Below are 57101 nucleotides of genomic sequence, written 5' to 3' on the forward strand. Positions count from 1 at the left end.
AAATACAGCGAAGGCTTTGGCCCGCGCCCGCAGGCGATCAGCCATGTGCCGTATAACGACATTGCCGCCTTGCGCGCGGCGGTGAGCGCGCGCACCTGCGCGATTGTGGTCGAGCCGGTGCAGGGCGAAGGCGGGGTGTTGCCGGCCAGCCGCGAGTACTTGCAAGCGGCGCGTGAATTGGCTGATGCACACGGCGCACTGTTGATTTTTGATGAGGTGCAAACCGGCGTCGGCCGCACGGGCGCGCTGTACGCCTATCAACAATACGGCGTCACCCCGGATATTCTGACCAGCGCCAAGGGCCTGGGCGGCGGCTTCCCGATTGGCGCCATGCTGACCACCAGCGAAATTGCCCAGCATTTCAGCGTCGGCACCCATGGCACGACTTACGGCGGCAATCCGCTGGCCTGCGCGGTGGCGGAGGCGGTGATCGACACGGTGAACACGGCGGAAGTACAAGCCAATGTGACCGCACGCGCCGCGCAGCTGCGCACCGGGCTGGAAGCGCTGAATGCTGAATTGGGGCTGTTTGCCGAGGTGCGCGGGATGGGGCTGTTGCTGGGGGCGGTGTTGCAGCCGGCCTACGCCGGCCAGGCGCGCGAGCTGCTGCTGGCCGCCGCCCAGCACGGCGTGGTGGTGCTGCAAGCCGGCGCCGACGTGGTGCGCTTTGCCCCCTCGCTGGTGATCAGCGAGGCCGACATCGCCGAGGCGCTGGGCCGTTTGGCCACGGCGTGGCGTCAGTCAGCGCGCTAACGTTTACTTTATGACTGACCGACAGGAGTCCCCCTCATGTACATCTTTCGCCCGGTGACCGTCGCCGATTTGCCGGCCGTGGAAGCGCTGGCGGCGCAAAGCCCGGTGGGGGTCACCTCGCTGCCGGCCAACCGCGAGGCGCTGCTGCATAAAATTCAAGCCTCGCAGGACGCGCTGGCCGCCGAGGTGCGGCTGTATGGCGAAGAGCGCTATTTCTTCACCGTGGAAGACCGCGCCAGCGGCCGGCTGCTGGGTTTGTCCGGCCTGGTGGCTTCGGCTGGGTATAACGAGCCGTTTTACAGTTTTCGCAACGAGCTGTTGATCCACGCCTCGCCGGAGCTGGGCATCCACAACAAGATTCACGCCCTGTCGCTGTGCCACGACCTCACCGGCCATTCGCTGCTGACCTCGTTTTTTATCCTGCCGGAGCTGGGCGCCGGGCCGGCGGCCGAGCTGCTGTCGCGCAGCCGCCTGCTGTTCATGGCCGGCCACCCGGCGCGCTTTGCCGACACCGTGGTGTCCGAGATGCTGGGCGTCACCCGCGAGGATGGCAGCTCGCCGTTCTGGGATGCGGTGGGCCGGGTGTTTTTTGGCCTGGATTACCACGAGGCCGAGCTGATTTGCGGGGTGAAGGGGCGCAAGTTCATCGCCGAGCTGATGCGCCAGCACCCGATTTATGTGCCGTTGCTCAGCGCCGAGGCGCAGGCGGTGATTGGCGAAGTGGGCGAGGGCTCGCGCATTGCCTTTGACATCCTGGAGCGGGAAGGCTTTGAAACCGAAAACTACCTGGACATCTTCGACGGCGGCCCCACCCTGCTGGGCCGGCTGCCCGGCCTGCGCAGCTACGCCGGCAGCCGGGTGTGTCGGGTGCGGCTGGGGCCGGTGCAAGGCGGCGGGCCGTATCTGCTGGCCAATGGCGGCCTGAGCGATTTTTGCGCCACCCTGGCGCGCTTGCACCCGCCCGCGCATGGCGAAGTCACCGTGCCGCCAGACGTCGCCGCCGCGCTGGGGGTGGCGGAGGGCGAGATGGTGCGTCTGGCCGCTTTGTGATGCTGTATTTGTTTCTGGAGACTGTTCATGCGCGTACGCAGCATTGAATCCGCCGACCTGCCGGCCCTGCTTGCCCTGGCGCAATCCACCGGGGTGGGGGTGACCACGCTGCCGGCCAACGCCGAGCGGCTGGGCCGGCGCATCTACGCCTCGCTGGCCACCCTGGCCCAAGCGCCCGATCCGGCGCGCGCCAGCCTGCTGTTTGTGCTGGACGACCCGGCCCGCCCCCAGCATGTGGTGGGCATTTGCGGGCTGGAAGGCGCGCTGGGCATGAGCGAGCCCTGGTACAACTACCGGGTGGGTGCGGCGGTGCACGCCTCGCGCGAGCTGGGGCTGTATCGCCGGCTGGAAACCCTGTTTCTCAGCAACGACCTCACTGGCGCCGCCGAGCTGTGCTCGCTGTTTTTGCACCCGGACTGGCGGCGCGACGGCAATGGCAGCTTGCTGTCGAAATCGCGGTTTTTGTTTTTGGCCGAGTTTCCCGAGTATTTCAGCCCGCGCGTGATCGCAGAAATGCGCGGGGTGTCCGACGAGCATGGCCGCTCGCCCTTCTGGGAAAGCCTGGGCCGGCATTTTTTCAGCATGGAGTTTTCCGAGGCGGATTACCTCACCGGCATTGGCAATAAATCGTTTATCGCCGAGCTGATGCCGCAGCATTTGATTTACACCGCGTTTTTGTCAGCACCCGCGCGCGCGGTGATTGGCCAGGTGCACGCCAACACCCGCCCGGCGCTGGCGCTGCTGACTGGCGAAGGCTTTCGCTACAACGGCTATGTGGACATTTTTGACGCCGGCCCGGCAGTGGAATGCCCGCTGGCCGACATCCGCGCGGTGCGCGACAGCCTGTGCCTGCTGGCCGCTGACCGCCCGCCGCCGGCCCAGGCCCAGGCCCAGCCCTGGTTGGTGTCCAACCGCCGCCGCCACGGCTTTGCCGTCACCCTGGCGCACACCGCGCCCGACGCCGACGGCCAACTGCCACTGGACGCCCAGGCGCTGGCCGCGCTGGCCATCGCCCCCGGCGACAGCGTGCGCGCCGTGCCGCTGAGCCGCCCCCACCCCAATCGACCCTGAGGATGTGCTGATGACCCAATATTTTGCAGGCCAATGGCAGGCCGGCGCCGGCGCGCCGTTTGCCTCGCTCGACCCGGTGGACCAGCGTCCGCTGTGGCAAGGCCGCGCCGCCGACGCCGCCCAGGTGGACGCCGCCGTGGCCGCCGCCCGCGCCGCCTTTGCCGATTGGCGCGATGCCGGGCTGGACGCCCGCGCCGCTGTGGCGCGCCGCTTTGCCCAATTGCTGGGCGAACAGCAGGCCGAGCTGGCCGCGCTGATCGGCCAGGAAACCGGCAAGCCGCGCTGGGAAGCGTTGACCGAAGTGCAATCGATGATCGCCAAGGTGGACATCTCGCTGAAAGCCCAGGCCGAGCGCGCTGGCGAGCGCGCCCAGACCATGGGTGACGCCCAGGCGGTGCTGCGCCACCGCCCGCACGGCCTGGTGGCGGTGTTTGGCCCGTATAACTTTCCGGGGCATCTGCCCAATGGCCATATCGTGCCGGCGCTGCTGGCCGGCAACTGCGTGCTGTTCAAGCCGTCCGAGCTCACCCCGGCGGTGGCCGAGGCCACCGTGCGGCTGTGGCTGGCCGCCGGCCTGCCGGCGGGCGTGCTCAGCCTGTTGCAAGGCGGGCGCGACACCGGGGCAGCGCTGGCCGGCCATGACGGCGTGGATGGGCTGTTTTTTACCGGCAGCTCGTCCACCGGCCAGCAGCTGCACCAGCTGTACGCCGGCCGCCCGGACAAAATCCTGGCGCTGGAAATGGGCGGCAATAACCCGCTGATTGTTGACCAAGTGGCCGATGTGGACGCCGCGCTGCACCATATTGTGCAATCGGCGTTTGTGTCCGCCGGCCAGCGCTGCACCTGCGCGCGCCGCCTGCTGGTGGCGCGCGGCGGCGAGGGCGACGCCTTGCTGGCCCGGTTAACCGCAGTGTGCGCGGCGCTGCGCGTGGGCCGCTGGGACGACGAACCGGCGCCGTTTATGGGCGCGGTGATCTCGCCCGCCGCCGCCCGCCGCTTGCTGGACAGCCAGGCCGCGCTGCTGGCCGCTGGCGGCGTCAGCCTGCTGGCCATGCGCGAGCTGGCCCCCGGCAGCGCCCTGCTCAGCCCCGGCCTGATCGACGTCAGCGCGGTGGCTGCCTTGCCCGACGAAGAAGACTTCGGCCCGCTACTCAAGGTGCAGCGTTATGACGACCTGGAACACGCCTTTACGCTGGCCAACGCCACCCGCTACGGCCTGGCCGCCGGGCTGCTCTCAGACCGGCGCGAGGTGTACGAGCGCTTTTGGCGCGCCATGCGCGCTGGCGTGGTCAACTGGAACAAACCGCTGACCGGCGCCTCCAGCGCCGCGCCATTTGGCGGCGTGGGCGCCTCGGGCAACCACCGCGCCAGCGCCTACTACGCCGCCGATTATTGCGCCTACCCGGTGGCCGGGCTGGAAGCCGCCACCGCCCAACTGCCGGCCAGCCTACCGCCCGGCCTGACCCTGAACCCCTGATGGAGCGCCAGATGCACGCATTCGAAGCCAATTTTGACGGCCTGGTAGGCCCCACCCACAACTACGCCGGTTTGTCGTATGGCAATGTGGCCTCAACCGGCAATGGCCAGCGCGCCGCCAACCCGCGCCTGGCCGCCCGCCAGGGCCTGGACAAAATGAAAGCCCTGGCTGATCTGGGGTTTCGCCAGGGCGTGCTCGCCCCGCACGAGCGCCCGGACGTGGCCAGCCTGCGCCAGCTGGGCTTTGCCGGCAGCGACGCACAGGTGGTTGCCCGCGCCGCGCGCGAAGCGCCCGCCGTGCTGGCCGCATGCAGCTCGGCCTCGCCGATGTGGACGGCCAACGCCGCCACTGTCAGCCCCTCGGCTGACAGCGCCGACGGCCGCGTGCACTTCACCCCGGCCAACCTCAACAATAAATTTCATCGCGCCATCGAGCACCCCACCACCGGCCGCGTGCTGGCCGCCACCTTTGCCGACCCGCGCTGCTTTGCCCACCACCCGGCGCTGCCGGCGCACATGGCCTTTGGCGACGAAGGCGCGGCCAACCACACCCGGCTGTGCGCCGACTACGGCGCGCCCGGCGTGCAGCTGTTTGTCTACGGCCAGCGCGCCTTTGACGCCAGCGCCAACGGCCCGCGCCGCTACCCGGCCCGGCAAACGCTGGAAGCCAGCCAGGCGGTGGCCCGCCAGCACGGCCTGAACCCGGCGCGCGTGGTGTTTGCCCAGCAAGCGCCCGCCGCCATCGACGCCGGGGTGTTTCACAACGACGTGATCGCCGTGGGCAACCGCGACGTGCTGTTTTATCACCAGCACGCCTTTGCCGACGCCGACGCCACCCTGGCCGCGCTGGCCGACGCCATGCACGGCGTCGGCGCCAGCCTGCGCCCGCTGCAAGTGCCGGCGGCGGCGGTCAGCATCGAAGACGCCGTGCGCAGTTATCTGTTCAACAGCCAGCTGCTCAGCCGCGCCGACGGCCGCATGCTCTTGGTCGTGCCGGAAGAATGCCGCCACGTCGAGCCGGTGTGGGCCTATCTGCAAGACCTATTGGCCAGCCAGGGCCCGATTGCCGAAGTGCGGGTGTTTGACCTCAAGCAATCCATGCAAAACGGCGGCGGCCCGGCCTGCCTGCGCCTGCGCGTGGCGCTGACCGCCGACGAATGCGCGGCGGTCAACCCGGCGGTGTGGATCAACGACGCCCGCTACGCCAGCCTGTGCGCCTGGGTGGACCGCCACTACCGCGACCGCCTCAGCGCCGACGACCTGGCCGACCCGCAGCTGCTGCAAGAATGCCGCACCGCGCTGGATGAGCTCACCCAGCTGCTGCAACTGGGCGCTGTGTATCCTTTTCAGCGAGGCTGACCATGATGGGAGATTTGCTCGCCGCCGTGCTGCACGACCGCCCGGCGTTGACCGCCGCCCGCCCGCTGGCCGGCGGCGGCCAAGTGGAAGAATGGGACCAGGGCGTGTGGTGCTTCACCCCCGCCGCGCCCAGCCAGTTTGACCTCGTGCTGTCCGCCGGGGTGCACGGCAACGAAACCGCCCCGGTCGAGCTGCTCGACCAACTGGGTCAGGCCCTGCTGGACGGCAGCCAGCCGCTGCGCTGCCGGCTGCTGCTGATCCTGGGCAACCCGGCGGCGCTGCGCCAGGGCGTGCGCTATCTGGACGAAGACATGAACCGCCAGTTCGGCGCCCAGCCCGGCGGCGGCCGCGACGCCCAGCGCGCCCACGCCCTGCGCCAGCACATCCAGCGCTTTTTTGCCGACGGCGCGCCCACCGCCCTGCGTGTGCATTACGACCTGCACACCGCCATCCGTGGCTCGCTGATCGAGCAATTTGCCCTGTGCGCCGCCCCCGACCCGGCCGAGGCGCGCTTTGACCCGCTGGCCTGGCTGGCCGCCGCCGGCATGCGCGCCGCCCTGCTCTACCAGCGCAGCGCCCCCACCCTCACCGCCTGGACCCACAGCCAGCACCACGCCCACGCCGCCACCCTGGAACTGGGCAAAGCCCGACCCTTCGGCCACAACCAGGCCATCGACCTGAGCCAACTGGCGCAACAACTGCGCCACTGGCTGGCCAGCCCCACCCTGCCCGCCGCCCCCAACACCTCGCCACCACCCATGCCCTGCTTTCGCGTCGCCCGCGACATCCCCCGCCTGAGCGACGCCTTCCGCCTGCACCTGGCCGCCGACACCGCCAACTTCACCCCGCTTTACCCAGGCCAACTGCTGGCCGAAGACGGCGACACCCGCTATGTGATTGACGAACAAGACGCCCGGGTGATTTTTCCGAACCCGAACGTGGCCAATGGCCAGCGGGCGGGGCTGGTGATTGTGCCGTGGGATTTGCCGTAAATTGCCATGATTTAATCATTAGCGTTATGCTAATGGCCCCGTCCGCGCGCCTATCATTCGGTCTGTGTTTGCTGGCGGGGCTGAGGGCGAAAGGCCGCGTGCGGATCACCAGGACGGCGTTGAAAAACCATCGCGCTCGCGTCGAAAGGATGTAATGCATACTTACAATAAAATATATCTGGCTGGAGAAATGTTGGTTGAGTCGGCTAGAGTTTATCGGGCTGCGCGGCGACGAGTGGAGTTTGTTTCTGCTATTTTGTTGGCAGGTGCGGTGATAGGCATTATTGCTCCCTATATTGAAGAACTAGGCGGACAAGCATCTGATCATGATTTTGTTGATTTATTGGTTGCCATGAAGAGGCTAAGGGGAGCCACCCCGCAAGATCTAAAAAGATATACTGCTAAGGTTATTCGGGAGCGACGCTATGTTTATAACAGCTTAAAGCATGCAGGGAAGAAGAAAAGAGGTGAGTCTCCAGAAATCAAACCATCAGATGATTGTGAGTTAATAGCTGATTTGCAGTTAGAAGCTTATAGTGTAATAGGTCGAGCCATCGATGACTATATAAAATATATAAACATAAAAGATAGGGGAGGCTGTTTTAGACTGGTGAATAATTTGCCTGAGCAGCTTCTCGATATTCTGCAGATGCCCTGGGTTGAAGAGTATCCGCATCAGTTTTGATAAAAAATAAAAAACTTAAGGACGAGTTGAGCTATATGCCTATTTTCAAACCATTGCCTGCTCATGAAAATATATAAACCTTTTTCATACAAAACATGTCCATCCCTGCATCTCGCCTCCTCTCCCGCACCCTCACCCCAGATGGCCTGATCGTGCGCACCTTGCGCACGCACTGGCCCGAAGCGCTGGCGATTTACGCTTTTGGCAGCCAGATACAAGGTCAGGCCGGCCCTGAGAGTGATCTTGATCTGGCGCTATTGCTACCCGCTTATGCTGACCCCCTGGTGCGCTGGGATGTGGCTCAGCAGCTGGCGATTGCGCTGGGCTGTGATGTGGATTTGCTCGATCTGCGCGCGGCCAGCACGGTGATGCAATATCAGGTGATTACCACGGGGCAATGTCTTTGGGCGCAGCAGCCGGCGGCGGGTTTGTTTGAGTGTTTTGTCTTGAGCGAAAAGCTGGATTTCGATGCCGCTCGCGCGGGTTTATTGACGGAGATTGCCGAGCAAGGAAAAGTCTATGCGCGATGATGTATTGTTTAACAAAGCCGCCACGATTGAGCGCTGTGTGGCGCGAGCCAAAGAAGAGTTTTTAGCGGCAGGCGAGCACTTTGCCACGGATTTCACCCGTCAGGACGCTGCCGTGCTGAATGTGCAGCGAGCGTGCGAGGCAGCGCTGGACATGGGGCAGCATCTGATCCGCCGTGAAAAACTGGGCATTCCGCAAAGCGCGCGGGATGTGTTTGCTTTATTGCATGCCGGTGGCTGGATTGACTCGGCCTTGGCGGTGAGCCTGCAAAAAATGGTCGGGTTCCGCAATATTGCTGTGCATGACTATCAGGCCTTGCTGATTCCGATTGTCACCGAGGTGATTCGCCATCATCTGGACGATTTTTTGCGCTATAGCCAGCATGTGCTGCAACGGGCGCATCCCTCGGCGTAAAAACCGCTTTAACGCTATGCTTGGTGAGGTGGCGTGGTCTTGTCCGTGAACCCGCGCTTGCTCAGGGCTGCGCTTTGCCCATTTCTTTGGCGTGATCAGCCGTTTTAAGGAGATCCCATGAGTCTGCAATTTCTTGGCCTGGCCGGCAGTTTGCGCGCCAAATCCACCAATCGCGGTTTGCTGCGCGCGGCGCAGGGGCAGTTGCCGGCAGGGGTGAGCCTGGCGCTGGCGGAGTTGGCCGATGTGCCGTTTTATAATGCGGATTTGACCGAAAAGCCGGCGGCGGTGCAGCGGGTGCTGGCGCAGTTGGCGGCGGCGGATGCCTTGGTGCTGGCTTGCCCCGAGTACAATTATTCGCTGGCGCCAGCGCTGAAAAACATGCTGGATTGGGCTTCGCGCGAGCCGGATAACGCCTTGCTGGCCGGCAAGCCGGTGGCGATCATGGGGGCGGGCGGCGGCATGGGCACGTCGCGGGCGCAATACCATTTGCGCCAGGTGTGCGTGTATCTGGATTTGCATCCGCTGAACAAGCCGGAGGTGTTCGCCAATGCCTTTGCCGGCGGTTTTGACGAGCATGGCGATGTGCGCGACGAGCGCTTGCTGGGCCAGTTGGCGGCGCAGATGCAGGCGCTGAAAGACTGGACTTTGCGTTTGCGTGCATAGCAGGCGGTGTGGCCACACCCGCTCATCCGGGTGTGGTGCTTGGCAGCGTCACTGGGTGCTCGCGTCACTGGGCACTGGTGCGCAGCAGAGGCTGCAGCGCACAGGCGGCGAGTTTCTGACCATATCGCAAACCTTTGAACGTGTGCTCAGCGCGCCGCCAGTGCGCGCATCACCCGCTTCCATTGCCCTTCGGCCTCGGCGCCGACTTCGGCAAACACCTTGCCCATCAGCGCGTGCTGGGCGGCGGACAATGCCGCTTCCAGCTCGGCGCCGGCCGGGGTGAGCGTCAGCTCGCGCACCCGGCGGTCGTGCTGGCCCACTTCGACGGCAATCAGCCCGCGTTCGATCAATTGCCGCAGCGGCGCGTTCAGCGCCTGCTTGCTCACCCCGAGAATGCCCAATAGCGCGTTGACGCTCAGCCCAGGATGGCGGCCGACAAAATACAGCGCGCGGTGGTGCACGCGTTGCAGGCCGCGTTCGGCCAGCACTTGGTCGGGCAGGGCGGTGAAGGCGCGAAAGCCATAAAAAAACAGTTCCAGCGCTTCGTCCAGCGCCGGGTCACGGGAATTTTGGTCAATCATGTTGACTATTTTATCCAAAGCGGCGAATAATTAGGTCAACTTTATTGACTAAAGCCAACCCATGGAGACCCGTCATGTTATCGCAGCGCACCGCCCGCCTCACCTCTTCCCTGATCCGCGACATCCTCGCCGCCGCCCAGCGGCCGGGCATGATTTCGTTTGCCGGCGGCCTGCCGGCCAGCGAAACGCTGGCGCTGCCCCGGCTGGAAGATGTGCCGGACGGGGTGATGCAATACGGCCCGTCCGAAGGCGAGCCGGCGTTGCGCGAGGCGGTGGCCGAGCGGGCGCGCGCCATGGGCATGCGCTGTGACGCCAGCCAGGTGCTGATCCTCACCGGCTCGCAGCAGGGCATTGATCTGGTGTCCAAGCTGCTGATCGACCCCGGCACGCCGGTGCTGCTGGAAGCGCCGACGTATCTGGCGGCTTTGCAGTCGTTTCAGTTTTTTGGCGCCGATTGCCGCAGCGTGGCGCTGGGCGAGCACGGGCCGGACCTGGACGCGCTGCGCGCCGGGCTGGCGGCCAAGCCGGCGTTTGCCTATTTGATTCCGACTTTTCAGAACCCGTCCGGCCGCTGCTACGACGCCGCCCATCGCGACGCGACGGCCGAGGCGCTGGACGCCCAGCAGGTGCTGCTGGTGGAGGACGACCCTTACCGCGAGCTGGTGTACGACGAGGCCTGCGAGCGCACGCCGCTGTGCGCGCGGCTGACGCGCGCGCCGTGGATTTATCTGGGCAGCTTTTCGAAAACCCTGGCCCCCGGCCTGCGCGTGGGCTATCTGATTGCTTCGCCCGAGTTGTTTCCGTATTTGCTCAAGCTCAAGCAGGCGGCGGATTTGCACAGCAACCGGCTGAGCCAGTGGCTGGTGCTGTCGCAATTGCAGGGCGACTTTGCCGGCCACCTGGCCCGGCTGCGCACGCTGTACCGCGAGCGCCGCGACCAGATGCACGCGGCGCTGAGCGAGCAATTGGGTGAGGCAGCCAGCTGGCAATGCCCGCCGGGCGGGCTGTTTTTTTGGTTGCAGCTGAATACGCCGGGCATCGACACCCGCACGCTCTTGCCCGAAGCGATGGCGCGCGGGCTGGCCTTTATGCCGGGCGAGCCGTTTTTCCCGAATGCGCCGGCGGCGGTGAGCGCGATGCGGCTGAATTTCAGCCACAGCGACCCGGCCAGCCTGCGCCAGGGGGTGCGCTTGCTGGCTGAGTTGCTGCATGAGCAGCAAGAGGGGTGAACCCGGCTGTGCAGGCTAAGCGGGAATTTTCATGCGTTAAAATTATGGATCATGCCAAATAAGTTCACCCTGTGCGCAAGTGAGCGAAGTTCATGAAAAAATGCACTAAACCACGCTGACGACAGGGAACTTTTGCTGACATAATCCGGTCTCTCGGATTACCCACACTGCTGACCCACACCAGCTTGTCATCGCAAGCTTTCGCTGTGGGTCATGCCTTTCCGGCTCACAACTGAGACTGACTTTCGTTCATGTCGATAGCCAGACTTGCTATATTCGTGCCTTTGTACGTATAAATACTTAAAATACGTGCTTGAATTTTTGCACGAACAAGCGGAACATCACATCTGGCCGTCAGCAATAGTTGACTAGTGTCAGCAATTGTCAGAGTGACCGTATGTTTTACAGAAGGCTTACCCTAATATGCGCATCAATCCTGCTTACAAAAAGATCATTGAAGAGACCATGGAACGCTATGGCATTCAGGATCACCGCCTGGAAATGGGTGGCAAGCATGCTCACCTGCTGTTCAGCCACGATGGCCGTTCGCACAAGGTCACCATACCGGGCAGTCCGTCTGATTCGCAGCGCGGCCTGAAAAACTTTGCCTGCGACCTGCGCCGCCGGATTGTCGGCATGAACGTCAACGCCGCCAGTGATATGCCGGCAGAAGAAATATTGCCCGACGCAGATCTTCTGGAAAAAATCCAGCTGCGTCTGGCGGAAAACCCGCCACAACATGCCACCGAGCGCGATTTTCAGGCGCTCAAGCTGCTGGACGGGCGCATGCGCTCGGCCGTGGCTATCGGTCAGGACGCCCATGCCGACAATCCGGCCGCCTGGGGGGTCGAACGACTGGAGCGGCTGGTGTGGCTGGGCCTGGCCGAAGGCGATGGCCAGGGCCGTTACCGCAAGATGGGCGGCACCCGCCAATAAGCTTGCCGCCCTTGGCATGCGTGCAGCCTTGACATCGTGTCGCTTTTATATAGTTTGCGGTTGCGCAACTGTCAGTATGATTGACGACGTCAGTCCGGTTTGCTGGCGCAGCTGCCTGCGGCAGCGCGTCTCACCCGACCAAGCCTCATAATGCAGGTGGCATCGCCTGCGCCGCGCCGGCCTGCACCGCCGCGCCAAAGCGCGCCAGCTTGGGCGATTGCAGCGCCCAGCTGTGCCAATACAGTGTCAGCGCCGGGCCGGGCGCGCCGGCCAGCACATCCACCAGGCGGCCGCTGGCCAGCAAGTCGGCCACTTGTAAACGCGGCGTCAGCCCATAGCCCAGCCCGGCCAGCACCACATTCAGCAGCGCATGCACCGCCGGCACGGTGAAATACGGAAAATCATTCAGCGCCAGGCCGTAATCAGCCATGAAGTTCAGGTGCAGGCTGTCTTTCAGGTTAAACAAAATCGCCGGGGCCGCACGCAGCGTCTCGGCGCTGACGCCATGGGCAAAATAGCGGCGGGCAAATGCCGGCGTGGCCACGCACACATAGGGCATGCGCCCCAGGCACACGCTCTGGCAGCCGGTCAGCGCCTGCGCCTGCGTCGTCACGCAGCCAATCACATCGCCGTTTTTCAGCAGGGCGTGGGTATAGTCCTGGTCATCGACAATCAATTGCAGCAGCAGGTTTTCTTGCGTCACGCAATCGGCAATCGCCTCAGGAAACCAGGTTTCCAGTGAGTCGGCGTTAACGGCCACCGCCAGCGTGGTAAAGGCATCGGGCACATCACCCGCCAGATCATGGCGCAACTCAGCCTCCAGCAATTGTAGCTGGCGCACATGGCGCAGCAGGCGCTTGCCGGCCGGGGTGGGGCGCACCGGCTGGCTGCGCACCAGCACGGTTTGCCCGAGGTGTTCTTCCAGCTGGCGAATGCGCTGCGACACCGCCGACGGGGTGATGCACAGCCACTGCGCGGCCAGTTCAAAACTGCCAGCGCGGACAATGGCCTCCAGCGCGTCCAGGGGTTTGGCGTCGAGCATGATTAAGTTTTTTTAATGATGATGAAAAACAAACAATTTTACTGAATTTATTCCAGCCCGTAAGCTGAGTCCATCAGGTTTTCTGCACAGACGGACAGGAATGGACATGCAAAGCGCGGTATTTTTTCAGGGGTTGGCGGTCAGTGCCGGCTTGATTGTGGCGATTGGCGCGCAAAACGCCTTTGTGCTGGCGCAGGGGGTGCGCGGCGCGCATCGCTTGCAGATTGCGCTGGCTTGCGCCAGTTCGGATGCCTTGCTGATTGCCCTGGGCGTGGGCGGCGCCGGCGCCTTGATTGCCAGCCAGCCGGCCTTGCTGGCGCTGGCGCGCTGGGGCGGCGCGGCTTTTTTGCTGGTGTACGCCGCCATGGCCTTGCGCCGCGCCTGGCATGGCGAATCGATGACCCTGCCGGCGGATAGCCAGCAATCGGTGTGGCGGGTGTTGCTGGCCACCCTGGCGGTGACCTGGCTGAACCCGCATGTGTATCTGGACACCGTGGTGCTGCTGGGCGGGGTGGCGGCGCAACTGCCCGCGCAAGAAAGATTCACCTTTGGCCTGGGCGCGGCGCTGGCCTCATGGCTGTGGTTTTTTGCCCTGGCCTACGGCGCGCGCCTGCTGGCCCCGCTGTTTACCCGGCCGGCCAGTTGGCGGGTGTTGGACACCAGCGTGGCGCTGGTGATGTTGGCCGTGGCCTATCAGCTACTGCAAGGCTGATGGGTCAAACTCAGATGGCAAACGCCACCAGGTGCTCGGCGTCCAGGCGCACGCCGATTTCTTCGCCAATGGCGTGGTCGTGGTGGCTGGGGGCCAGCGACAGCACGGTCTGGCCGGAGGGCAGCGCCAGGGTGTACAGAAACTCCGCGCCGCGAAACGCCCGCGCCGCCACGCGCGCGCGCAGCGGGCTGGCGTCGTCGTGCGCCACATCGTCCGGCCGCAGCAGCACTTCCACCCGGCTGCCGGCGGCAAAGCCGTGCGGGCGCAGGCTGCACGCCTCGCCCAGCTCGATGCGGATGCAGGCGTCGGCGCACACTTCGCCAGGCAGCAGCACGCCCTGGCCGATAAAATCCGCCACCATGCGGTTGGCCGGCTGGTGGTACAGATTGTACGGGCTGTCCCACTGCATGATGCGGCCCTGCTCCATCACCCCCACCTTGTCGGCCATGGCGAAGGCTTCGTGCTGGTCGTGAGTGACCAAAATCGCCGTGGCCTGCGCTGCCTTGAGGATGTCGCGCACTTCCTGGCCCAGCCGCTCGCGCAGCGACACATCCAGATTGGAAAACGGCTCGTCCAGCAGCAACAGGCGCGGCTGTGGGGCCAGCGCCCGCGCCAGCGCCACCCGCTGCTGCTGGCCGCCGGACAATTCGTGCGGGTAGCGCTGCGCCAGGCCATCCAGGCCAACCAGCGCCAGCATGCGCGCCACCTGCGCCGCGCGGGCATCGCGCGCCAGCGCATCCAGGCCAAAGCCGACATTGCCGGCCACGGTCAGGTGTGGGAACAAACCATAATCCTGAAACACCATGCCGATCTGGCGCTTGTGCGCCGGGGTGTGCAGGCGAGCGTCGGCCAGCAGCTGGCCATCAATCAGGATGCGCCCGCCGCTGAGCGGCTCAAAGCCGGCAATGCAGCGCAGCACGGTGGTTTTGCCGCAGCCGGAGCTGCCCAGCAGGCAGCCGATTTCGCCGCGCTGCAAAGACAGGGACAATTGTTCCACCACGCTGTGGCGAGCGTAGCGCTGGCTGATGGCGTCCAGCTGCAATAAAGGAGAAGAAGTCATCTGTGCGCTCCAGTGTGCGAGGATGCGCGCGCCAGCAGCAGCACCGGCAGCAGGCCCACCAGCACCAAAGCCACCGCCGGCAGCGCGGCGCGCTCCCACTCGCCCTCGGAAGTCATTTCAAAAATCCGCACCGCCAGGGTGTCCCAGCCAAACGGACGCGTCATCAGGGTGATGGGCATTTCTTTCATCACATCCACGCACACCATCAGCACGGCGGTCAGCAGGCCGCCGCGCAGCATCGGCACATGCACGCGGCGCAACAGCGCAAAGCCGGCCACGCCCAGGCTGCGGGCGGTTTCTTCCTGGCTGCGGGTAATGCGCTGCATGGCGGCGTCCACCGAAGAAAACCCCACGGCGGCAAAGCGCGCCAGATAGGCCAGCAGCATCACCGCCAGCGTGCCCTTGAAAATCGCCGTGGTGCCTTCTGGCAGGGCGGCGCCCAGCCAGGCAATCAGTAGATTATCCAGCGCCGCCACCGGGATGAACAAACCCACCGCCAGCACCGTGCCGGGCACGGCATAGCCCAGGGTGGCCAGGCGCACCCACAGCCGCGCCGTGGGCGAGGGGTCGCGGCGCTGGGCGTAGGACAAGGCCAGCGCGCACAGCGTCACCAAGCCAGCGGCCATGATGGCCAGCGCCAGCGAATGCCAGACAAAGTCGATATAACGGGCGTCCAGGTCGGCTTCCCACACCCGCGCCACCCACACCAGCAATTGGCCAAACGGCAGCACAAAAGCCAGCAGCAGCACCAGGCTGGCAAAACCGCAGGCCAGCGCCGCAGGCCAGCCATGCAGCGGCAAGCGCGACTGTGGCTGCGCCAGCCGGCCGGCGTGGTAGGCGCGGCCGCCGCGCAGACGCTGCTCCAGCCAGATCAGGGCAAACACCAGCAGCACCAGCAAAGACGACAGTTGCGAGGCGGACGACAGCGAGAACATGGCGAACCAGGCTTTATAAATCGCCGTGGTGAAGGCGTCGAAACTGAAAATCGACACCGTGCCAAAATCGGCCAGCGCCTCCATCAAGGCCAGCGACACGCCGCCAATCAGCCACGGCCGCGCCATCGGCAGCGCCACCCGCCAAAACCCCTGCCAGGGGCTGAGCCCCAGCGACTGCGCCGCCTCCAGCGCGCGCCGGCCCTGGCTGGCGAAGGCGTCGCGCGCCAGCAGATACACATAGGGGTAGAGCGCCAGGCTCATCACCAACACCACGCCGCCGCGCGAGCGGATGGGCGGAAACCACGCCGAACTGCCCCATACCTCGCGCAGCCAGCTTTGCAGCACGCCAGAAAAATCCAACAGGCCAATCTGGGTGAAGGCCATCACATAGGCCGGCATGGCCAAGGGCAGCATCAGCGCCCAATTGAACACCCGCCGGCCAGGAAACTCATGCACCGCCACCAGCCAGCCCAAGGGCACGCCCAGCAGCAGCACCCCGACGCCGACGCCCAGCAGCAACAAGGCGGTGTTGGCCAGCAGGCGCGGCAAGACAAACTCGGATAAATGCGCCCAGATGTCGGCGTTGACGTCGGCAAACGACAAGGCAATCACCAGCAGCGGCAGCACGGTGACGCTGCTGATCAGCGCCGCCAGCGCCTGCCAGCGCGACACGGCAGGCCACCACGCCGGCTTGCGCCAGCCGGGCGGGTAGGTCGTCGCGGGAGAGGAGGTTTCGCCATGCATGGCGGGGTTCCTGATAAAGAATTAAGTCAAGGCCAAGACAAGCCTGCTTGCCATCGGGCCAAAATGCACAATGCCGCACGCCCAGTTTCAGGGTGCGGCATTCAGTGCGCAGCAAACACTGCGCCAGCGCTGACAATCAACCCGCGTGACGCCGTTTTGCTGCCTGGAATCAACGATAACCCGCGCGGTCCATCAGCTTGACCGCCTCAGCTTGCAGCTCGCCCGCCTTGGCCACATTGATGTAGTTGTGCTTGAAATCTCCCCACTTGGCCACCACCGGGTCCACGTTCACCTTGCGGTTGACCGGGTATTCCATGTTCACATCGGCGTACAGGTTCTGGGCTTTTTCTGAGGACAGCCATTCGATCAGGCGCACCGCGCCTTTTTCGTTTTTGGCATAGCGGGTGACGCCAGCGCCCGACACATTCACATGCGTGCCCGAGCCTTGCTGATTGGCCCAGAAAATCCCGATCGGCAGCGAGGGGTTTTTCTCCATCAGGCGGCCAAAGTAATAGGTGTTGGCGATGCCGACATCGCACTGGCCGGCGGCGATGGCTTCCAGCATCTTGGTGTCATCCGGGAACACATCGGTGGCCAGATTATCCACCCAGCCGCGCACCACGCGCTCGGTTTTCACCGGGCCGATATCGGCCATCATCATGCCCACCAGCGACTGGTTGTACACCTTTTTCGAGGTGCGCAGACACAGCTTGCCTTTCCACTTGGCATCGGCCAGGTCTTCGTAGCTGGACAATTGCGCCGGCTTCACCTTGTGGGTGTTGAAGAAAATCGTGCGCGCGCGCACCGACAAGCCAAACCACTGCCCCTTGGGGTCGCGCAGGTGGGCCGGCACATTGGCGTCCAGCACCTTGGACTGCACCGGCTTGAGCAGGCCTTCATGCGCAGCCTGCCACAGATTGCCGGCATCCACGGTCAGCAGAATATCCGCCGGGGTGTTGGCGCCTTCGGCCTTCAGGCGCGCCATCAGCGGGCCTTCCTGGCCGGTGACGAATTTGACGTCCACGCCGGTTTCTTTTTTGTAGGCGTCAAACAGCGGTTTGATCAGCTGTTCGTTACGCGCGCTGTACACCACCACTTCTTCGGCATGGGCGACAGCAGACAGGGCGGACAACGTGGCAAGGGCAAGCAAAGCGTGTTTCACAGGCACACCTATTCAGCAAGGGGGTCAATCGGCAGATGGGATTATCCTAACGTAAAAGATAGAGATTATCAATTAGTAATATATTGACCGCGGTCAAGCGCAGGGCAATGGATGTCACGTTGTGGCGGCGCTGGCACATGGCAATGGCCCATTCCGGGCATCTACACGGCACAAAAAAAAGCACAACCTGGCCGCCCACTGGCTGGGGCGACGTCGGTTGTGCAAGGAGGGAAAACGAACGACGTGGAGAGAAACGATTACATCAATTGCTTGCTGATTGCGCTCACGCTGCCGAGGCGGCGGTGCGCATTTTTTCGCTGCGGCCGCGCAGCCATTCCAGCGTCAGCAGCAGCACGATGGAGAACAAGATCAGCACGGTCGCGGCGGCGGCGATGGTGGGGCTGATGTTTTCCTTGATGCCGGCAAACATCTGACGAGGCAGGGTGGTTTGTTCCGGGCCGGCCAGGAACAGGGTGACCACCACTTCGTCAAACGAGGCGGCAAAAGCGAACAGGCCGCCGGAGATCACGCCCGGCGCGATCAGCGGCAGGGTGACGCGGAAGAAGGTGTACACCGGGTTGCCGCCCAGGCTGGCGCTGGCGCGCACCAGATTGGGGTTAAAGCCGCGCAGGGTGGCGGAGACGGTGATCACCACAAACGGCACGCCCAGGGCGGCATGCACCATCACCAGGCCCAGATAGCTGTTGGCCAGGCCCAGCGGGGCAAAGAACAGATAGGCGCCCACGCCGACAATCACCACCGGCACCACCATCGGCGAGATCAGCACGGTCATCATGAACGACTTGCCCGGAAAATCCGCGCTGGTCAGGCCCACGGCCGCCACGGTGCCCAGCACGGTGGCCAGCAGGGTGGCCGCCGGGGCGACGATCATGCTGTTTTTCAGCGAGTCCATCCATTCGCTATTGGTGAAAAACGCTTCATACCAACGCAGCGAGAAGCTGTGAATCGGGTACATCAGGAAAGAGTCGGCCGAAAACGACAGCGGCACAATCACCAGCAAGGGCAGGATCAGAAACACCAGCACGCCGATGCAGAACAGCCGGAAGGCGTAAAACCACAGTTTTTCCAGCGGGGTTGCGTAAGGTTGCAGCATGGTCAAATCTCCTTCTTAACCCAGGCTCAGGCGGTTGGCGCCGACAATGCGCGCATACAGCGTGTACAGGGCCATGGTGGCGATCAGCAGCAGGCTGCCCAGTGCGGCGGCCATGCCCCAGTTCACCGTGTTATTGGTGAAGAAGGCCACGTAATAGCTGACCATCTGGTCATCCGGGCCGCCCAGCAGCGCCGGGGTGATGTAGTAGCCGATGGACATGATGAACACCAGCAGCGCGCCCGCGCCCACGCCGGCGACGGTTTGCGGAAAATACACCTTCCAGAAGGCCGGAATCGGGTGGCTGCCCAGCGACACGGCGGCGCGCATATAGGTCGGCGGAATGGCTTTCATCACACTGAACACCGGCAGAATCATGAACGGCAGCAGGATGTGCACCATGGCGATGTACACGCCGATGCGGTTAAAGGCCAGTTGCACCGGCGAATCGACAAAGCCCATCGCCATCAGCGCGCCATTGATCAGGCCTTCGTTTTGCAGCAGCACAATCCACGCCGCCACCCGCACCAGCACCGACGTCCAGAACGGCAGCAGCACCACAATCATCAGCAGATTGGATTTGCGGGTAGGCAGGTTCACCAGCCAGTAGGCCAGCGGATAGCCCAGCAAAAAGCAGAACAGGGTGACCACGGCGCTCATCCACAGCGTGCGGCCAAAAATCTTCAGATAAATCGCTTCGTCGTCGCCGGCCATGTGCAGGCTGTCGTCAGCGCCGCGCTTGATGTCCAGCGAGGATTGCAGATAAAAGCCGGTGTAACGGCTGTCCTGGTGACGCAGCACGCGCCAGTAGTCGGCTTCGGCCCAGCGCTCGTCAATATTGACGAATTGTTCGCGCAAGGGTCCGGCGGCCGGGTCCAGCGGCATGGCGCGCACGGTTTTGGTCAGCAGGCTGCGATAGCCGCTGATTTCCATATTCAGGCGCTTGGCGGCGTTGCCGACCATGGCTTTATTGTCTTTGGCTGCAGTCAGCTCCTGGACGAAAACGCCCAGCGCAGCCTCGTCGGGCAGGCCCTGGCCTTGCCAACCGGCCAGCGCGCTGACGGTTTTGGGCAGCATGGCCGGCACTTCCGGGTTTTCCACGCTGCGATACAGCAGCAAGGCAATCGGCAGAATAAAGGTCGCCAGCAAAAATACCGCCAGCGGCGCCACCAAGAGGGCGGCGCGAAGCTTCTTACGCCGTTCGGCGCGCTTGAGTTTGACCGCCAGCGGCACGCCATCGGCGGCCAGCAGCGGAGCATCAGCAGTCATGTTCATGAACAGGCGTTCCAATCATACGAGGCGCCAGGACCCCGCCCCCCGACGGGGCCCCAGCGGGAGATGGCCCCACCATCTCCCAAGACCCGAGCAAGCAGCATCACCGCTCAGGCCAGACAACGGCCGCCGGCCAAGCCGGCAACCCTTGAACCACAAGAAGTCGCGCCGGGCGCCCGCCCGGCGTGAGTCTTACTTGGCGGCCCAGGCGTTGAAGCGCTCTTCCAGCTCTTCGCCGTGGTCAACCCAGAACTGCACATTGATGCCCAGCGCGCCATTCAGGTTGGCCGGGGCGGTCGGCAGGGTCGGCAGCACCTTCGGGTCGATCATGCCGACGGCGGACTTGTTGGTCGGGCCGTAAGCGATCTTGTGCGAGTAGGTCTTTTGGTTTTCCGGCTTGCTGGCGAACTGCACGAACTTCAGCGCCTGCTCTTTGTTCGGCGAACCCTTCGGAATCACCCAGGAGTCGATATCCCAAATCGAGCCGTTCCAGACGATCTTCAGGTTTTTGCCTTCTTTCTGGGCGGCGTCGATGCGGCCGTTATAGGCCGAGCTCATCACCACATCGCCAGAAGCCAGGAATTGCGGCGGCTGAGCGCCGGCTTCCCACCATTGGATGTTGGCCTTGAGTTGATCCAGTTTCTTGAAGGCGCGATCCACACCGGCCTTGGTGCCCAGCACCTTGTACACATCGGCCGGCTTCACGCCGTCAGCCAACAGTGCGAATTCCAGGGTGTACTTGGCGCCCTTGCGCAGGCCGCGCTTGCCCGGGAATTTCTTGACGTCCCAGAAATCCGCCCAGCTGGTCGGGCCGGTTTTCAGCTTGTCGGCGTTGTAGGCGATGGCGGTGGACCACACAAAAATACCCACGCCGCATTCCGACACGGTGCCCGGCAGGAAAGCCGCCTTGCCGCCGATCAGTTTCGGGTCGATTTTTTCGTAAACGCCTTCTTCACATCCGCGCAGCACTTCCGGGGATTCCACTTCCACCACGTCCCAGGTCACCTTGCCGGCTTCGACCATGGCTTTGACCTTGGCCACTTCGCCGTTGTAGTCCACGCCCACCACTTTCTGGCCGGTGGCTTTTTCAAACGGCTGGTAGAAGGCCGCCACTTGGGCTTCCTTGTTGGCGCCGCCAAACGACACCACGGTCAGATCGCGCGCGACGGCCTGGCCGGCGAACACACTGGCGACGGCTGCCACAGCAGCCAGCTGGATCATCTTTTTCATGCGGTTCTCTCCTCTTGAGGGACAGTAGGGGTGCTACGTTGCTTAGGGGATACAACAGTGCTGCATGCTTTAACCATCGCCCGTTGCCGGGTTCAGGTTCAGCGTCGTTCAGCAAACCCAGCGAAGCGATCCTGGCTAGGCGTGCGGCCGCAGACAGTACGGGTAGTACGGCCAGGCCGCGCAACAACGCCAGGAGGGTTTGGTGAGCGGCGCTTAGGCGGCTAGCGGGTCGAGCGCGCGCAAATCCTCAGCCCGCCAGCCAATGCTCAGGCGATTGCCCACTTGCCAGGCCGGGTCAACCTCCGGCACCGGCACCTTGACCATAAAGCCGCTGTTGCCGGCAAAGTCCAGGCGCAGGCGCAGGTGGTCGCCCAGATAAATGAATTCAGCGATGGTGGCGTCAAAGCGGTTGGCGCAGCCTACCGCGCGCTCACCCAGCATCACCCGCTCAGGGCGGATGGACAGCGTGGTCGGCTGGCCGGCCTGGCGCACGCACACCGCGCGGGCCGAGACACTGCCGCCGCCAGTCAGGCGCGCCTGGCAGAAATCGCCGTCCACATGTTCGATGGTGCCGGAAATGGCGTTGCTCTCGCCGATAAAGCCCGCGACAAAGCTGTTGACCGGCGCTTCGTACAGCGTTTCCGCCGGGTCGATCTGCTGGATTTCGCCCTTGTCGAACACCGCCACGCGGTCAGACATGGTCAGCGCTTCGGATTGGTCGTGGGTGACGTACACCACGGTGACGCCGAGGTTTTCGTGAATGTGCTTGATTTCCAGCTGCATATGCTCGCGCAGCTGTTTATCCAGCGCGCCCAGCGGTTCGTCCATCAGCACCAGCTGCGGCTCGAACACCAGCGCCCGCGCCAGCGCCACGCGCTGCTGCTGGCCGCCGGACATCTGGCCGGGGTAGCGGTTGGCGAATTTATCCAGCTTGACCATGCCCAGCGCGCGCTTGACCTTGGCGTCCACTTCGGCGGCGGGCAGCTTGCGGATTTTCAGCGGGTAGGCCAGGTTTTCGCCTACCGTCATGTGCGGGAACAAGGCATAGTTCTGGAACACCATGCCGATATTGCGCTTGTGCGGCGGCACGCGGTTAAGCAGCTTGCCATCCAGACGGATTTCGCCGGCGGTGGGGGTTTCAAAACCCGCCAGCATCATCAGGCAGGTGGTCTTGCCCGAGCCGGACGGCCCCAGCAGAGTGAGGAACTCGCCACGACGGATGTCGAGGTCGAGGTGTTTCACGATGAGGTTTTCGCCATCGTAGCTTTTTTGCACGCCACGAAAGCTCACCAGCACATCGGTATCAGGGGAGGCAACGGACACTGAAATGATCTCCTCTTAGGGGCTGCCACTGTTCCGCAATGCGGAATCGAATTCTATTTTTGTGAGGCAAGATTACGGGGATGCGCTTTTGCTTGTAAAGCATTTTGCGTCATGCCAGCGGCACTCGCCGCAGAAAATCCGCCTGCATCCTGCCCGGTCACCCAGGTCACTGACACCATGACAAGGGTGCTGCCTTAACGGCCAGACTTAGAGCGAGAAGCATGCCAGAAAACCGCGAGTGTTTAATAAATTTATCAAAACGCTGATCCATTAAACACTCATCCGGGGCAAACACCCCACTGGAGTCGGCAAAAATACCGAGAAAACCCATAGGAATGCGCGCTTTTTGTGCGGTTTTGCACTTGTTTGGTGCATATTTAATGAACCAGTGTTCATAAAGCGTTGAATTAATCGAACACCCAGATGTTGCATGCACACAACACATTGTCGATTTTCAATAAAATGTTGCATAGCAACATTGACGTTAACTCGAACGCATGATTCACCTTGCCGGCTGCATGGCCGCCCAAGTGAGGTGTTTAAAAGATTAAGCACACGGTCGTGTTCATCTGACATGTCACTTGCGACACAGGCCACGACAAACTGTTATCGTGTATCCATTCCGGGTTTTTCCTTCGTCTTTCCGCTGGTCTGACCTGTCGGCAACGGGCGGGCGTATCGGGCAGGTGAACCAGATGCTCTTATAGATATGCGCCGCTCACAAAAATCAGCGCAGCGATCCTGACTGGGCGGGCGGCCGCAGACAGTACAAGTGGTACGGCAAGGTTGCGCAACAACGCCAAGGGAGGCGCAACGCTAACCACCTATATAATGTTGCTGGCTGAATGTGCCGATGCCGCTGTGTGGTGTCGCAGACCAGGGCTTCAGTGGCTGTTTGTGGCCGGGGTGTTGCCTGGAACTTTCCTGCTTGCCTGGCAGGGTGCTGGCCTAGATGGGCCGGCGCTTTCCCAACACAACATTTCGCGTTCAATATTGAAATTTTTGCCTATTGGGCGCATCTTCCCGGTTTGAACAACCGCACCGCCACCGTATGGCGGATTTGGCGCCGAGGCTCACCATGACCCAAACCCCCGATACCCCCCCGCTGCTGGAATTTCCCTGTCGTTTCCCGATCAAGATCATGGGCGCGGCGCATCCTGAATTCACCCGCACCGTGCTGGAAGTCACCCGCATTCACGCCCCGGATTTTGAAGAAGTCGATCTGGTGGTGCGCGAAAGCAGCGGCGGCAATTATCTGGCGGCCACCATCACCGTGCGCGCCACCTCGCGCGAGCAGCTGGACGATTTGTATCGCGCTTTCAGCGGCCACCCCATGGTCAAGATGGTGTTGTAACCTCACCCTGCGAGCCGTCCTATGCTGATCAAACACCTGGGCATGGTGGATTACGAGCCCACCTGGCGCGCCATGCAGGCGTTTACCGACGCCCGCGATGAACACACCCCAGACGAACTATGGCTGGTGCAACACCCGCCGGTGTACACCCTGGGCCTGGCCGGCAAGCCCGAGCATCTGCTGTGCGCCACCGATATTCCGCTGGTGAAAACCGACCGGGGCGGCCAGATCACCTACCACGGCCCCGGCCAGCTGGTGGTGTATATGATGATCGACTTCAAGCGCCTGGGGCTGGGCGTGCGCGAGCTGGTGCGCCATATTGAACAAGCGGTGATTGATTTGCTGGCCGAATTTGGCATTACCGGCAATGGCGATGTCGATGCGCCCGGCGTGTATGTGGACGGCGCCAAGATCGCCTCGCTGGGCCTGCGCATCCGCAACCACGCCACCTATCACGGCCTGAGCCTGAATGTGGACATGGACCTCACCCCGTTCAGCTGGATCAACCCGTGCGGCTACAGCGGCCTGCGCGTCACCCAATTGCGCGAGCTGGGCGTGACACTGGATGTCAACGCCGTGGCCGAGCGCCTGCTGCCGCATCTGCGCGCGCAACTGGCGGCGCATTAACGCGCCCGCCCCCACTGGAGACAACATGAAAACCGACAACACACAAGGCGTGAAGCTCAAGGGCGAAGCCAAAACCGCGCGCATTCCCATCAAAGTGGTGCAGCTGGACGAACGGCTGAAAAAACCAGAATGGATTCGCGTCAAATCCCCGTCTGGCGCGCGCTTTCATGAAATCAAAGACATCCTGCGCCAGCAAAAGCTGCACACCGTCTGCGAAGAAGCCAGCTGCCCGAACATCGGCGAATGCTTTGGCAGCGGCACCGCCACCTTTATGATCATGGGCGACATCTGCACCCGCCGCTGCCCGTTCTGCGACGTAGGCCACGGCCGCCCCAATCCGCTGGACCCGAACGAGCCGCGCCACCTGGCGGAAACCGTGGCCGCGCTGCGCCTGAAATACGTGGTGATCACCAGCGTGGACCGCGACGACCTGCGCGATGGCGGCGCCGGCCACTTTGCCGATTGCATCCGCGAAGTGCGCGCCCTGTCGCCAGACACCAAGATCGAAGTGCTGGTGCCGGATTTTCGCGGTCGGCTGGACATCGCCCTGGACATCCTCAGCGAAACCCGCCCGGACGTGATGAACCACAACCTGGAAACCGCGCCGCGCCTGTACAAGCAAGCCCGCCCCGGCGCTGATTACCAGCACTCGCTGGAGCTGCTGAAAGCCTACAAGGCGCGCAACCCGGACGTGGCCACCAAATCCGGCATCATGGTTGGCCTGGGCGAAACCGACGAAGAAGTCTACGAAGTGATGCGCGATATGCGCGCCCACGACATCGACATGATCACCATCGGCCAATACCTGCAACCGACCACCACCGGCCACCTGCCGGTGCTGCGCTACGTGCACCCGGACGTGTTCAAGCAGTTTGAAACCGAAGCCTACGCCATGGGCTTCCGCCACGCGGCAGTGGGCGCCCTGGTGCGCTCGTCTTACCACGCCGATCAGCAGGCGCATCAGGCGGCGGCGGTGTAAACAACACCCAAAAAAATCCTTTGGGTGTGATCAGGGGCGAGTGCAAGGCTCGCCCCTTTTCTTGTCTTCGCTCACGACACCCCGCACCGCGATCCCGGCCAGACGTGCCGCTGCAGACAATACAGGCCGTACGGCAAGCCTGGCGTGTGGTGAGCGGCGCTAGCCGTAGCCCACGCCTTGACCCTCAGCGACTCAAGGCCGCCTGCAACAGCCGCAGCATGGCCGCCGTCGCCCCCCAGATAAAACGCTCCTGATGGGTGAGCGACAGATACTGTCCGCGTCGGCCGTCTTGTTCGTAGTCGTGGCGCACATAATTGCCGGCGTCCAGCGCCAGCGACAGCGGCAGTTCAAAAATCTCCGCCACCTCGCCCGCCTGTGGATGCAAATCCAGCGGTGGCGCAATCAGCCCAACCACGGGCGTCACCAAAAAACCCGTCACCGTCACATACTCGGGCAGTTCACCCACCACTTGCACCTGTTGCGGCGCCAGGCCGATTTCTTCGTGCGCCTCGCGCAGCGCCGCCGCGCGTGGGCTGGGGTCGTCTGGCTCCAGCTTGCCGCCGGGGAAGCTGATCTGCCCGGCATGGTGGCGCAGGCCGCTTTCCCGACGGGTAAGCACAATGCCAGGGCTTTCTGGTCGCCAGACCAGCGGAATCAGCACGGCGGCCGGACGGGTGAGGTTGGGTTGGCGGTGTGGCACATCGCCAGGGCGTTCGGCCAGTGGGTGGGCAAGGCGGGTCAGCAACCAGTCGTGGGCGGCGTCGATATGGGTGGGCAGCATGGGTTCGGGCGGTGGGCAACAAACAGATGATCCAGCTTTCAGTGTAACGTGTTTGCCAGGCGGCCGGTGCGGGTATTTGATTTGCATCAAAGGTGGCCAGGTGCAGGCAGGTAGAATCCCGTAGTTTTACTTAGCTGGCTTACATATGGGCTATAGTGTAGCTATTGTCAGCCATGCTTTTTCTTCACTGTGATGCCTGATTTCACCTTGTCTGCCATGGGGGCCGCCTCTTGAGCAATTCGATCGCCCCATCTCGGCCGCTTGCCAAGTTGTTCACTGCGCTGTTTATCTGGTTGCCATCGTCCTGGGCCTCTGTGCTGGTGCTGGGCCTGGGCGTGGCTGTCAGCATGGTGGCCGGTGATCTGGATGCCGAGCGGCAAGCCAGCGAAGAACGCGGCCGCGTGCTCAACGAACTGGCGCTGGCGCGCGCGCGGGTAGAAGGCGCCCTGAAAGCCACGTTTAACTCCACCGATGGCCTGGTGCACCTGATCTCACTGCGTGGCGGCATCGACCCTGGCTTATTTGCCGACATGGCCAGGCTGGCGATTGGCAAAAACCCGCATGTGCGCAATATCACCGCCGCCCCGGATGACACGGTGACCATGGTCTATCCACGTACTGGCAACGAGCGGGTGCTGGGCTTTCGTTTTGCCGACAACCCCGAGCAATTGAGCACGGTGACCCTGGCGCGCGAGCGCCACCACGCCATCCTGGCCGGGCCGGTGGAACTGGTGCAAGGCGGCCGCGCGCTGATTCAGCGCACACCCGTGTTTACCCTGACTGGCCGCGAGGTGCATTACTGGGGCACGGTGTCGATTGTCGCCCATATCGACGGCCTGCTGCGCACCAGCGACTCGCCGGCCATCCGCCTGGCCATTCGCGGCAAGGATGCGCTGGGCGCGCATGGTGAGATGGTGGATGGCGATGCCAGCGTGTTTGCCAGCCAGCCGCTGCTGATGGATATCGAAGTGCCTGGCGGCAGCTGGCAACTGGCTGCCGTGCCGCAACACGGCTGGCAGACACATCCGCTGTATGATTCGTTTTATTTTCATTTGGGCCTGGCCATCAGCGTGCTGCTGGCGCTGCTGGCTGGCGCACGCGCTGAATATGGCCGCCAACTGCGCGACCACAACCGCGTGCTGCAAAACGAAATGCACGAACGCCGTCGGGTAGAAGCCGCGCTGCGCGAAGAAGAAGAGCGCTTTCGCCGCTTATTTGATTCCTCGCCCGATCCGGCCTGGATTCTGGAAGGCCCGCGCTTTGTCAAATGCAACCCGGCTGCCCTGAGCGTGTTTGGCTACGATGCCGCCGACAGTGCGGTGTTCAGCCACCCGGCGCGCCTGTCGCCGGAATACCAACCCGACGGCCGCGCCTCGTATACCGCCGCCGAGGCGATGATGGCCATGGCGCGCGCGCGCGGCAGCCATCGCTTTGAATGGCTGCACCTGCGCAGTGATGGCTCGCCGTTTTATGCCGAAGTCACCCTCACCGCCATGGTGATGCGCGGCGCTTCGCTGCTGCACGCCGTGGTGCGCGACATCTCTGCCCGCAAGGAAGCCGAGCAAGCACTGTTTGCCAACCGCAACCTGCTGCAAACCCTGATCGAAAGTGCTGGCACGGTGATTTATGTGTTTGACACCGATGGCCGGCTCAAACTGTGCAACCCGCAGTTTGAAACCCTGTGCGGCCGCGCGCGCGAAGCCATGCTGGGCCTGCGCCGCGAGGCGTTTTTGCCACTGGCCATTGCCGGCGAACACGCCGCCAACGACCAGCAAGTGATGCTCAGCGGTGCCCAGCGTGAATTTGAAGAACATATGGTGTTGGACGGCCAACCTCGCGTCTTTCTCAGTATCAAACGCCCCCTGCTGGAAAACGGCGTGGTAACCGGCGTGGTGGGGATTTCCACCGACATCACCGAGCGCAAGGCCGCCGAAGAAGCCCTGCGCCTGTACGCCAATATCTTTGAGCAAACCAACGAGGCGATTCTGGTCACCGACCGGGACAACTGCATCGTGCGGGTGAACCCGGCGCTGGAACACATCACCGGCTACCGCTTTGACGAGCTGCGCGGGCGCAACCCCAGCATGCTGGCCTCGGGCAACACCCCTGGTCATGTCTACCACGAGCTATGGCAGGCGTTGCACACGCATGGCCACTGGCAGGGCGAGCTGTGGGACAGACGCAAGGACGGCGCGGTATACCCCAAGTGGACCAATATTTCCGTGCTGCGCAATGCCCACGGCGAAATCACCCATTATCTGGGCCTGTTTACCGACATCACCGAGCGCAAGCACGCCGAAGCGCGCATCGAGCACCTGGCCCACCACGACAAACTCACCGGCCTATTTAACCGCCACAGCCTGCAAGAGCGCCTGGGCCAGGCGCTGGCCAGCGCCACCTACGCCAACACCCGGCTGGCCGTGCTGTTTATCGACCTGGACCGCTTCAAGATCATCAACGACACCCTGGGTCACCACATCGGCGACCAGCTGCTGGTGGAAGTCGCCAACCGCCTGCGCCAGGTGGGCCACGCCAATGACATCGTCGCCCGCCTGGGTGGGGACGAATTTGTTGTGGTGCTGGCCAGCGACGAATCCGCCCGCGAGGCCCTGCCCATCGCCTGCCAGATGCTGGCCGCGCTGGGCGCCCCCTATTTGCTGGACGGCAACCAACTGCACTCCACCCCCAGCATCGGCATCAGCGTCTACCCCGACGACGGCGACAGCGTGGACGCCCTGATGAAAGCCGCCGACACCGCCATGTATCACGCCAAGGCGCAGGGGCGAAACAATGTGCAGTTTTTTACCGCCGAAATGAACGCCGCCGCCGCCGAGCGCATGGAGCTGGAGCGCGACCTGCACCACGCCATCGCCCACCAGCAACTGGATGTCCACTACCAGCCGCAAGTGCAAGCCGCCAGCGGCCGGGTGTGCGGCGTGGAAGCCCTGCTGCGCTGGCCCCACCCCACCCGTGGCCAAGTCTCGCCGCTGAAATTCATCCCGATTGCCGAAGAATCCGGCCTGATCGAAGCCCTGGGCGCCTGGGTGCTGCGCCAGGCTTGCCAGCAAGTGGCGCACTGGAAATCCATCGGCATCCACGGCGTGCGCATGGCGGTGAATTTATCCGCCCACCAACTGCGCTCGCGCCAATTGGTGGACACCGTGCGTGAAGCCATGCACGCCCACGGCGTGCAAGCCGGCGAACTGGAGCTGGAAATCACCGAGTCCGCGGTGATGAAAGACCCGCAAGCCGCCATCGACACCCTGCAACAACTGCGCGACCTGGGCGTACACTTGGCCATCGACGACTTTGGCACCGGTTACTCCTCCCTGGCCTACCTGAAACTGCTGCCGGTAGACGTGCTGAAAATCGACCGCTCTTTTGTCAAAGACATCGAAACCGACCGCAACGACGCCGCCATCTGCGCCTCCATCCTCGCCCTGGCCAAAAGCCTGGGCCTGAAAGTGGTGGCCGAAGGCGTAGAAACCGCCGCCCAGCGGGATTTTCTGGACAGCCACGGCTGCGATTATCTGCAAGGCTACTTCTTCGCCAAACCCCAACCGGCAGCACTGTGCGCCGAACAATGGCGGCAAGCCCCAGCCCTGCCCGCCCCGGTCAACCCATAGCCGCATCGCCCCGGCCAAACACCTCCACCCACCAGGCGGTGAACTCGGGCGTGTCGCGGATCGGGTCGAGGTCGGGGTCGGTGCGGAGGTGGTCTTCGGACAGCAAAGCGCCGTGGGTTTGACAAATACGCAGCCAGCGGATGGCGTCGGCGGGGCGGTGGCGCAATGCGGCGATACAGGCCAGATTGTAGGCAGCAAGGCCGGGCTGGCCGGCTTCGGCTTGCAGCAATAGCGCTTCGGCTTGGTTTAGCAGGGCGGCGGCTTCATCTGGGTGGGTGTGCTGAATGGCATGGAATTCGTTTAGCAGTGCTGCGCCCCAGTTATTGGCTGCCTCATGCAGGTCTGGCTTGATCGCCAGCGCCTGGGCGTAGCATTCACCGGCTTGTTGCCACAACGCCCGCGTGGCTACCAGATCGCTCGTCGCCAAGGCTTGGGCTTCCCGAGTCAATGCAGAGCCCCAGTTGTAGGCCGCCTCATGCTTGTCTGGCTTGATTTCCAGCGCCTGGGCGTAGCGTTCACCGGCTTGTTGCCACAGAGCCCGCGCGGCCGGCAGATCGCTCGCCGCCAAGGCTTGGGCTTCCTGTGTCAATGCCCAGCCCCAGTTGTAGGCCGCCTCATGCTTGTCTGGCTTGATTTCCAGCGCCTGGGCGTAGCGTTCACCGGCTTGTTGCCACCGTACCCGCGCAGCCGGCAGATCGCTCGCCGCCAAGGCTTGGGCTTCCTGAGCCAGTGCATAGCCCCAGTTGTAGGCCGCCTCATGCATGTCCGGCTTGATTTTCAGCGCCTGGGCGTAGCGTTTACCGGCTTCCTTCCACAGCGCCCGCGCGGCCGGCAGATCGCCACTTTCCGCCAAGGATTGCGCTTCGCGGGCCTGTGCATTGCCTTTCTTCACCCACGCCCAGCTTTGCACGTCTGGATCGGTGGAGTTTTGCAGCGCACTTACCCCACCAATCAGGTAGGCATTCACGTCTTGGCTGGGGTGTGCAGGTGAGTCTTGTCCAGACACATCCGCTTTGAGCAATGTTTCAGCCTGATCCAGTAGACGGCGGGTTTGCTTAAGCCAGTCGATGCCGTTTGGTTCGTCGTGATAGTACGGTTTGTCGTTTTGCTTGCCGTCTTCAATAAACTCGGCAATTGGCGTCAGTTGCTCGCGCAGGTGGGCAAAAGGCTGGCCCAGCAGCGTTGGCGGCCAGGCGTCCATGTCCCGCGCCAGCTTCATGAAAAAGTGATCCGCCCCTTCCGGGTGATGCAGATGAAAGGCGTAGCGCTCTGCGCTGAACAGCTCGGCCAAGTGCGGTTTTGGCGTGGGCTGAGTGCTGATCCAGTACAGCCCGCATTGGTGGCAGTCAGCCTGAATCAGTTCCAGCAGCGGGTCGGCTTCGCCGCTATAGCCGACCACGATCCATAGCCGCCGCTCGCGGGCGTGGTCGAATATCGGTTTGAGTTGCTGGGCATGCTGCGCCAGTTCGTCCGGGTCGTTAAGCAGGCTAAAGCCGTTGCGCTGGCCGTGCAGGTGAAACACCGCCAGGTCAGGCAGTTCGGCCATGCGCATTTGGGTGGGGTGAAAGGCGGTGAGGTCGTACACCGCCGGGAACACATTCACCAGCGCGCAGGCGCGGGTGATGAGCTGGTCGAAGTTGGTGGTCAGCACGCGGTCGAGGCGTTTGTGTTTCAGCAATTGCGCCAGGCCAATATGCGCCCAGTTGATTTTTGAGTCGTCAATATAGCCCTTGAACAGGGAGCGGCGCTGATCGGGGTTCAGCTCGTGCATGTACTGGTTGTAACTGGGCTTGCTGGTTGCGCCTGCTTTTTGCCGGGCGCGTTGCCAGGCTTGCGGAAACGTCTTGCGGATATCGTCAATAATGCCGCCAGCCAGCGGAATGCCGCCCGAAAACGAACAGCCAGCGCCAATCAGCACCGTGGCGCGGCCCTCGCTGCTGCGCAGGTCCTCCACCAAATCCTCAAAGCTGCGGGTCTTGAATAAGGATAATGAGCCTTGCGATGGGGTGGAGGTGGCGGCAGTTGGGGCAGTCATGGCGCGGCGGGGGTGGCAGGGCGGGAGATGCCATCAGGATGAAACCTGGCGCGATGGGCGTCAAGTGGCCTTGCGCTGCGCCAGGTGCTGCGCCCGGTTTGGCGCGGGATGGGCACTTGGCGCCGCTAACACAACCCTCCTGGCGTTGTTGCCCACCCGCACTGTCTACGGTGGCACGCCCAGCCCAGCCAGGAGCGCTGCGCTGAGTTTTGTTCGCGGCGCTTAGTCTTCCTCAATTTCCATTTCCGCCATGATGGCGTATTTCTCGGCGGTCCAGCGTTGGAAGTCTTCTGGTGCTTGCTCAACAAAGCGGGAGGCGCCGGGGGTCGCTTCGATAATGGCGGTGGTGTTGGCAAAGCCGGTGGCGCTAAACCAGTTGTCCATGATGACGATATAGTCTGGCTCGGGAAGGTCTTTGAAGGCGCTGATCTGGCGCAGCACGTTCAGAGCATCGACAAAATTGTCATAGCTCTCAGAAAAATCAACTACGGTGAGTGTCCACTCGCCCGTGGCTTCGTCGTATTGATTGATCAGCGGGCCATAGCGGCAGGTGTCCACCAACTCAGTCAGCCAGTGTTGCACCGACGTGCCATGCGGCGCGTTGTTAAGGATTTTTTCTTCGATGCCGGGCGTTTCTTTGCCGTAAAACTGGCCAGTGGCCAGCCAATCGACAAAATCGGCGTATTGCTTGGCCGGGGTGATGATGTGTTCAAGAAAGCGCTGATGTTGTGCGGCGCTGAGGTGAAAACGGGCAATCAGTTGCGAGGGTTCGGACATAGAGGGGCTCCCTGGCTGGCGGCAGGCGCGACGCCGGCATGGCGCCGCTGTCAGCACAGGCGGCACGTCTCGCTAACAGCCCAGGGCCCGCTGCCGCGTATGGCCTAGAGAAACAGCAGCTTAAGCTCAGTCGCCCGTCCATGACAATTGGTATGACTACCGATTCTATAGGAGTGCTGATATTGCTGGCCGATGGCGGCCGCAGATTAGAACCACTCACAACACCCAGCGCAGCGCTCCTGGCGGAGGCACGCCCGCAGACAATACGGGTATGCAACAACGCCAGGCGGGTTTTGTGAGCGGCGCTTATCCCCACGTCGCCCGCAGCCATCCCTCCAGCCGCTTGGCGGCTTCTTCCCAATGGGTGTCCAGCATCATCAGGTGGGCCATGTCCGGCAGGATTTCGGCGGTGACGCCCAGGCGGCAGGCGGTGGCTACCACTTCGTGCGGGGCAATCAGTTGGTCGTTGGCGGCGCCCAGCACCAGGGCGGGGACGGCGGGCAGGTGGCTGACCGGAAACAGGCTGATCATCGACAGGTCAAAAATCGCCCGCATGGATTCCGGCTGAAAGCGGCGCACCCAGTCGCGCAGGCGTTCGCGGTCTACGTCGGCCGAGAACAGCAGGCGCTGGGCCTGGTCGAGGTCGGGGTGGTAGTGCTCGTTGGCCTGAAACAGGTTCAGCGCCGCCAGCAGGTCGGGGGCGGTGGTGAGCATGCGCCAGGCCGAGGCGTTGATGCCAAAAGGCGGCACCGAGGCCATCAGCGCCACGCCGGCCGGCGGGTGCTGGCGATGCATTTCCAGGTAGCGCTGCACCACAAAGCCGCCCATCGAGTGGCCGATCAGCACGGGCGGGCGCGGCATGGTTTTCACCACGGCGTGGACATTGCGGGCAAAGTCGTCGATGCCCAGCGCCGCCAGCCAGGCGTGGCCACGGCTGTCGCCATGGCCTTCCAGGCTGATGGCGGTGGCGTGCCAGCCGCGTTGGGCAAACCAGGGCAAAAAGTATTCTTCCCACACCCAGGCGGCGCAGTAGGCGCCGTGCACAAACAACAGCGGCGGGGCATCCAGCGGGGCGCCGTGGGCGGCGTGTGATTGGCATTCCAGTCCGGGCACCATTACAGCACCTCGGCGGCAAAGTCTGCCAGCCGCGAGCGTTCGCCGCGTTGCAGGGTGATGTGGCCGGCGTGGGCCCAGTTTTTCATGCGGTCCACCACGTAGGTGAGGCCGGAGCTGCCTTCGGTGAGGTAGGGGGTGTCGATTTGGGCGATATTGCCCAGGCACACCACTTTGGTGCCGGGGCCGGCGCGGGTGATCAGGGTTTTCATTTGTTTGGGGGTCAGGTTCTGAGCTTCGTCGATGATGAGGAATTTGTTCAAAAAAGTGCGGCCGCGCATGAAGTTCAGTGATTTGACCTTGATGCGGCTGCGGATCAGGTCGCGGGTGGCGGCGCGGCCCCAGTCGCCGCCGTCGTCGTCGGATTTATTGAGCACGTCCAGGTTGTCGTCCAGCGCGCCCATCCAGGGGGCCATTTTTTCTTCTTCGGTGCCGGGTAAAAAGCCGATGTCCTCGCCCACCGGCACGGTGACGCGGGTCATGATGATTTCGCTGTAGCGTTTTTCTTCCAGCGTCAGCGCCAGGCCGGCGGCCAGGGTGAGCAGGGTTTTGCCGGTGCCGGCCTGGCCCAGCAGGGTGACAAAATCAATCTCCGGGTTCATCAGCAGGTTAAGGGCAAAGTTTTGCTCGCGGTTGCGCGCGGTCACGCCCCATACGCTGTGTTTGCTGTGGCTGTAGTCGCTGAGGGTTTCCAGCGTGATGGTTTTGCCTTCGCGCGCCAGCACGCGGGCGGCAAACGGCGCTTCGCCGCCCTGCCAGAGGATTTCGTTCAGCAAGAGGTTGGCGCAGCCGGGGCCGCTCATGCGGTAATAGCTTTTGCCGCCTTCTTGCCAGGATTTGAGGTTTTTGCCGTTTTTTTCCCAGAAGCCTTGGTCGATCTCGCGCGCGCCGCTGTACAGCAGATCGGTGTCTTCCAGCACTTGATCATTGAAATAATCTTCTGCCGCCAGGCCCAGCGCGGCGGCCTTGATGCGCATATTGATGTCTTTGGACACCAAAATCACCTGGCGCTCGGGCTGGGCCAAGTGCAAGGCCATGACAATGCCCAGAATCTGGTTATCCGCCTTGCCCACCGGCAGGCCGGCCGGCAATTGGCCATCCAGCGCGCGGGTTTGCAGCAGCAGCCGGCCGGTGGCGGCCTTGTGGCTGGCGGCTTTCAGGCTGATGCCGGCGTCGATGTCGTCGGCGTCGCGCACCAGTTCATCCAGAAAACGGCTGGCCTGACGGGCGTTGCGCGCCACTTCCGACATGCCTTTTTTGTGGCCGTCGAGTTCTTCCAGGGTGATCATCGGCAAGAACACATCGTGTTCGGCAAAGCGGAACAGGCAGGAAGGGTCGTGCATCAGCACATTGGTGTCCAGCACAAACAGTTTGATCCGGGAGAGGGCGGTTTTTTTCTTGGCTGGCATGAGAGTGGGCTTTCCTGTTGGCGCAATATCAGTCGAAAAGCGGCCAGGCGACGCGCGCCCGGCGGCCAGCACAGCATGCGCGGCGCGCGCTACAGCGTGTTGACAAAGGCCAGCACCTCGGCCACATGGCTGGGCACTTTCACGCCGCGCCACTCGCGCAGCACGCTGCCGCCTTCGCCCAGCACAAAGGTGCTGCGCTCGATGCCGCGCACCTGTTTGCCGTACATGTTTTTCAGCTTCATCACCCCGAACGCTGCGCAGGCGATTTCGTCCGGGTCGCTGATCAGATCAAACGGCAGGGATAATTTGGCCTTGAAGTTTTCGTGCGACTTGATCGAGTCGCGCGACAGGCCCCACACCTGGCAGCCGGCGGCGACAAAATCGGCGTAAGCATCCCGAAAATCCATGCTTTCGGTGGTGCAGCCGGGGGTGTTGTCCTTGGGGTAAAAATACAGCACCAGCGGCTTGGCGCTGTCGGATAAGCTGAAAGTGTGCCCGCTGGTGGCTGGCAAGCTCAGCTGGGCTGGCAGGGTAAGGCTCATGGCGACTCCTGGGTTAGGGGCAGGGAGATGCGGCGGTTGCCCGCGGCTTTCCATCCCTCATAGAATAGCGAAACCCGTCCGCTGTCAATATTCATGCCACCTGTCATCAATCTGCTTGTCCAATTATGCCATGCGCTCGGCCGGCTGCCAGCCTTGCGCCGCGCGCCCGTGCAGGCGGCGCTAGGACGCCAGTTGCAGCAGTGCGGCTTGCGCGCGCTGCCCGGCATTGCCTGCCTGGGCGCCGCGCTGGGCTTGGCGGCGGTGCAGCAAATGCACCATGTGTACGGCGCCAATGTGGACTTCACCCTGCGCACCTTGCTGCAATTATTGCTGTCCGAGCTGGCCCCGCTGTTGACCGCGCTGTTTTTGCTTACCCGCTCCAGCTCGGGGATTGCCGCCGAGGTGGCGGCGTTGCGCGTGCATGGCGAGTGGCGCACGCTTGCCGCCATGCAAGTGGACCCGCTGGCCTTTGTGCTGCTGCCGCGCCTCTTGGCTATCCCGCTGGCCAGCGCGCTGCTGACCTTGTATCTGCTGCTGATTGCCCAGGGCGCAGCGGTGCTGTACGCGCTGGACGCGCCAGACCAGGCCACGTTTTACAGCATGCTGGAGCCGCTGACCCCGGCCATGGCGCTGCTGTGCCTGAGCAAAAGCCTGCTGTTTGGCGCGCTGACCGCCGCCAGCAGCTGTCTGGCCGGCTTGGCGGCCGAAGGCGACTGGCCAGCGGTGTCGCAGGCGTCGGCGCGCGCGGTGTTGTTTGGCCTGCTGGCGATTGTGGCCGCCGACGCGCTGTTTGCCCTGCTGCCGGCGCTGTGGAGCCCGGCATGAGCGCGCTGACCCTCACCCTGCCGGATGGCGGCGCGCTGGCGCTGTGCGCCGGCCAGCTGACGCAATGCGCCTGGAGCCCGGCCAATCAAACGGCCATCAGCGCCGCCCTGCTGGCCGCCGGCCAGGTGACGCTGGCGCTGCCGGCGCAAGGCGGCTTGCTCAGCACGCTGAGCGTGGCCGACAACCTCACCCTGGCCGCCAGCTACCACGGCATGCCCTGGGCCGAGCTGGACGCCGCGCTGGCCCTGCTGCTGCCGGCGCTGGCGCTGGACGCCGCCGCCTGGCGCGCGCTATTGGCCACCCCCACCGAACAACTCAGCGCCGACGACCGCCGCCGGGTGCTGCTGCTGCGCGCGGCGCTCACCCCGGCCGCCGCCTGGCTGATCGACAGCGATTTTTTTGCTGATGCCCACCCCGACCTGGCCGCGCGCGGCCAGGCGCTGCTGGCCCAGGCCCTGCCGGGCCGGCTGGCGGTATGGCTCACCCGCCCGGCCCGCCCTGCGCAACCGGGCGCTGAATGGAAGGAACCCCCACCATGACCACGCTTCCCCGCCCGGCGCGCGCGCGCCGGCTGTGGTGGTTTATTGCGCTGGCCGTGCTTGGCCTGGCTGCGCTGCTGGCCGCGCGGCTGTGGCTGCAAGGCTGGTTTGAGCCCAGCACGCCCATCCGCCTGTACGCCGCCTCGGGCAGCGACCTGAAACCCGGCATGCCGGTGAAGTTTCGCGCCTTCAAGATCGGCGCTGTCCAGAGCATCACCCTGAAAGACGATGCCCATGTGGACGTGGTGGCGCGCATTGAAAACCGCTACCTGAAATTCATCCGCCAGACCTCGCTGGCCCGGCTGAGCAAAGAAGGGCTGATTGGCAACAGCTTTATCAGCATTGAAACCAGCGACACCAGCGCGCCGGCGCTGGGCAAAAACGCCTATCTGGCGCTGATGCCGGGCACCGATATGGAAGTCATCGCCCAGCAAGTCAAAGACCAGGTAGACCCGGTGATTGCCGAGCTGCACACCCTGCTGGCCGGGCTGAACCACCCGCAAGGGCCGTTTCAGCAAAGCCTGCGCCATCTGGCGGTCAGCACCGGCAAGCTGAACGACACGCACACCCAGCTCAACAGCCTGCTCCGCCACACCGACACGCTGATTGACCGCGACGCCCGCCAGACGCTGACCGCCATCAACCGCGACTTACCCGCCGTGATGCGCCAGCTGAACGCCACCACCCAGGCCACCCAGGCAGCCAGCCAAAGCCTGAACGACGCCATGCAGGCCAGCGCCACGCAACTGCCCGGCCTGATTCGCGACAGCCGCTTGCTGATCCAGCAAAGCAACGACACCCTGGACGGCCTGCGCCAGCACTGGCCGCTGAAACAACTGAGCGCGCCCATCGCGCCCGACACCGGAGACATCCATGGCGCTCAGGATTAACCCCCGTCGGCCCCATCTGGCCGCCGCCGCGCTGCTGGCGCTCTGGCTGGCCGCCTGCGCTGGCGGGCCGTCGCACCCGCTGGCCCAGCACGACGCCTTCCGGCAGGGCGAGCTGGCCAACCGCCAGGCGCGCGCGGCGCTGGCGCGCGGCGAGCTGAGCTCGGCGCGCCAGCTCACCGAACAAGCCCGCCAGCACTATCAACGGCTGGACGCGCGCGAGCGGGTGATCGACTGCGAATTGCAGCTGGCCACGCTGGCGCTGCGGCAAAACGACTTGGCCGGCGTGCGCGCCGCGTTGGCGCGGCTGGCCGACTGGCAGCTGACGCCCGAGCAACAACGCGCGCTGGCCGAGCGGCACATCAGCCTGGCGCTGCGCGAACAACAAGCAGCCCGCGCCGCCGACTGGCTGAAGCAGGCGCGCGCCGCCTGCGCCGCGCCATGCGCCCGCGCCGCCACGCTGGATGTCTTCGCCGCGCGCATCGCCGCCGCCCGGCAAGACCTGGACAGCGCCCGGCAACTGGCCGAGCAGGCGCTGGCCGGCGCGCGCGACGACAGCGAACGCGCCGCCGCCCATCGCCTATTGGCCGAATGGACGCCAGCCAACGCCCCACGCGCAGCGCTGAGCCACTATCTGGCGGCGCTGGAATTCGACCAGCGCGAAGGCTATAGCGCCGGCCTGGCGCAAGACCTGGCCGGCGCCGCCGCCGCCAGCCAGGCGCTGGGCGACGCGCGCGCCGCCCGCGAATACCGTCAGCGCGCCGAAGCGGTGAACGCCGCCATGCGCGCGGCGGCCGGGCGCTGACAACCTTGATGACATTTTCTGGTCAGGATGCGCTGAAAAAATCGTTGTCCCCGCGAAGTCATGAATTCAAAGCTTTGATTTCTCTGTATTTTAAGAGCCGCTCACAAAACTCAGCGAAGCGGTCCTGGCTAGGCGCACGACCGCTGACAGTACAACAAGTACGGCAAGGTCGGGCAACACCGCCAAGAGGGTTTTGTTAGCCGCGCTTATTCACCTTATGGATTTTTACCCCGGAGCACCCATCACATGCTGCATTGGCTGGGCGAAGTGTTTCAGTTGCAAGGCACCGGCTACGCCGCGCTGCCGCAGTTTTTGACCAGTCTGGGCATTGGCCTGTTGCTGGGCATCGAGCGCGAGCGCAAGCAAGACCCGCGCGCCGGGGTGCGCACGTTTGCGCTGACCTGTTTATTTGGCACGCTCAGCGGCCATGTGGCTGGGCTGGCGGCGCTGCCCTTGCTGCCGATTGCCGGCCTGGCCGGCATTGCCGCACTGACGCTGACCGCGTATTGGCACCCCAGCGCCTGCCACGACAGCCCGGACCCGACCACGCAAGTGGCGTTGCTGCTGGCGTATGCGCTGGGTTTATTGGTGTACGCCGGGCCGTCCGAGCTGGCGGTGGCGCTGGCCATCATTGCCACCTTATTGCTGTATCTCAAGCCGGAGTTGTCCGGGCTGAGCCAGAAGCTCACCCGGCCGGATATTCTGGCCGTGCTGCAATTTGGTGCGGTGTCGGCGATTATCCTGCCGATTTTGCCCAATCGCGCCTTTGGCCCGTATCAGGCGATCAACCCCTATGAAATCTGGCTGATGGTGGTGCTGATTTCCGGGGTGAGCTTGTGCGGCTATGTGGCGGTGCGCCTGCTGGGTGAGAAAGTCGGCGGGCCAGTGCTGGGCTTGCTGGGCGGCATGGTGTCGTCCACCGCCACCAGCATGAGCTTTGCCCGCCAGGTGCGCGACGACCCCAAGGCGCTGCATTTGTCAGCCACGGTGATCCAACTGGCCAATCTGGTGATTTTTGTGCGGCTGGCGATTCTGGCCGCGCTCTTGGCCCCGGCGGCGCTGGGCACGCTGTTGCCTGTGCTGGGTGCGGCGCTGGCCGGTGGGCTGCTGGCCACCGGGCTGGGGCACTGGCGGCATGGCTCGGCCGGCGGCCAGGACGAAGACGGCTTTACCCCGCACAACCCGGTGGAAATGCGCACCGCGCTGGTGTTTGGCGGCCTGTATGCCGTGGTGACGCTGGCGGCGGCGGCGCTGATGCACCAGTTTGGCTCGGGCGGTTTGTATGGCGTGGCGCTGGTGTCCGGGGTAACCGATGTCGATCCGATTTCGCTGTCGGCGTTCAATCAGTTTGCCGGCGGCCATCTGAACGCCAACCAAGTGGCCGCCACCCTGGCGCTGGCCTTGCTGACCAATAGCCTGTTCAAGTTTGGCATGGTGGCCAGCCTGGGCGGGCGGGCCTTGATGTGGCGCACGCTGCCGATGTTTGCCAGCGCACTGGCCGCCATGCTGGCGGCCTGGGGCTGGATGCAGTGGGCCTGACTGGCGCAGAAAAGCCGGGGGCAAGCCGCACGTTCAGGGCGTTTGCAAGTGGACAATGCTGTAGTTTTGCTGGTCCGGATCAAGCTTGCAGGTGAAGGTGGGCGAGCTGATCGCCGCGCCGGTTTTGTCGGACACCACGCTGTAACTGCTGTCGCCCTTGCGGGTGGTGATGACACGGGCGATGTCGTCTGCGGCGATGCTCAGCTCCAGCTCGGCGGGCAACACCTGGGGCATGGGATTGCAGAATAAATACTCCCCAGCCAGGACGCGCTCCCAGGCACGTTCGGTGAGGATATACAGCGTATTGATATTGGAAGGCAGCACCCCGGCGCCAAAGCGCTCACGGTGGTTTTCAATGGCTTCATCCGGCCAGCCAGACCAGTTTTGCGGACGGGCCGCGGTCAGGCGGTCAAAATGTTTGAGGCAGGTTTCCTGGGTAAGACGGACTTGTGACATGGCGCGCTCCTGAGTAAGCCGGCCAGGTAGCCGGCATCCGGATAAAACGCCAGGTCAGCCCGAGCGTGAAGCGCCAGCAGGCTTAGCGTCGCTCACCAAACCCAGCGAGCGGCCTTGGCCAAGCGTGTGACCGCAGACAATACAAGGCCGTACGGCAAGGTCATACCACAACGCCAGGGGGCTTGGTGAGCGGCGCTTAGCAGGAGAACAGCCAGCCGCCGCTATCGTGCTCTGCCGCACCGGTCACGGTGAGGGCAGGGATCTCCACCGGGGCGCTCATCCAGCGGCTGACTGTCGCCTCGCTCAGCGCCAGATTCGGGCGCAGCTGTTGCAGCACGTCGCCGCCCAGGGTGTTCAGGTTGGCAATGCGGCTGAACATGGCTTCCAGCTCGGGGGTAAACTGCCCGCCCGGCAGGCCGGCTTGCTGGGCCGTGCTCCACTGCTGCATGAAATCCTGCTCCAACTGGCCCAATTCACGGCCCAGCTGGGTAAAAAACTGCTCGGCCCAGTTCAGGTCGGCTTGCGGTTGCACTGGTGAACCGCCCAGCAACAGGGCATCGCCAGAACGTTCGGGTATGCGGATGGCGTCAGTCATGGTCGGGGTGGTCAGTCAGTCAAAATGAAAGATAACAGCTTGATTGGCAAATCAACCCTGTATGTTAACGGGTTTTTCTTCCGGTGTCAGCAGACGACTGCGTGTTGCCCCGCTGGTTTGGCGGGGCGGCTTGGCCGCTTGCGCCCCCTGTCCAATGAGTGTTTGCGCTGACAGGCGCTTTCATTGGAAAATCCCTCAATGTGCCGCCGTGAGCGGCGTTTTCCCTTTTTGACTTGCCATCCAGACTGATTACGCATGAAAGCCTCCGAAATCCGCCAGAAGTTTCTCGACTTCTTCGCCAGCAAGGGCCATCAGATTGTTGCCTCCAGCTCGCTGGTGCCGTGGGAAGACCCGACGCTGCTGTTCACCAACGCCGGGATGAACCAGTTCAAGGATGTGTTCCTGGGTTTTGACAAGCGCCCGTACACCCGCGCCACCACCAGCCAGAAATGCGTGCGCGCCGGCGGCAAGCATAACGACCTGGAAAACGTCGGCTACACTGCCCGCCACCATACCTTCTTTGAAATGCTGGGCAATTTCAGCTTTGGCGACTACTTCAAGCGCGACGCCATCAGCTACGCCTGGGAGTTTCTCACCAGCCCGCAATGGCTGGGCCTGCCCAAAGACAAGCTGATGGTGACGGTCTACGCCAGTGATGACGAGGCGTTTGACATCTGGAACAAAGAAGTCGGCGTGCCGGCGGACAAGATTGTGCGCATTGGCGACAACAAGGGTGCGCCGTATGCCTCGGACAACTTCTGGCAGATGGGCGACACCGGCCCGTGTGGCCCGTGCACCGAGATCTTTTACGATCACGGCGCCCACATCTGGGGCGGCCCGCCCGGCAGCCCGGAAGAAGACGGCGACCGCTTTATTGAAATCTGGAACAACGTGTTCATGCAGTTCAACCGCACCGAAGACGGTGTGCTGCATCCGCTGCCCAAGCCCAGCGTGGACACCGGCATGGGCCTGGAGCGGATTTCGGCTGTGCTGCAACATGTGCACGCCAATTACGAAATCGACCTGTTCGTCAATCTGCTGAAGGCCGCCGCGCGCGCCACTGGCGTGGAATACAGCCAGCAAACGCCGTCGCTGAAAGTCATCGCCGACCATATCCGCGCGTGTTCTTTCCTGATTGCCGACGGCGTGCTGCCGTCCAACGACGGTCGCGGCTATGTGCTGCGCCGCATCATCCGCCGCGCCATCCGCCACGGCTACAAGCTGGGCCAGAAGGGCTTGTTCTTCCACACCCTGGTGGCCGATCTGGCCGCTGAAATGGGCGACGCCTACCCGGAACTGCGCCAGCAACAGGCCAAGATCGAAGACGCGCTCAAGCAGGAAGAAATCAAATTCGCCGAAACCCTGGACAAGGGCATGGCGCTCCTGGAAGGCGCGCTGGCCGGCGAGCAAAAAACCCTGGACGGCAAGGTGGCCTTCCAGCTGTACGACACCTATGGCTTCCCGCTCGACCTCACCGCCGACATCTGCCGTGAGCGCGACATCGCCATCGACCAGGCCGGCTTTGACGCCGCCATGGATGCCCAGCGCGCGCAAAGCCGCGCCGCCTCCAGCTTCAAGATGGGCGGCCAGCTGGAATACAGCGGCGCCGACACCCACTTTGAAGGCTACACCCTGGCCACCACGCAAGCGCATGTGCTGGCCTTGTACAAAGACGGCCAGCCGGTGAACAGCCTGCAAGCCGGCGAGGCTGGCGTGGTGGTGCTGGACAACACCGCGTTTTACGCCGAAGGCGGCGGCCAGGTGGGCGATGTGGGCGAAATTGCCGCCACCGGCGGCCTGGACGCGCTGTTTGACGTCAAGGACACCCAAAAAATCACCGCCAGCGTGTTCGGCCACCACGGCGCGCTGTCGCGCGGCAGCCTGAAAGTAGGCGACAGCGTCACCGCCACCATCGACCTGCACGCCCGTCGCGCCACCCAGCGTAACCACTCGGCCACCCACTTGCTGCACAGCGCGCTGCGCCATGTGCTGGGCAGCCATGTGCAGCAAAAGGGCTCGCTGGTGAACCCGGAGCGCGCGCGCTTTGACTTTGCCCACGGCCAGCCGGTGAGCGCGGCCGAACTGGCCGAGGTGGAGCGTCTGGTCAACCAGGCGATTCTGGCCAACCACGAAGTCAAAGCCGAGCTGATGAACCAGGACGACGCGCTGAAAGCCGGCGCCATGGCCCTGTTTGGCGAAAAATATGGCGATGTGGTGCGCGTGCTGAGCATGGGCGACGTGTCCATCGAGCTGTGCGGCGGCACCCACGTCGGCCGCACTGGCGACATCGGCCTGTTCAAAGTGGTCAGCGAAGGCGGCGTGGCCGCTGGCGTGCGCCGGATTGAAGCGGTGACCGGCGAAGGCGCGATTGCCCACATCCAGACGCAAGACGCCCTGCTGCGCGAGCTGTCCGCCACGCTGAAGGCGCAAAGCCTGGACGACGTGGCCGGCAAGATCGCCGCCATGCAGGACGGCGTGAAAACCCTGGAAAAAGAACTGGCTCGCCTGAAAGCCAAACTGGCCGCCAGCGCCGGCGACGAACTGGCCGCCCAGGCGCAGGACATCGGCGGCGCCAAGCTGTTGGCCGCCGAGCTGGAAGGCGCCGATGCCGCCGCGCTGCGCGAAACGCTGGACAAGCTGAAAGACAAGCTCAAGTCGGCCATCATCGTGCTGGCCAGCCGGGGCGACGGCAAGGTGCAGCTGGCTGCTGGCGTCACCGCCGACCTGACCGGCAAGGTCAAGGCCGGCGAGCTGGTCAACTTTGTTGCCGGCCAGGTCGGCGGCAAGGGCGGCGGCAAGCCGGACATGGCCATGGCCGGCGGCAGCGAACCGGCCAAGCTGCCGGAAGCGCTGGCCAGCGTGGCCGGCTGGGTCGGCAGCAAGCTGGGCTGATTTCCCCCTCGCGCCAAAAAACCCCCATCAGCCTGGCTGGTGGGGGTTTTTTTGTGCCCTGTCAGTGTGCTTGGGCCAGAATCAGTCTGTTGCTGAGGTAATCTGGCGACTGGGCATGATCATGGGCCGGGCATTTGCCGCCAGAAAAAAGCCGCCAGGGGCACACACCCGCTGGCGGCGTCAGGCGCGTTTTTGCTCAGTTCAGCCGGAATACGCTGATCGCCCCTTGCAGGCGCTGCGCCAGCTGCGCCAGGGTTTGCGCGGCGCTGGCGATGCGCTTGACCTCGCCGGTATTGGCCTCGCTCATGCGGGCAATGGTTTCCACATTGGCCGCCACTTGCTCGTGCGCGGCGGTTTGCTGGCGCAGCGACATGGTGATTTCCGACACGGTGCTGACTACGCCATCGGCGCCGCTGGCCAGCTCCTGCATGGAGTCGCCCAGCGCACGGGTGACGCTGACGCCTTCGCCCACCCGGTTGACGCCATCGCCCATGGTTTCCACCGCGTGATTCATGTCCACATGAATGGCCTGGATCACCTGATCAATTTCGCCGGTGGCGCGGGCGGTGTTTTCCGCCAGCTTGCGTACTTCGTCGGCCACCACGGCAAAGCCGCGCCCGGCCTCGCCCGCGCGCGCGGCCTCAATGGCGGCGTTCAGCGCCAACAGGTTGGTCTGGTCAGCAATGGTGCGGATGGTTTCCGCCGCGCTGCGGATCAGCTCGGAATTGGCCTGCAGGGCAGAAATCTTGCTCGACGAGGCTTCTACCGTGCCTTGCAGCTCGGCCATCTGCAGCGAGGCGCTTTGCGCCAGCTCAATGCCGCTGACCGAGCGGTCGTGCGATTCGCTGGCCAGGCGGTGCGCACCTTCGGCGTTGTCAGAAATGTGGGCGATGCCGATGGCGACTTCTTCCATGGCGGCGGCCACCGACATCACCGCTTCGCTTTGCTCGCTGGAGCTTTGCGACACTTGCTGCGAGGTGTCGGTCAGGTGCTGCGAGGCGGACGAGAGCTCTTGCGCGGCGGCGTTGACTTCGCCAATCACGCTTTTCAGGTGGCTTTGCATGGCCGCCATGGCCGCCAGCAGCGACTGCGTGTCACCCATTTGCACTTTCACCGGCTGATGCAGATCGTTGCTGGCGATGGCCTGAACGACTTCCATGGCCACGCGCGGATCGCCGCCCAGTACGCGCAGCAGATAGCGGGCCAAGGCCACGGTAAAGCCGCTGACCGCCAGCAAGGCCAGCAGCCAGATGCTCAGCATGCCCCATTGCCCCTCGGCGATGGTGTCGGCGGTTTCTTTTTCCACCCGGGTGTTGAAGGCATTGGTCTTGGCCACCAGATCGTCCACCGCCGCGCGATGTTGCTGATAGGCGGCGTCCATGTCGGCCAGCGCGCTGGCGCGCGCGGCGTCGTCACCGGCCTGCAGGGCCGGGATGAAGTGCTCGAACAGCACGCTGTAGTAGCGCATGGCTGGCTCGTGGGTGGTCTTGATCATCGCCTGCTTCAGGTCTGGCTCGAATTCTGTGGCAATCCAATAGGTTTGCCGCTCGTCGTATTCTTTTTTCAGGACCTTCAGCCGCTCGATCAGCGCCGCGCGCTCGGTGGGCTGGGCGCGATCCAGCTGCAAGGTCACCAGATAGGTTTCGATGATGTATTTCGGCGGCGGCAGGATGTCGGCAATCAAATCTTTGCCCAGCACCACCCGATGGTATTCCGGCCCGTTGACTTCCACCTGGGTCATCACTTTCCAGGTCCACAGCCCGAAGGCCAGATATGCCGTCATGACCATGCCGATCATGATCACGAACAGCGTCTTCAGGCTGAAACGCCCCAATCCGCCGCGTTGAGGGGTTGCCATGATGTCATGCTCCTGTGGTTTTTTGGTGAGACCTGCAGACACACTGCTGCAGACCTGTCCCGCCCATGGCCGACTCGGCGGCCTCCCTGAGGGGCATCGGGGCCAGACGGACAGAAACAGACGAGCATACAAAGCGTCTGTCCAGGCATAAACCGATATTGGGACATTTTTTTATGGAATTGGCGCATATTATCCGCTGGCGTTTTCGTGGAGCAAATCAGGCCATGGCCGAAATGATCCACGATGGTGCATGGCAAGCTGGGCTGGACGTAAACAACAACGCAGAAGTTGAGTGGGCGCGCTTATTTTTTTACTCACCAGCTTGAGTGCACATGACTCAGCGGAAAAGTATTGTACACCAGTGTGCATTTTATACAAACACAGGCAAAACATGCGCTTACAGGCTATTTCAAGCAAGCGTAAGATCAAATCGGATCAAATAAAAATCATGCAATGCAGCATGGGCGATTTACTGACAAGGTGATTCTTCACACCGGTCATTCAAAAAATCCAGATAAACAAAAAATCAAATCGGCCTGAATGCTACAATTTGGCGCAAACCATGCACCAGATTGTAGCAATTCAGACAAAAACGGATTCACCCATTCACGGATAATTGTTTTTGCATATTGCAATGCCGCATCGCCATCAGGCACAGCGCGCCCAGCATCGCCGCAACTCAGCCTCGCGCACCGTGGCCAGCGCCACCACTTCGCCCACCACAATCACCGCCGGGCTGGCGTAGCCGCCCAGCTGCGCCTCGCGCGCCAGCAGGCCCAGCGAGGTGACCAGCACCCGCTCGTCGGGCGAGGCGGCGCGCTCGATCACCGCCGCCGGCATCTCGGCCGGCAGGCCGGCGGCGCGCAGGCCGGCCTGAATGCTGCTCAGGCGGCTCATGCCCATATAAATCACCAATGTCGTGCCGGTGGCGGCCAGCGCCGCCCAATCCGGCTCGGAATGGTCTTGCGCGTGGGCGGTGACAAAGGTCACGCCTCGGGTGTAATCGCGGTGGGTGAGCGGAATGCCGGCGCGGGTGGCGCCCACCAGGCCGGAGGTCAGGCCATTGACCACTTCCACGCTCAGGCCGCGCTCTTGCAAATAGGCCACTTCTTCGCCGCCACGGCCAAACAGCATGGCGTCTCCACCCTTGATGCGCGCCACCACCTGGCCCTGCCGGGCATAGCGCGCCATCAAGCGGTTGATGAAGCCCTGCGGGGTGGAGCGACAGCCGCCGCGCTTGCCCACGCCGATGATGCGTGTGCCGGGCAGGGCAAACTGGGCGATTTCCGGGTTGACCAGATCATCCACCAGCCACACCTGCGCCTCACCCAGCGCGCGCACGGCCTTCAGCGTCAGCAATTCCACATCGCCAGGGCCGGCGCCAATCAGCCAGATTTTTCCGGGGGTTTTCATCATGGTCGTCTCCACACTGCCCAGGGCGCGGCGTCGGGCCGGCCAGGCTGTTTGCAAAATTTACGCAGCTTTGGTGACCGAGGCCGCCATCCGCCGCACTTCCGGCATGCACGAGCCGCAGCCGCTGCCGCAGCCCAGGGTGTCGCGCAGGCTGTCCGGGCTGGCGCCGCCGGCCAGGGCCTGATAAATCGCCGCTTCGTCCACCTTGGCGCAATGGCAGACCATGCGCGCGCGGCGGGTCAGCCCCGGCGGGTTGGCCTGCGGGGCGAACACCATGGCGCGCAGCTCGCCCAGCTCGCCGCCGCTGACAATGCGCTCGCCCAGCCAGCCCAGCGCGCAGCATTCGCCGGCCAGCCGCACCGCGCGCAGGCAGCCGTCCTGCCAGATGGCGCGCTTGTCGATGCCGCGACGCGGGTCGGCAAACACTTGCGCCAGGCCTTCGCCCTCCAGCCCCAGCGCGGCGTCCAGCCGGGCCAGAAAATCCGCCGCCGGCAATGCTTCGTGGGCAAAGCGCACGCGCACCGCCGGGCGCTCGCCGTCCAGCAAGGTGGCGCTGGCAAAGCGGCATTCGGCCAGCAGCGGGCGCAGCGCGCTCAGCGCGCGCACCGGGTCGCCACAGGCGGACACCGCCGCGCATTGCCAGGCCAGATCAATCTTGTCCACCCGCACCGCCACATGCTTGAGCTCGGGCTGAAACGATTTGCGGTCGATCTTGGCGGCGGTCAGCGCATTGCTGCCGGCGCTGCCGACAAAAGCCGACGACCAGTGCATGGGCACAAATAATTGGCCCGACAGCATGGCGTCGTTGCTGCTCACCGGCAGCACCCAATCGCCGTGGCTATTGCTCACCCGCACCAGTTCGCCATCGGTCAGGCCACGGCGCGCCATGTCGCCGGGGTTCATGCTCAGCGCGGCTTCCTGGGTGTGGGCAAACAACGCCGGCACCCGGCCGCTGCGGCTCATGCCGTGCCATTGGTCGCGCAGGCGGCCGGTCAGCAAATGAAAGGGATAGCGGGCGCTGATCGGGCTGGCCACGCCGTGGTGGCGCGCCACATGAAAGCGGGCGCGGCCGTTGTCGGTGGCAAAGTGGTGGTCGGTGTACAGCCGGGCGGCGCCCTGGCTGGCGCCGGCCGGGCGCGGCCATTGCTGCGGGCCTTCGGCTTCCAGCACGGCATACGACAAGCCGCCAATGTCCAGGTCGCGGCCGACCGTGGTCAGGCAATGTTCGGCAAACACTTCATCCGGGCCGGCGTAGGGGAATAAATGCGCGCCGCGCCCCAGTCGGGCGGCCAGCCGGCGGGCGGCGTCGATGCCGATGTCCCAGTCGGCGCGGGCGCTGCCTGGCGCGGCCACGGCGCGGCGCACGCGCGAGATGCGCCGCTCGGAGTTGGTCACCGTGCCGTCTTTTTCTGCCCAGCCGGCGGCCGGCAGCAGCACATCGGCGTAGGCGACGCTGTCGGTGTCGGCGTAGGCGTCCTGCACGATGACCAATTCACAGGCCGCCAGCGCCTCGCGCACCTTGTTGGCGTCCGGCATCGAGTGCGCCGGGTTGGTGCAGACAATCCACAGCGCCTTGATCTGGCCGGCGGCGATGGCGTCAAACATCGGGATGGCGGTTTTGCCCGGCGTGGCCGGCAGCGCGTCCACGCCCCAGATGGCGGCCACTTCGGCGCGGTGTTGTGGGTTGGCCGGGTCGCGGTGGCCGCTCAGCGCGGTGGCCAGGCCGCCGACTTCGCGCCCGCCCATAGCGTTGGGCTGGCCGGTCAGCGAAAACGGCCCGGCGCCGGGGCGGCCAATCTGGCCGGTGGCCAGGTGCAGATTGATCAAGGCCAGGTTTTTGTCAGAGCCATGCGCCGATTGATTCAGGCCCATGCACCACAGCGACAGCACCGCGCCGGCCTCACCAAACCAGCGGGCGGCGGTGAGCAGGGCTTCTTCGCTGATGCCGCAAATATCAGCCGCCATTTTTGGGGTGTATTCGCGCACGGCGTGGCGCAGCTCGGCAAAGCCTTCGGTGTGCGCATTGATAAAGTCGCGGTCCAGCCGGTCGTCCCAGATCAGCGCGTGCAGCATGCCGTTGAACAGCGCCACATCGGCGCCCGGCTGGATGGCCAGGTGCAGGTCGGCGCTGGCGGCGGTGTCGGTGCGGCGCGGATCGACCACAATCAGCTTCATCTTGGGGTTGGCGGCGCGGGCGGCTTCCAGCCGGCGAAACAGCACCGGGTGGGCGTAGGCCATATTCGAGCCGGCAATCAGCACGCAGTCGGCGTGGTCAAAGTCTTCATAGCTGCACGGCGGCGCGTCGGCGCCCAGCGCCAGCTTGTAGCCGGTGACGGCGCTGGACATGCACAGCCGCGAGTTGGTGTCCACATGCGGCGTGCCAATCAGGCCGCGCGCCAGCTTGTTGTAGACGTAATAGTCTTCGGTGAGCATCTGGCCAGACAAATAAAACGCCACCGATTCCGGGCCGTGCTCGGCGATGATGGCCGCCAGCCGCTCGCTGACCGTATCCAGCGCCACGTCCCAGCTGACCGCCTGGCCGGGGCCAAGCCGGCCAGGGCGCAGACGCGGCTCGGCCAGCCGCGAATCGGCGTGCAGGGTGTGCGCCAGGGTCAGGCCCTTGGTGCACAGTCGGCCAAAATTGGCCGGGTGCTCGGGGTCGCCGCGCACGGCCAGCACCTGGCCGTGGTCTACGTCGATTTCAACCCCACAGCCGGTGCCGCAGTAGCAACAGGTGGATTTGACAGTCATCATGATGACATCCTTATCAAACAGGGCCGGGCAAACGGCAGAGAAGGGCGCAGCGATTGGCCGAGGGGTTCATCCGGGCGGCAATGCGGCAGGGGAACCGCACAGGCGGGCGAGGTCTGGAGAGGGGGGAACAGACCATGCACAGACCACCTCAGGATGCAGCCAAGGCTGCGCCCATCTCTGCTGACTGCGCGCCGCCCGCCGTGGCGGGCCGGCGCTGCCGGCAGAGCAGGCCGGCAAAACGCCGGCTCAAACAGGCTTTATTTAGAGTCGCTCACAAAACCCAGCGAAGCGGTCCTGGCTAGGCGTGTGACCGCAGACAGTGCGGGTAGTACGGCAAGGTCACACAACAACGCCAGGCGGGTTTTGTGGGCGGCTCTTACAGGGCGAGATAGACTTCGCCTTGCTCTACTTTCAGCTCAAAGCGGCCGGCGCAGCCGTGGTCTGGCGCCAGCGCCTCGCCCGTGGCCAGGTCGATCTGCCAGCTGTGCAGCGGACAGGCGACGGTGCGGCCAAACACAATGCCTTGCGACAGCGGGCCGCCTTTGTGCGGGCATTTGTCGTGGATGGCGAAGATTTCGTCCTGGTCGTTGCGAAAGATGGCGATGTCGCCACCCGCGCGTTTGACCACCCGGCTGCCCAGCACGGGAATATCTTCAATGCGGCAGATTTTTTGCCAGCTGCTCATTACACGGTCTCCTTTTCGGCTTGTGCGGCCGGGGCTGCCAGCGGGGTGAATTCATGCGCCTGGGCGCCGGCAATGCGCGCCGCCCACGGGTCGGGCAGCCCCTCCAGCGAGTACAGCAGGCGCTCGTACAGCGCCAGACGCTGGGCCGGGTCTTTCAGCACTTTGTTCTGGATGTATTCCATGCCCACGCGGTGCAGGTAGTGCACGGTGCGCTCCAGATAAAACGCCTCTTCGCGGTACAGTTGCAGGAAGGCGCCGGTGTATTCCTTGACTTCTTCCGAGCTGGACACCTTGACGAAGAATTCCGCCACTTCGGTCTTGATGCCGCCGTTGCCGCCGATATAGAGCTCCCAGCCAGAATCCACCGCGATGATGCCCACGTCCTTGATGCCGGATTCGGCGCAGTTGCGCGGGCAGCCAGACACCGCCAGCTTGACCTTGTGCGGGCTCCACATATTGGCCAGCATGGTTTCCAGCTCGATGCCCATCTGCGTGCTGTTTTGCGTGCCAAAGCGGCAGAATTCCTGGCCGACGCAGGTTTTCACCGTGCGGATCGATTTGCCGTAGGCGTGGCCGGAGTTCATGCCCAGGTCTTTCCAGACATTGACCAGGTCTTCTTTTTTCACGCCCAGCAAGTCAATGCGCTGGCCACCGGTCATTTTCACCATCGGGATGGCGTACTTGTCGGCCACATCGGCAATGCGGCGCAGCTCGGCGGCATTGGTGACGCCGCCCTTCATCTGCGGCACCACCGAATAGGTGCCATCTTTTTGAATATTGGCGTGGGCGCGTTCGTTGATGAAGCGGCTTTGCGGATCGTCCTTGGCTTCTTTCGGCCAGGTGGAGATCAGGTAATAATTCAGCGCCGGGCGGCAGGTGGCGCAGCCGTTGGGGGTGCGCCATTCCAGGGCTTTCATCACCTCGGGAATGCTGGTCAGGTGGGCATCGCGGATGGCTTTGCGCACGCTGGCGTGGTTGTGGTCGGTGCAGCCGCAAATCGGTTTTTCGGTTTTCGGCGTCAGGTCGGCGGCGCCGCCGACGGTGGCAATCAGGATTTGCTCGCACAGCCCGGCGCAGGAGCCGCAGGAGCTGGCAGCCTTGGTGCAGCGCTTGATGTCGTCCACGCTGGTCAGGCCATGCTCTTGAATGGCCTTGACGATGGTTCCCTTCTTGATGCCGTTGCAGCCGCACACCTCGGCGTCGTCGGCCATGGTGGCCGCCTTGCTTTGCCCGGCGTGGCCGGCGTCGCCCAGGTGGTTTTCGCCAAACATCAAGTGGTCGCGCATCTCGTGGATGTCGTGGCCTTCGCGGATCAGCTGGAAATACCAGGCGCCGTCGCCAGTGTCGCCGTACAGGCAGGCGCCCACCAGTTTGTTGTCCTGAATCACCAGCTTTTTGTACACGCCGCCCATCGGGTCGGAGAGCAGGATTTCTTCGGTGCTGCCGCCGCCCATGAATTCGCCAGCGGAGAACAGATCAATGCCGGTGACTTTCAGCTTGGTGGAAGTCACCGAGCCTTGATACTTGGCGATGCCAAAACCGGCCAGGTGATTGGCCACCACGCGCGCCTGTTCGTACAGCGGCGCCACCAGGCCGTAGGCAATGCCACGGTGGTTGGCGCATTCGCCCACGGCGTAGATGCGCGGGTCGTAGGTTTGCATGGTGTCATCCACCACCACGCCACGGTTGCAATACAGGCCGGCTTCTTCGGCCAGCGTGGCGTTGGGGCGGATGCCGGCGGCCATCACCACCAGGTCGGCGGGGATTTCTTCGCCGTCTTTAAAGCGCACGGCCTTGACGCGGCCGTCTTCGCCGCCCAGCAGCTCGGCGGTGTGTTTGGGCAGCAGGAATTTCAGGCCACGGGCTTCCAATGAGGTTTGCAGCAGCTTGCCGGCGGTGCGGTCGAGCTGGCGCTCCAGCAGCCAGTCACTGAGGTGCACCACGGTGACATCCATGCCGCGCAGCTTCAGGCCGTTGGCGGCCTCCAGGCCCAGCAGGCCGCCGCCGATCACCACGGCGTGACGATAGCGGGTGGCGGCCTCAATCATGGTTTCGGTGTCGTGGATGTCGCGGTAGCCAATCACGCCATCCAGCTGATTGCCCGGTACCGGCAGGATAAACGGGGTGGAGCCGGTGGCCAGCAGCAGGCGGTCGTATTCGGCTTCGGTGCCGTCATCGGCCACCACCACCCGGCGCTGGCGGTCGATCTGCACCACCTTGCGGTTGAGATAAAGCCGGATATGGTGTTCGGCGTACCAGCTCAGCGGGTTGAGGATGATGTCGTTCACCGTCTGTTCACCCGCCAGCACCGGCGAGAGCAGGATGCGGTTGTAGTTGGGGTGCGGCTCGGCACCAAAGACGGTGATGTCGTACATGTCCGGCACCAGCTTGAGCAGCTCTTCCAGCGTGCGCACCCCGGCCATGCCGTTGCCGACCATCACAAGTTTGGGTTTTTTCATGGTTGCTCCACTCTTCGGCAGCGGATGGCGGGCGTGACTCGGGCCTGCGGGCCGGTTTACACCGGTTCGCCATCCATTCAGCATCGGTTCAGTTCGGGGGTCAGGCTGCCGGACGCAGCTCTTTGTGATAGAGGAATTCCAGCACCGCCGAACGGTAGTGGTGGTATTCCGCATCATTGGCCAGTGCCAGGCGGTCGCGCGGACGCGCCAGGTTCACGGTCAGAATCTCGCCGACGGTGGCGGCCGGGCCATTGGTCATCATCACGATGCGGTCCGACAGCAGCACGGCTTCGTCCACATCGTGGGTGACCATCACCACGGTCGAGCCGGTGGCCTGCACGATGCGCATCAGCTCATCCTGCAAGTGGGCGCGGGTCAGCGCGTCCAGGGCGCCAAACGGCTCGTCCATCAGCAAGACTTTCGGCTCCATGGCCAGCGCGCGGGCAATGCCGATGCGCTGCTTCATGCCGCCAGAAATCTCATTGGGCAGTTTGTCGGTGGCGTGGGTCATTTTCACCATCTCCAGCGCGGCGTGGGTGCGCGCCTTGAGCTGGGCTTTGTTTTCTTTTTTGCCAAACACCCGCTCCACCGCCAGGTAGACATTGCCAAAGCAGCTCAGCCACGGCAGCAGCGAATGGTTCTGGAACACCACTGCGCGCTCCGGCCCCGGGCCGTCGATTTCGCGGCCGGCGGCCAGCGCCACGCCCGAGGTGGGGGTAAGCAGGCCGGCAATCACGTTCAGCACGGTGGATTTGCCACAGCCGGAGTGGCCAATCAGCGAGATGAACTCCCCTTGGGCAATGTCCAGATTGACGTTCTGCAGGGCGACAAAGCGGCCTTTTTTGGTGTCGAACGCCATGCCGACTTGTTCCAGGTGCACGTATCGGTTATCCATTTTCCCTCTCCCTGCGCAAATCAGTTGTACTGGAAGCGGCGCGCCAGCATCATCAAGCCTTGCTCCAGCGCCAGGCCAATCAGGCCCACCACGAAGATGGCGACAATGATGTGCTCCACATTCAGGTTGTTCCATTCATCCCACACCCAGAAACCCAGGCCCACGCCGCCAGTCAGCATTTCGGCAGCGACAATCACCAGCCAGGCCACGCCAATCGACAGACGGATGCCGGTCATCAGATGCGGCAGCACCGAGGGAAACAGAATGGTGGTGAACACTTTCCATTCCGACAGCTTGAGCACACGGGCCACGTTCAGGTAATCCTGCGGCACGGTGGACACGCCTGCGGCGGTGTTCAAAATAATCGGCCAGATGCTGGAGATAAAAATCACCCAGATCGCCGCCGGTTGCGCGGCCTTGAACACCAGCAGACCAATCGGCAGCCAGGCCAGCGGGCTGACCGGACGCAACAGGCCAATCACCGGCGACAGCATGCGGTTCAGGAACATGAAGCGGCCCAACAAGAACCCGGCCGGAATGCCCACCAGCGCCGCCAGGCCAAAGCCCAGGCCCACCCGCGACAGCGAGTTGAGAATCTTCCAGCCAATGCCAACATCGTTGGGACCGGCAATGTAGAACGGATCAGAGAACAATTTCACTGCCGCCACAAACGTCGAGGATGGGCCAGGAATGCCCTTGGTGACTTGCGCCACCGCCGCCCACACGGCGATAAACAAGGCAAAACCCAGAATCGGCGGGATGATGCGTTGGCCGATCAGCTCGCGCCAATCAATGCCAGGGCTGGCCTCGGCTGCCGGGCGGGCGGCGGGGGCTGCTGCGGGTTTGGCCGCCGCCGGGGCGGCGGCCGAGTGTGCAGACGCCTTGGCGTCTACGGTCACAGTGGCGGATTGAGTCATCGCGCACCCCTCCTATCAAGCTTTGATGGCAAAGCTGTTGGCGTAGCCCTTCGGGTCCTTGCCGTCCCATACCTTGCCGTCAATCAGCTTGGCCGAACGCATCGGATCCTTGGGCACCGGCACCTTGGCCATGGCGGCGGCCTGGGTGTACAGCTCGATCTGGTTCACTTGCTTGGCGATGGCCAGGTAATCCGGCTCGCTCTTGAGCAGGCCCCAACGCTTGTGCTGGGTGAGGAACCACATACCATCGGACAAGTACGGGAAGGACACCTTGCCTTCGTCGTAGAACTTCATCAGGTTCGGGTCTTGCCAGCGCTTGCCAATCCCGTTGTCGTAGTTGCCCATGAAGCGCTGAACAATCACGTCTTCCGGCGCGTTCACATAAGCCTTGTCGGCAATCAGCTTGGCCACGCTGGCGCGGTTGGCCTTGGCGTCGATATAACGGCTGGCTTCCAGGATGGACGCCACCATGGCGCGGGCGGTGTTCGGGTATTGCTTGACGAAGTCAGCAGTGGCGCCCAGCACTTTTTCCGGGTGACCGGCCCAGATGTCCTGGCTGGTGGCCACGGTAAAGCCAATTTTGTCCGCCACGGCGCGGGCGTTCCACGGTTCACCCACACAGTAGCCGTCCATATTGCCGATGCGCATATTGGCCACCATTTGCGGCGGCGGCACCACGATGGTCTTGACGTCCTTGAACGGGTTCACGCCGATGCTGGCCAGCCAGTAGTACAGCCACATGGCGTGGGTGCCGGTCGGGAAGGTCTGGGCAAAGGTGTATTCGCGCGGCTCGGCGGAGATCAGCTTTTTCAGGCTGGCGCCGTCCGAGACTTTCTTTTCGTCGCGCAGTTGGTTGGACAGGGTGATGGCCTGGCCATTCTGGTTCAGCGTCATCAGCGTGGCCATGTTCTTTTGCTGGCCGCCGATGCCCATTTGCACACCATAGATCAAGCCGTACAGCACATGAGCGGCGTCCAGTTCGCCATTCACCAGCTTGTCGCGCACTGCCGCCCACGAGGCTTCTTTGCTCGGGGTGATGGTCAGGCCGTATTTCTTGCCGAAATTCTGCGTGGCGGCCACCACAATCGGGGCGCAATCGGTCAGCGGAATAAAACCGATTTTAACCGCGGCTTTTTCCGGGGCGTCCGAACCGCCGGCATATGCCGCGCTCTTCACGCCCGCCGGAATCAGTGTGGTAATGGCCGACGCCGACACCCCGGCGGCGCAGGTTTTCAGGAAATCACGGCGGCTGGGGGTGGCCGCTTGCAGGTGGTCAGTCATGGTGGGGCGCTCCTGGGTTATGCAATAAAAATTTTGGGCAATAAAAAAGGCGTCCATCAAGCACGCAGCTTTCGCCACGTCTTGAGGGACGCCATTGTCCTTGGGCCAGACTCGCCGCCATTGGCAAGCCGACCTTTACAGCAAATTCGGGTGCGACATCGGGTGTCGCGCTGCACCGCCGTTGGTGCTCAGAACACTATAAGCAGATAGCGTGCCAGTTTTTTATATGTCAGAAAGCCAGTGTTGGGCCGTCTATCTGCGTTGTCTGCTGGCTTGGTGCGCACCATCCTGGTGTGCAGCGCACCAAAAACGGGCGTTCAGCCCAGCAGATCGGCCATGTCGATGATGCGCTGGGCCACCTCAGCCAGCTTGCAGTTAGTCTGCATGGCCTTGCTGCGCAACACATTGTAGGCCTCTGCTTCGGAAAACCCCCGGCTTTTCATCAGGATGCCCTTGGCGCGTTCGATGGTCTTGCGCTCGGCCAGCCGGGCTTCGGCTGCGCTCACCTGAGCGCGCAGTCGCTGTTCTTCCTCAAAGCGCGCCTGTGCCACTTGCAGGATGGGCAGAATGCGCGCCTCGGCCAGGCCTTCCACCACATAGGCAGTCACGCCGGCTTGGATCGCCGCCCGAATGCTGCTGTTGCCACCATCATCGGTAAACATCACGATCGGGTGCGGCGCCGACTGGCTGAGCACGCACACCTGCTCCAGCGTATCGCGGCTGGGCGATT

The 57101-nt window shown here is 63.6% G+C and carries 50 protein-coding genes (1 of these 50 running past the window's edge); 24 read left to right on the forward strand and 26 right to left on the reverse strand.

Annotation, left to right across the window (positions count from 1 at the left end; translation table 11 throughout):
• The 10 genes from DFR34_RS12470 to DFR34_RS12510 form a co-directional block, all read left to right on the forward strand.
• Positions 1-753: aminotransferase class III-fold pyridoxal phosphate-dependent enzyme (locus DFR34_RS12470; RefSeq protein ID WP_146215139.1), on the forward strand; the 753-nt coding region annotated here is incomplete at its 5' end.
• A gap of 36 nt (positions 754-789) precedes the next feature.
• A complete protein-coding gene (gene astA, locus DFR34_RS12475; protein ID WP_110391490.1) occupies positions 790-1803 on the forward strand; it encodes an arginine N-succinyltransferase in 1014 nt (337 codons plus the stop codon).
• 27 nt (positions 1804-1830) lie between these two features.
• Positions 1831-2874, forward strand: coding sequence for an arginine N-succinyltransferase (astA, locus tag DFR34_RS12480; RefSeq protein WP_110391491.1), 1044 nt, complete (start codon positions 1831-1833; stop codon positions 2872-2874).
• A 10-nt stretch (positions 2875-2884) separates the two neighbouring features.
• Positions 2885-4351: a succinylglutamate-semialdehyde dehydrogenase gene (astD, locus tag DFR34_RS12485; RefSeq protein WP_211309401.1), complete on the forward strand. Its 1467-nt coding sequence runs from the start codon at positions 2885-2887 to the stop codon at positions 4349-4351.
• Positions 4352-4362: 11 nt separating this feature from the next.
• A complete protein-coding gene (astB, locus tag DFR34_RS12490; RefSeq protein WP_110391541.1) occupies positions 4363-5709 on the forward strand; it encodes an N-succinylarginine dihydrolase in 1347 nt (448 codons plus the stop codon).
• A gap of 2 nt (positions 5710-5711) precedes the next feature.
• Complete coding sequence (gene astE / locus DFR34_RS12495; RefSeq protein WP_110391492.1) at positions 5712-6701, forward strand: succinylglutamate desuccinylase; 990 nt, start codon at positions 5712-5714, stop codon at positions 6699-6701.
• Positions 6702-6855: 154 nt separating this feature from the next.
• A complete protein-coding gene (locus tag DFR34_RS16935; protein ID WP_146215140.1) occupies positions 6856-7386 on the forward strand; it encodes a hypothetical protein in 531 nt (176 codons plus the stop codon).
• 95 nt (positions 7387-7481) lie between these two features.
• Positions 7482-7916, forward strand: a complete 435-nt coding sequence (gene mntA, locus DFR34_RS12500) for a type VII toxin-antitoxin system MntA family adenylyltransferase antitoxin (protein WP_110391493.1) — start codon at positions 7482-7484, stop codon at positions 7914-7916.
• Positions 7906-8328 carry a type VII toxin-antitoxin system HepT family RNase toxin gene (gene hepT / locus DFR34_RS12505; protein WP_110391494.1) on the forward strand — a complete coding sequence of 141 codons (423 nt, stop codon included), beginning with the start codon at positions 7906-7908 and terminating at the stop codon, positions 8326-8328. Before mntA ends, hepT begins: the two co-directional genes overlap by 11 nt.
• Before the next feature lie 117 nt (positions 8329-8445).
• Positions 8446-8991 (forward strand): NADPH-dependent FMN reductase, encoded by a 546-nt coding sequence (locus tag DFR34_RS12510; RefSeq protein ID WP_110391495.1) that lies wholly within the window; start codon positions 8446-8448, stop codon positions 8989-8991.
• Positions 8992-9137: 146 nt separating this feature from the next.
• Here DFR34_RS12510 and DFR34_RS12515 read toward each other — a convergent pair whose 3' ends face one another.
• Complete coding sequence (locus DFR34_RS12515; protein ID WP_110391496.1) at positions 9138-9572, reverse strand: MarR family winged helix-turn-helix transcriptional regulator; 435 nt, start codon at positions 9570-9572, stop codon at positions 9138-9140.
• 74 nt (positions 9573-9646) lie between these two features.
• Here DFR34_RS12515 and DFR34_RS12520 point away from each other — a divergent pair, with 74 nt between their 5' ends.
• Positions 9647-10801: an aminotransferase-like domain-containing protein gene (locus DFR34_RS12520; RefSeq protein WP_110391497.1), complete on the forward strand. Its 1155-nt coding sequence runs from the start codon at positions 9647-9649 to the stop codon at positions 10799-10801.
• 423 nt (positions 10802-11224) lie between these two features.
• Complete coding sequence (locus DFR34_RS12525; protein ID WP_110391498.1) at positions 11225-11737, forward strand: hypothetical protein; 513 nt, start codon at positions 11225-11227, stop codon at positions 11735-11737.
• 145 nt (positions 11738-11882) lie between these two features.
• On the opposite strand, the gene DFR34_RS12530 is transcribed toward DFR34_RS12525, so the two are convergent.
• Positions 11883-12779, reverse strand: coding sequence for a LysR family transcriptional regulator ArgP (locus tag DFR34_RS12530; protein ID WP_110391499.1), 897 nt, complete (start codon positions 12777-12779; stop codon positions 11883-11885).
• A 106-nt stretch (positions 12780-12885) separates the two neighbouring features.
• Here DFR34_RS12530 and DFR34_RS12535 point away from each other — a divergent pair, with 106 nt between their 5' ends.
• Positions 12886-13491 carry a LysE/ArgO family amino acid transporter gene (locus tag DFR34_RS12535; protein ID WP_110391542.1) on the forward strand — a complete coding sequence of 202 codons (606 nt, stop codon included), beginning with the start codon at positions 12886-12888 and terminating at the stop codon, positions 13489-13491.
• 10 nt (positions 13492-13501) lie between these two features.
• Here DFR34_RS12535 and DFR34_RS12540 read toward each other — a convergent pair whose 3' ends face one another.
• The 7 genes from DFR34_RS12540 to DFR34_RS12570 all read right to left on the reverse strand — a co-directional run bounded on the left by DFR34_RS12540 (position 13502) and on the right by DFR34_RS12570 (position 22328).
• Positions 13502-14551 (reverse strand): ABC transporter ATP-binding protein, encoded by a 1050-nt coding sequence (locus DFR34_RS12540; protein WP_110391500.1) that lies wholly within the window; start codon positions 14549-14551, stop codon positions 13502-13504.
• Positions 14548-16230 carry an ABC transporter permease gene (locus DFR34_RS12545; protein WP_110391501.1) on the reverse strand — a complete coding sequence of 561 codons (1683 nt, stop codon included), beginning with the start codon at positions 16228-16230 and terminating at the stop codon, positions 14548-14550. The genes DFR34_RS12540 and DFR34_RS12545 overlap by 4 nt, the downstream gene beginning before the upstream one ends.
• A gap of 169 nt (positions 16231-16399) precedes the next feature.
• Positions 16400-17380, reverse strand: a complete 981-nt coding sequence (locus DFR34_RS12550; protein ID WP_373277972.1) for an extracellular solute-binding protein — start codon at positions 17378-17380, stop codon at positions 16400-16402.
• Between the two features lie 295 nt (positions 17381-17675).
• Complete coding sequence (locus tag DFR34_RS12555) at positions 17676-18506, reverse strand: ABC transporter permease (protein WP_110391503.1); 831 nt, start codon at positions 18504-18506, stop codon at positions 17676-17678.
• A gap of 15 nt (positions 18507-18521) precedes the next feature.
• On the reverse strand, positions 18522-19778 hold the full coding sequence (locus DFR34_RS12560) for an ABC transporter permease (RefSeq protein WP_245906885.1): 1257 nt from the start codon (positions 19776-19778) through the stop codon (positions 18522-18524).
• Positions 19779-19967: 189 nt separating this feature from the next.
• Positions 19968-21005 carry an ABC transporter substrate-binding protein gene (locus DFR34_RS12565; protein WP_110391504.1) on the reverse strand — a complete coding sequence of 346 codons (1038 nt, stop codon included), beginning with the start codon at positions 21003-21005 and terminating at the stop codon, positions 19968-19970.
• Positions 21006-21218: 213 nt separating this feature from the next.
• Entirely contained in the window at positions 21219-22328 is a 1110-nt protein-coding gene (locus DFR34_RS12570) for an ABC transporter ATP-binding protein (RefSeq protein ID WP_211309403.1), read from the reverse strand.
• Positions 22329-23406: 1078 nt separating this feature from the next.
• Here DFR34_RS12570 and DFR34_RS12575 point away from each other — a divergent pair.
• Genes DFR34_RS12575 through lipA form a run of 3 tightly spaced genes read left to right on the forward strand, consistent with a single transcriptional unit; the run spans position 23407 to position 25288 of the window.
• A complete protein-coding gene (locus DFR34_RS12575; protein WP_110391544.1) occupies positions 23407-23682 on the forward strand; it encodes a YbeD family protein in 276 nt (91 codons plus the stop codon).
• Between the two features lie 21 nt (positions 23683-23703).
• Positions 23704-24309: a lipoyl(octanoyl) transferase LipB gene (gene lipB / locus DFR34_RS12580; RefSeq protein ID WP_110391506.1), complete on the forward strand. Its 606-nt coding sequence runs from the start codon at positions 23704-23706 to the stop codon at positions 24307-24309.
• 25 nt (positions 24310-24334) lie between these two features.
• The gene (gene lipA, locus DFR34_RS12585) at positions 24335-25288 is read left to right on the forward strand and encodes a lipoyl synthase (RefSeq protein ID WP_110391507.1); all 954 of its coding nucleotides are present in this window, start codon (positions 24335-24337) and stop codon (positions 25286-25288) included.
• 184 nt (positions 25289-25472) lie between these two features.
• On the opposite strand, the gene DFR34_RS12590 is transcribed toward lipA, so the two are convergent.
• On the reverse strand, positions 25473-26069 hold the full coding sequence (locus DFR34_RS12590; protein ID WP_110391508.1) for a CoA pyrophosphatase: 597 nt from the start codon (positions 26067-26069) through the stop codon (positions 25473-25475).
• A gap of 230 nt (positions 26070-26299) precedes the next feature.
• On the opposite strand from DFR34_RS12590, the gene DFR34_RS12595 reads away from it, so the two are divergent.
• Positions 26300-29695, forward strand: a complete 3396-nt coding sequence (locus DFR34_RS12595; protein ID WP_146215141.1) for a bifunctional diguanylate cyclase/phosphodiesterase — start codon at positions 26300-26302, stop codon at positions 29693-29695.
• Here the strand turns inward: DFR34_RS12595 and DFR34_RS12600 are convergent.
• From DFR34_RS12600 to DFR34_RS12620, 5 genes are all read right to left on the reverse strand, one after another.
• Positions 29685-31730, reverse strand: a complete 2046-nt coding sequence (locus tag DFR34_RS12600; RefSeq protein WP_146215142.1) for a TPR end-of-group domain-containing protein — start codon at positions 31728-31730, stop codon at positions 29685-29687. The genes DFR34_RS12595 and DFR34_RS12600 overlap by 11 nt on opposite strands.
• Before the next feature lie 222 nt (positions 31731-31952).
• On the reverse strand, positions 31953-32507 hold the full coding sequence (locus tag DFR34_RS12605) for a hypothetical protein (RefSeq protein WP_110391511.1): 555 nt from the start codon (positions 32505-32507) through the stop codon (positions 31953-31955).
• 306 nt (positions 32508-32813) lie between these two features.
• Positions 32814-33623, reverse strand: coding sequence for an alpha/beta hydrolase (locus tag DFR34_RS12610; protein WP_110391512.1), 810 nt, complete (start codon positions 33621-33623; stop codon positions 32814-32816).
• A complete protein-coding gene (locus DFR34_RS12615) occupies positions 33623-35029 on the reverse strand; it encodes a PhoH family protein (protein ID WP_110391513.1) in 1407 nt (468 codons plus the stop codon). Before DFR34_RS12615 ends, DFR34_RS12610 begins: the two co-directional genes overlap by 1 nt.
• Positions 35030-35118: 89 nt before the next feature.
• On the reverse strand, positions 35119-35571 hold the full coding sequence (locus DFR34_RS12620; RefSeq protein ID WP_110391514.1) for a peroxiredoxin: 453 nt from the start codon (positions 35569-35571) through the stop codon (positions 35119-35121).
• 93 nt (positions 35572-35664) lie between these two features.
• Here DFR34_RS12620 and DFR34_RS12625 point away from each other — a divergent pair, with 93 nt between their 5' ends.
• The 5 genes from DFR34_RS12625 to DFR34_RS12645 all read left to right on the forward strand — a co-directional run bounded on the left by DFR34_RS12625 (position 35665) and on the right by DFR34_RS12645 (position 40166).
• Positions 35665-36396, forward strand: a complete 732-nt coding sequence (locus DFR34_RS12625) for an MlaE family ABC transporter permease (RefSeq protein WP_110391515.1) — start codon at positions 35665-35667, stop codon at positions 36394-36396.
• A complete protein-coding gene (locus DFR34_RS12630) occupies positions 36393-36935 on the forward strand; it encodes a P-loop NTPase family protein (RefSeq protein WP_110391516.1) in 543 nt (180 codons plus the stop codon). The genes DFR34_RS12625 and DFR34_RS12630 overlap by 4 nt, the downstream gene beginning before the upstream one ends.
• Complete coding sequence (locus DFR34_RS12635; RefSeq protein ID WP_158281820.1) at positions 36932-37825, forward strand: MlaD family protein; 894 nt, start codon at positions 36932-36934, stop codon at positions 37823-37825. Before DFR34_RS12630 ends, DFR34_RS12635 begins: the two co-directional genes overlap by 4 nt.
• Positions 37809-38627, forward strand: a complete 819-nt coding sequence (locus DFR34_RS12640; protein WP_110391518.1) for a hypothetical protein — start codon at positions 37809-37811, stop codon at positions 38625-38627. The genes DFR34_RS12635 and DFR34_RS12640 overlap by 17 nt, the downstream gene beginning before the upstream one ends.
• A 246-nt stretch (positions 38628-38873) precedes the next feature.
• Positions 38874-40166 (forward strand): MgtC/SapB family protein, encoded by a 1293-nt coding sequence (locus DFR34_RS12645; protein WP_110391519.1) that lies wholly within the window; start codon positions 38874-38876, stop codon positions 40164-40166.
• A gap of 33 nt (positions 40167-40199) precedes the next feature.
• Here the strand turns inward: DFR34_RS12645 and DFR34_RS12650 are convergent, their stop codons facing one another.
• Both DFR34_RS12650 and DFR34_RS12655 read right to left on the reverse strand, forming a co-directional pair.
• The gene (locus DFR34_RS12650) at positions 40200-40622 is read right to left on the reverse strand and encodes a hypothetical protein (RefSeq protein WP_110391520.1); all 423 of its coding nucleotides are present in this window, start codon (positions 40620-40622) and stop codon (positions 40200-40202) included.
• A 196-nt stretch (positions 40623-40818) separates the two neighbouring features.
• Positions 40819-41217 (reverse strand): hypothetical protein, encoded by a 399-nt coding sequence (locus DFR34_RS12655; RefSeq protein ID WP_110391521.1) that lies wholly within the window; start codon positions 41215-41217, stop codon positions 40819-40821.
• Between the two features lie 255 nt (positions 41218-41472).
• Between DFR34_RS12655 and alaS the strand changes: the two genes are divergently transcribed.
• Positions 41473-44109: an alanine--tRNA ligase gene (alaS, locus tag DFR34_RS12660; RefSeq protein ID WP_110391522.1), complete on the forward strand. Its 2637-nt coding sequence runs from the start codon at positions 41473-41475 to the stop codon at positions 44107-44109.
• A 196-nt stretch (positions 44110-44305) separates the two neighbouring features.
• Here the strand turns inward: alaS and DFR34_RS17180 are convergent, their stop codons facing one another.
• A complete protein-coding gene (locus tag DFR34_RS17180; RefSeq protein WP_110391523.1) occupies positions 44306-45967 on the reverse strand; it encodes a methyl-accepting chemotaxis protein in 1662 nt (553 codons plus the stop codon).
• Positions 45968-46140: 173 nt separating this feature from the next.
• Here DFR34_RS17180 and DFR34_RS17185 point away from each other — a divergent pair, with 173 nt between their 5' ends.
• Positions 46141-46293, forward strand: coding sequence for a hypothetical protein (locus DFR34_RS17185; protein ID WP_158281821.1), 153 nt, complete (start codon positions 46141-46143; stop codon positions 46291-46293).
• A 322-nt stretch (positions 46294-46615) separates the two neighbouring features.
• On the opposite strand, the gene cobA is transcribed toward DFR34_RS17185, so the two are convergent.
• From cobA to DFR34_RS12705, 8 genes are all read right to left on the reverse strand, one after another.
• Positions 46616-47383 carry a uroporphyrinogen-III C-methyltransferase gene (gene cobA, locus DFR34_RS12670; protein ID WP_245906886.1) on the reverse strand — a complete coding sequence of 256 codons (768 nt, stop codon included), beginning with the start codon at positions 47381-47383 and terminating at the stop codon, positions 46616-46618.
• A gap of 57 nt (positions 47384-47440) precedes the next feature.
• The gene (locus DFR34_RS12675) at positions 47441-50134 is read right to left on the reverse strand and encodes a nitrate reductase (RefSeq protein ID WP_245906887.1); all 2694 of its coding nucleotides are present in this window, start codon (positions 50132-50134) and stop codon (positions 47441-47443) included.
• A 376-nt stretch (positions 50135-50510) separates the two neighbouring features.
• Entirely contained in the window at positions 50511-50819 is a 309-nt protein-coding gene (gene nirD / locus DFR34_RS12680) for a nitrite reductase small subunit NirD (protein WP_110391525.1), read from the reverse strand.
• A complete protein-coding gene (gene nirB, locus DFR34_RS12685; protein ID WP_110391526.1) occupies positions 50819-53278 on the reverse strand; it encodes a nitrite reductase large subunit NirB in 2460 nt (819 codons plus the stop codon). The genes nirD and nirB overlap by 1 nt, the downstream gene beginning before the upstream one ends.
• Positions 53279-53378: 100 nt before the next feature.
• Positions 53379-54173, reverse strand: a complete 795-nt coding sequence (locus DFR34_RS12690) for an ABC transporter ATP-binding protein (RefSeq protein WP_110391527.1) — start codon at positions 54171-54173, stop codon at positions 53379-53381.
• A gap of 20 nt (positions 54174-54193) precedes the next feature.
• Positions 54194-55090, reverse strand: coding sequence for a nitrate ABC transporter permease (ntrB, locus tag DFR34_RS12695; protein ID WP_110391528.1), 897 nt, complete (start codon positions 55088-55090; stop codon positions 54194-54196).
• A gap of 15 nt (positions 55091-55105) precedes the next feature.
• Entirely contained in the window at positions 55106-56371 is a 1266-nt protein-coding gene (locus tag DFR34_RS12700; RefSeq protein WP_110391546.1) for a CmpA/NrtA family ABC transporter substrate-binding protein, read from the reverse strand.
• 317 nt (positions 56372-56688) lie between these two features.
• On the reverse strand, positions 56689-57101 hold the 3' portion of the coding sequence (locus tag DFR34_RS12705) for an ANTAR domain-containing response regulator (protein WP_110391529.1). The gene runs 163 nt beyond the window's last position; the window shows 413 of its 576 coding nt (coding positions 164-576); its start codon lies beyond the right edge, outside the window; its stop codon occupies positions 56689-56691.

This window comes from Rivihabitans pingtungensis (assembly GCF_003201855.1).
GTDB classification, from domain to species: Bacteria; Pseudomonadota; Gammaproteobacteria; order Burkholderiales; family Aquaspirillaceae; genus Rivihabitans; species Rivihabitans pingtungensis.

What these genes read in the sequence shown, in the direction of transcription:
- astA (WP_110391490.1), top strand. Translation starts at nt 790, where the DNA reads ATGTACATCTTTCGCCCGGTGACCGTCGCCGATTTGCCGGCCGTGGAA.
- astA (WP_110391491.1), top strand. Translation starts at nt 1,831, where the DNA reads ATGCGCGTACGCAGCATTGAATCCGCCGACCTGCCGGCCCTGCTTGCC.
- astD (WP_211309401.1), top strand. Translation starts at nt 2,885, where the DNA reads ATGACCCAATATTTTGCAGGCCAATGGCAGGCCGGCGCCGGCGCGCCG.
- astB (WP_110391541.1), top strand. Translation starts at nt 4,363, where the DNA reads ATGCACGCATTCGAAGCCAATTTTGACGGCCTGGTAGGCCCCACCCAC.
- astE (WP_110391492.1), top strand. Translation starts at nt 5,712, where the DNA reads ATGATGGGAGATTTGCTCGCCGCCGTGCTGCACGACCGCCCGGCGTTG.
- DFR34_RS16935 (WP_146215140.1), top strand. Translation starts at nt 6,856, where the DNA reads ATGCATACTTACAATAAAATATATCTGGCTGGAGAAATGTTGGTTGAG.
- mntA (WP_110391493.1), top strand. Translation starts at nt 7,482, where the DNA reads ATGTCCATCCCTGCATCTCGCCTCCTCTCCCGCACCCTCACCCCAGAT.
- hepT (WP_110391494.1), top strand. Translation starts at nt 7,906, where the DNA reads ATGCGCGATGATGTATTGTTTAACAAAGCCGCCACGATTGAGCGCTGT.
- DFR34_RS12510 (WP_110391495.1), top strand. Translation starts at nt 8,446, where the DNA reads ATGAGTCTGCAATTTCTTGGCCTGGCCGGCAGTTTGCGCGCCAAATCC.
- DFR34_RS12515 (WP_110391496.1), bottom strand. Translation starts at nt 9,572, where the DNA reads ATGATTGACCAAAATTCCCGTGACCCGGCGCTGGACGAAGCGCTGGAA.
- DFR34_RS12520 (WP_110391497.1), top strand. Translation starts at nt 9,647, where the DNA reads ATGTTATCGCAGCGCACCGCCCGCCTCACCTCTTCCCTGATCCGCGAC.
- DFR34_RS12525 (WP_110391498.1), top strand. Translation starts at nt 11,225, where the DNA reads ATGCGCATCAATCCTGCTTACAAAAAGATCATTGAAGAGACCATGGAA.
- DFR34_RS12530 (WP_110391499.1), bottom strand. Translation starts at nt 12,779, where the DNA reads ATGCTCGACGCCAAACCCCTGGACGCGCTGGAGGCCATTGTCCGCGCT.
- DFR34_RS12535 (WP_110391542.1), top strand. Translation starts at nt 12,886, where the DNA reads ATGCAAAGCGCGGTATTTTTTCAGGGGTTGGCGGTCAGTGCCGGCTTG.
- DFR34_RS12540 (WP_110391500.1), bottom strand. Translation starts at nt 14,551, where the DNA reads ATGACTTCTTCTCCTTTATTGCAGCTGGACGCCATCAGCCAGCGCTAC.
- DFR34_RS12545 (WP_110391501.1), bottom strand. Translation starts at nt 16,230, where the DNA reads ATGCATGGCGAAACCTCCTCTCCCGCGACGACCTACCCGCCCGGCTGG.
- DFR34_RS12555 (WP_110391503.1), bottom strand. Translation starts at nt 18,506, where the DNA reads ATGCTGCAACCTTACGCAACCCCGCTGGAAAAACTGTGGTTTTACGCC.
- DFR34_RS12560 (WP_245906885.1), bottom strand. Translation starts at nt 19,778, where the DNA reads ATGAACATGACTGCTGATGCTCCGCTGCTGGCCGCCGATGGCGTGCCG.
- DFR34_RS12565 (WP_110391504.1), bottom strand. Translation starts at nt 21,005, where the DNA reads ATGAAAAAGATGATCCAGCTGGCTGCTGTGGCAGCCGTCGCCAGTGTG.
- DFR34_RS12575 (WP_110391544.1), top strand. Translation starts at nt 23,407, where the DNA reads ATGACCCAAACCCCCGATACCCCCCCGCTGCTGGAATTTCCCTGTCGT.
- lipB (WP_110391506.1), top strand. Translation starts at nt 23,704, where the DNA reads ATGCTGATCAAACACCTGGGCATGGTGGATTACGAGCCCACCTGGCGC.
- lipA (WP_110391507.1), top strand. Translation starts at nt 24,335, where the DNA reads ATGAAAACCGACAACACACAAGGCGTGAAGCTCAAGGGCGAAGCCAAA.
- DFR34_RS12590 (WP_110391508.1), bottom strand. Translation starts at nt 26,069, where the DNA reads ATGCTGCCCACCCATATCGACGCCGCCCACGACTGGTTGCTGACCCGC.
- DFR34_RS12600 (WP_146215142.1), bottom strand. Translation starts at nt 31,730, where the DNA reads ATGACTGCCCCAACTGCCGCCACCTCCACCCCATCGCAAGGCTCATTA.
- DFR34_RS12605 (WP_110391511.1), bottom strand. Translation starts at nt 32,507, where the DNA reads ATGTCCGAACCCTCGCAACTGATTGCCCGTTTTCACCTCAGCGCCGCA.
- DFR34_RS12610 (WP_110391512.1), bottom strand. Translation starts at nt 33,623, where the DNA reads ATGGTGCCCGGACTGGAATGCCAATCACACGCCGCCCACGGCGCCCCG.
- DFR34_RS12615 (WP_110391513.1), bottom strand. Translation starts at nt 35,029, where the DNA reads ATGCCAGCCAAGAAAAAAACCGCCCTCTCCCGGATCAAACTGTTTGTG.
- DFR34_RS12620 (WP_110391514.1), bottom strand. Translation starts at nt 35,571, where the DNA reads ATGAGCCTTACCCTGCCAGCCCAGCTGAGCTTGCCAGCCACCAGCGGG.
- DFR34_RS12625 (WP_110391515.1), top strand. Translation starts at nt 35,665, where the DNA reads ATGCCACCTGTCATCAATCTGCTTGTCCAATTATGCCATGCGCTCGGC.
- DFR34_RS12630 (WP_110391516.1), top strand. Translation starts at nt 36,393, where the DNA reads ATGAGCGCGCTGACCCTCACCCTGCCGGATGGCGGCGCGCTGGCGCTG.
- DFR34_RS12635 (WP_158281820.1), top strand. Translation starts at nt 36,932, where the DNA reads ATGACCACGCTTCCCCGCCCGGCGCGCGCGCGCCGGCTGTGGTGGTTT.
- DFR34_RS12640 (WP_110391518.1), top strand. Translation starts at nt 37,809, where the DNA reads ATGGCGCTCAGGATTAACCCCCGTCGGCCCCATCTGGCCGCCGCCGCG.
- DFR34_RS12645 (WP_110391519.1), top strand. Translation starts at nt 38,874, where the DNA reads ATGCTGCATTGGCTGGGCGAAGTGTTTCAGTTGCAAGGCACCGGCTAC.
- DFR34_RS12650 (WP_110391520.1), bottom strand. Translation starts at nt 40,622, where the DNA reads ATGTCACAAGTCCGTCTTACCCAGGAAACCTGCCTCAAACATTTTGAC.
- DFR34_RS12655 (WP_110391521.1), bottom strand. Translation starts at nt 41,217, where the DNA reads ATGACTGACGCCATCCGCATACCCGAACGTTCTGGCGATGCCCTGTTG.
- alaS (WP_110391522.1), top strand. Translation starts at nt 41,473, where the DNA reads ATGAAAGCCTCCGAAATCCGCCAGAAGTTTCTCGACTTCTTCGCCAGC.
- DFR34_RS17180 (WP_110391523.1), bottom strand. Translation starts at nt 45,967, where the DNA reads ATGGCAACCCCTCAACGCGGCGGATTGGGGCGTTTCAGCCTGAAGACG.
- DFR34_RS17185 (WP_158281821.1), top strand. Translation starts at nt 46,141, where the DNA reads ATGGAATTGGCGCATATTATCCGCTGGCGTTTTCGTGGAGCAAATCAG.
- cobA (WP_245906886.1), bottom strand. Translation starts at nt 47,383, where the DNA reads ATGATGAAAACCCCCGGAAAAATCTGGCTGATTGGCGCCGGCCCTGGC.
- DFR34_RS12675 (WP_245906887.1), bottom strand. Translation starts at nt 50,134, where the DNA reads ATGATGACTGTCAAATCCACCTGTTGCTACTGCGGCACCGGCTGTGGG.
- nirD (WP_110391525.1), bottom strand. Translation starts at nt 50,819, where the DNA reads ATGAGCAGCTGGCAAAAAATCTGCCGCATTGAAGATATTCCCGTGCTG.
- nirB (WP_110391526.1), bottom strand. Translation starts at nt 53,278, where the DNA reads ATGAAAAAACCCAAACTTGTGATGGTCGGCAACGGCATGGCCGGGGTG.
- DFR34_RS12690 (WP_110391527.1), bottom strand. Translation starts at nt 54,173, where the DNA reads ATGGATAACCGATACGTGCACCTGGAACAAGTCGGCATGGCGTTCGAC.
- ntrB (WP_110391528.1), bottom strand. Translation starts at nt 55,090, where the DNA reads ATGACTCAATCCGCCACTGTGACCGTAGACGCCAAGGCGTCTGCACAC.
- DFR34_RS12700 (WP_110391546.1), bottom strand. Translation starts at nt 56,371, where the DNA reads ATGACTGACCACCTGCAAGCGGCCACCCCCAGCCGCCGTGATTTCCTG.